We start from the raw sequence: 52,238 nt of genomic DNA, 5'->3' as shown, positions 1-52,238 counted from the left end.
TCCCCATCTCCCCATCTCCCCATCTCCCCATCTCCCCATCTCCCCATCTCCCCATCTCCCCATCTCCCCATCTCCCCCACTCTCCAAGTCCTGCGGATTTTGGGCGATCGTTGTGGTAATATCTTTTGGCTTGTACAGATACTCCTGTCGCTGTCAGTCAATTAAGCGATTTATGAAAATTTTGGATTCTCAAGGCCGGTTGTTCGGTAAACTCAGCATTCTAGACGTAGGTGCCGCGATGATTGTACTGCTAGTTGCAGTCGGCATCTTCTTCTTTCCCGGCACTTCCGGCGGTTCCGTCGCCCAAGTCGGCGCTAGCATCAAACCTGTAGAGATCGATGCAATTGCGATCGGACTCAAAGGCACCAACTTTCCAGAATTGTTCAAAGCCGGCGATAAAATCAACGTAGTGATCCGCAACCAGCCCTCCGGTCAGATTACGATCAAATCCGTCAAAACTATCACCAGAACCCTAGCAGTTCCCCAGCCCAACGGCAGTCTCAAAGCTCTACCCGATCCCAGAGAAGAAGAATCCTTCAGCAGAAATATGATGTTTACCCTAGAGGGAAAAGGTCAACTGACTGAAAACGGCCCAGTTTTAGGAAATACCAAAGTCAAAATTGGCACTACCCTAGAACTTGAAGGCAAAAAATACATTTTCAATGCTAGCGTCATCGACGTGCGAGTCAAAGAATAGTCAGTTGACAGTTGTCAGTTGTCAGTTGACAGTTGACATTGGGAATTGGGAATTGGGAATTAATCTTCCTTCTTCCCTCTGACTTTTGACTTCTGACTTCAAGATCAATCCGTTAAATTCGTTAAAAAATCCGTTGCCTCACCTGCATCCGTTACATCCGCTACAGAATCCGCTGCCGAACTTCTTTACCCTTCCGAAAGCAACCTTAAATACTGCCGAATTAAACCAATAGTCACAGCCGGAACTTCCAACTGCGGAGTCAAACCCACATTTTCCAGAGTTTGAAAAACTTTGATTGCTTCCGGGTTGAGATTAGCCAACCGCTGGCCAATCTCCGGGCTAGTAAACTGAGATTTGTCACCCCAAATAATCGCAGTCGGCGTTGTTAGCTGAGTGATGTACAGCGACAAATCAAAACACAAATCTCCCCGCACAAAAGACAAGGCCGCATATTCTGCATTTGGTTCCAAAGCAGATTCCAGATAAGCATCGACAATTTCTTGGTAAACTCGACGGGAATCGGCAAATTGGCGTTGTTCTAAAAAGCTGCGAATACCCCCGTCTGTGGCGATGCCCGTACTGTAGAGCAATCGGTCTAAAATCGGCGTGTTGACTAGCTTCGCGAAGAAACTGCTGCCGTAATCCTGTCCGAAGTCCGATAAACCGCTGGGAATTGTCAAAATAAGGGATTTGAACAGATCCGGGCGGGCGATCGCAGCTCGAATCACGATCGCCCCCGTCAGCGAAGAAGCTATCACATCCGTCGGACTGCCGCAAGTTTTTTCTATAAATTCAATCAAAGTTGTGATATAATCCTCAACCTGATAATTTCTTGGCGGATGTTCCGATCGCCCCCAACCGATTAAATCCGGTGCTAAGACTCGATATTCCGCTGCAAAAGCCGGATAAACTTTCGACCATTCGTAGGCACTCGATCCGCCCCCAAAACCGTGAAAAAATACCAAATTCGGTAGATTTGCCGAATTTGAGTTCGGCAATCCGATCCAAGGCATTTTTTCGGCAGTGTAATATACCATTCTGCCGAGAGAAGTAACTATCGATCGCTGACCGAAGCCGAGAGGAACAAGCATAAATAAGCCTCAATCGCTATTAGATTTTAGATTTTAGTCCGCCGCCTGGTCTTTATTTAAAAAAATTGCAAAGCTGGCGTCGTTTTTGTAAAGATTCAGTATTGATTTCAATCTATTTTAGTACAAGTGAAACCTGAAACTACAGACAGCAACTAAGTTTTGTGATTGGCGCGCTTCGGCTGTGCAGTTATCCTCACCCTTGCAAACTACTCCCGATCGGAGATAATAACAAAATGATGGGTGAGACCCCTCAACACAAAAAAGTCGGTTCGCCGACCCCGAAAGCAGGCACTCGGAAAGCAGGAGTATTAGATATCGCTTTTAAGCAAGGCAGGTTTTACAGCCGACAGCCAATCACGAATAATTAATCACCATATTTTACGGAACAGTGCCTTTTAAGGTCGAAGGTTTTTGTGGGAAGGCGGGCGATGGGTTTTCGATACCTCTGATTGCAGGGCAAGGCAATCGCGAGTCTCGCCATTCTAAATGCCAAAACACAATAAACAACTAATATCAGGGAGATCTACAAAAAATGCAACTGCTTAGGAAACGGGATCGCGAGGGTTTTATGGTTGATGCAAAAAGTCTTCTAGCTGACGGGTTTGCAGAATTTGATACTGCCTGTAGAAGCATGGATTTAAACGGCAAACAGTCATTTGTCGCCACTCCAGAACGATCGGGCGCAGGGTTAGATGCGCGATCGCGCGTCAGCGCACCGGCAATGGTTCGCCTAGCATTAGAAGACTTGAAATGCTTTGAAGTAGTAGAACAGCAGTTTGCCCATTGGGGAGTGACTTTTAGCAATGCCGTCGCCATCCAACCTTCAAACCCAGCATTTCTCACAGTTTCTGGGTCAACAGTGTTAATGGGAGCCCCAAAAAGCGGACTGATAGAAGTAACTTTCAAGTATCCAGTCCGTAGCGTTGCAGGACTTGTCACCAGTTCGCGGCGAACGGTTTTATCTGCTTCCGACATCAACGGCAACCTGATAGTTCAGGATGAAATGCCGGCGCCGAATCTGGCAGGGTCTAATTCTCCGATCGCCCCTAACACACCCCTGCGCGTCAAAGCCCCGAACATTCATCGCATTAGTTTTTATGCTTTTGACGGTCAGCTAATAGTCGATGACTTTATTTTTGGATTCTAAAACAATTCCATAAGTATCGTCCCAAGTCTGCAAACCTTCCAGAAGGGCATTGCGGACTAAAGCTTCGGGTTCCCGACTCAGCATCAGGCGAAAGCACTCAGCAGCGCGGGAACGAGTGCTCGAACTTTTGACAGAAGTCACACGGTGAAACCCACCCTGATTCACCAAATCAGTCATTTGTCGCACTGCAATCAAACGCTTCACGGGGTCAGCATCAGTCAAATCTGCGAAGATGCGATCGATCGCTGCTTCATCTTTTTTTGAGGCGCCCAGACTCAGCGCTTGGCGCAGCAACAGCCCTGCAATCGCGATCGTGCCCAAATTTTGCAAAATCAGGCTCAAAGCCATCCAGTGGCTCTGGGAGTCTTCCCAAATCGCCAAACTCATGTAAGCCCCCAAAGTAGCAATCCCGCCGGCAGCCACCGCTAAAACCAACCGGCGGTTCGGGCCCTCCCAAAATTGCTCGGCTTTCGATCGCAGCAATTGCCATTCCCCCGACTGTCCTCGGTAAACCATCATCATCGCTGCGATTCCCAGGCCTGTCGAAAACAATAACTGACTGTTCCACCACCCCCAAACTGCTGCCAAGGTAAAAGCAAAAGCCGCCAGCCCACCTTTCGATCGACTCAAACGCGCTAGCAGCCACTTGAGAAAGGCGCTAGAAACCACAGGCGATCGAGTTCGATCGGTCTTGCCATCAACCCTCCGGCGCTTTTTTTCGGCAGTTCTGGGGATTTCCTGCGGGCGATCCTCTCGACTAAATGTCCTTAAAGCTCCAGCATCAGTCATTTCTAAGGACAAGTCGATGGATCGTCGCTGACCGAGTTCCCAAGTGCGATCGGAATCTTTCACTACCGTTTGATTCAGCTTGTCTGTAGTTTTTTTAAATTGATTCATACTTACTTTTTTTCACAAATAACTTTAAGTTATTCAGGCTTCTTTTGCACAGATTTTGATTTTTTCTAAACAAGAGTGTGAGACTTTATAATACCACAAATTCCAACTCGTGGTGAGTACCACAAATGCGTCGAATCCTGAGAAATAATTGCCTCAAAAAGAGTGATTGAAGATAGTTGGGAAAAGCACGACAGGTAGCGCGCGAATATTTCTGACTGATTCTTGAGAGCAAAGGCGATCGGAGTTGGGTACAGGCAAAAAACACAAAAATTGAAAATTTCAGAAATTTCGGGTATTTTGAGTGCTGGAATTCATCCGCCGAAAACTGCACGACGAAAATTTAGCCTTTTGCCAAGAGTCGGGGATCTCGCGCCCCCCGGTGTCATACCATTTTCGATTTTAGATTAAAGAATTGCAAAATTGGGAATAACTGACTGCGATCGTGGTTGGGATCGCGGGGCTACAGTTGAGGAGTGATCCTGCGATTAATCAAATAATACTGTTTGGATGCTGTTACCAGCACCTGCTGCTGTCCGTCCAGATCGCTATCAAGCAGTGAACCCAGCCTCATCTGCTAAGATTTTTGAATAAAATGTCGATCGCCCTCCCAAACTAGAACAAAAGTTGATTTGGAGTTGAGCGTTGCCAACAAATAGATGCGTTGCCATCAGCTATAATTTTTTCAGGTAGGGCATTAAGTTGGCACGACCTCGATCGAGTACGACCGCACAGTATTTCCTGTTTATTTGAGGGAGCGATCGGGCAAAAGTTCCAGTCAATCGGCAGCAGACAGCAATAGTTCCAAGGATGGCGGCATCGCCTGCCGAATAATCCTCTGGAAATCAACTTGACTGATGAGGTTCGTTAAATTAACAGCAGTCCCTCACACTTGGGGCAGGGGTTTGATGGGCCGATGGTCTCAAGTCCGTTAAAATTAACTGTAATTATTGTAGGGACTCGCAGTCACGCTCGATCGGCAATATCTGCCAAATATTGGCCTAAACGCGCCCAGGGACTGGATATTACGGTCGATCGACCGGACTAGATATCAAGCAACAGCACCAATAACCAACCGTGCTGGGGCGATCGGGAAGTGCAGAAGCCCGAAAACAGTGGCTGCCAGATGAGAATCAGGTAAAACTGCTACCCCAAAGTGTGTCTACAGGGGTTAGGCTAGTGAAGACAGAAAAAGAATAGTTACGATCGAGACTTGATCAGTCAACTTGTAATTTATTCCTCAGTTATCAAGCCCAACAGTTTTGCATTTTCTGGGAAGCGAGACTCTTGGCAATTCTCACAAGTGGGGAACTCGACCGTCAAAAAGCTTGGGTTTGATCGCACAAGCCCTTACTAATATGTAAATATCTTATCGATGGCTCGCCGGAACAATCTTGCAGGAAAACCCATGTCTAGTATGCAAAACCAATTTACGGTTCACTTCTGGGGCGTTAGAGGTAGCATAGCGTCTCCCGGAGCTGAAACAGTACGTTACGGGGGCAATACACCCTGTATAGAAATGCGAGTGGGTGACAGCCGCCTAATTTTCGATGGCGGTACTGGATTGCGGGTTTTGGGACAAACTCTCCTGTCGCAGATGCCCGTAGAAGCTCATATGTTTTTTACTCACTCCCACTGGGATCACATTCAAGGATTCCCATTTTTTGTCCCAGCTTTTGTCAAGGGCAATTGTTTTCACATCTATGGGGCTGTTGCTCCGAATAAGGCTACTATCCAGCAGCGGCTCAACGACCAGATGCTGCACCCCAATTTTCCGGTGCCCCTGCAAATTATGGGGGCAGACCTGAAATTTAACGATATCGAAGTGGGCAAACCGCTGGAAATCGGAGAGATCAAGGTGGAAACTGCTTTGTTGAACCATCCCGGAGAAGCTATGGGGTACCGCGTCAACTGGCGGGGATATGCGGCTGCTTACGTGACTGATACCGAACACTTTCCCGATCGTTTGGACGAAAATGTGCTGTATTTGGCTCGCGATGCTGAGGTGCTGATCTACGATGCTACTTATACGGATGAGGAGTATTATTCGGAAAAGTCTAGCAGGGTTGGTTGGGGACATTCGACTTGGCAGGAAGCCGTGAAGGTGGCAAAGGCTGCTAATGTCAAAAAGTTGGTGATTTTTCACCACGACCCGCTGCACAATGACGAGTTTTTAGACAAGGTGGGAGAGCAAGTGGCTCAAAGGTTCCCGAACAGTTTGATGGCGCGGGAAGGTTTGTCGTTACAGTTGCTGCCTCCTCATAACAAGGATTTGTCTGAACAGTCGGTGGAAGCGCCTAAAGTGCCTGTTTGATGGATTTGAGATTGCCAGATGGTTCTGAAATCTTGAGGCCTGAAATCTCCAATTAAAGCTAAGGCTGACCTCACTCAAAGACGGATACAAGCCCCGGCTTAAGTTGTAGAGAACCAAAAAGTTTAGATCGAAGTTCTAACTCCCAGATCGATTCTGTGGAGTCAAATCTAAAATCTAAAATCTAAAATCTAAAATCGACTGGCGATCGCAATCTGGCTAAGTGTGTCAAAATCTTAAGCGTGTGGATAACTTCTTCTTCTACCGCTGCTCTGACTCCAACTTCCGTTGCCTTGGGAAACTTTGATGGTTTGCACCTAGGGCATCGACAAGTTGTGCAGCCAATTTTAAATCGATCGCCTGGGTCAAGTTCTGCGACGGTTTCTCAAACGGATCAAAGCTGGCACTCACAGGCTGGCACAGATGAAAATTTTGTGGGCGAACATCCGGCGACATGGGACAACGACTCAGCAGCACTGCTTGAGAGATCCGACAACCGCCTGAATTTTGATGGTTCCATCGCGCAGACAAAAGCCGAGGGCAACAGCCTCTCTGGTCATAATTCTGCTGCGGGCGATCGGCTTTACGCTACTGTGGTGACATTCAATCCCCACCCGCAAGAATTTTTTACAGGTCAACCCAAAAAACTGCTGACGCCTCTGGCAGAAAAGGTAGAATTGCTCGCAGCAATGGGTGTTGAGCAACTTGTCCTGCTGCCGTTTGATCGAGAATTGGCGGCTTTGACTGCTGCTGAGTTTGTCGAGGAAATTCTGGTGCGACAACTGCAAGCGAGTCGAATTAGTGTGGGGGTTGATTTTAGGTTCGGACGGGGACGCGCGGGGACGGCTGTGGATTTGCAGTCGATCGCCTCTAGCTATGGTATTGATGTTGCGCTGATACCCCTGCACAATTGCGCTGAGGGCGATCGGATCAGCAGTTCCGTCATCCGCGAAGGTCTGGCATCCGGCGACCTCAGAAAAGCGAATAAGTTACTAGGGAGACCCTACAGTTTAGTCGGGACTGTAGTTGGCGGACAGCGGCTGGGGAGGACGATCGGATTTCCGACTGCTAATATCGAACTACCACCGGAAAAATTTTTGCCCTGTTTTGGCGTGTACGCGGTGCGAGTCTCGGTGAAGGATGGAGGCGGAATCATCAAAGATGAAAGTTCTTCCTATAAGTGGGAAAATCCCAAATCTCTAATTCCCGATCGATCATCAAATGTATCATTCATAAATGGGGTGATGAATGTTGGCCGCCGCCCAACGGTAGACGGTCTACAACTAACTGTAGAAGTTCACCTGTTAGATTGGTCTGGAGATTTGTACGGTCAAACCTTGAGCGCAAGTTTGATAGAATTTTTGCGACCAGAACAAAAATTCGCTTCTCTGGATGCTCTCAAAACTCAAATTCAGGCAGATTGCGATATTGCTAGAAAGGTGTTAGCTGCTAATGGTTAAAAAATCGCATTCGAGCGGTTTATTGTGTACATTACTATTTTGATTGGGCGATTGAAATCGCTACAACACAAACTTTCGGGCCTCTCTAAGAGGCCGGGAATAAAAGAACGAGCAATCAACAATTAGCAATTAGCAATTAAGTAAATCAACCTGATTTAAATTAAAATGCGGAACGCTAAAAAGCTGGCTGTGTATTTGTTCTTCCTTCTTCCTTCTTCCTTCTTCCTTCTTCCTTCTACTTAAAAATCAGGGATATGAGAGAACATATTGAGCGGCTCAAACAAAATTTAGGCAAAACGATTGTCGGCAAAGCGGATGCTATTCGCTTGGTGCTGGTAGCCGTGCTTTCGGGCGGACACGCGCTGCTGGAAGATGTACCTGGTGTCGGAAAAACGCTGCTGGCGAAGTCTTTGGCGCGATCGATCGATGGGAAGTTTCAGCGGATTCAGTGTACTCCCGATTTGTTACCAACCGATATCACGGGTACTAATATTTGGAATCCTAGCAGCGGCAAGTTTGAGTTTTTGCCCGGCCCAGTTTTTGCTAATGTTTTGCTGGCGGATGAAATCAATCGGGCGACACCGCGAACTCAATCAGCTTTGCTGGAAGTGATGGAAGAAAAGCAGGTGACGGTAGATGGAGTTTCTCGGAATGTTCCAGCGCCGTTTTTTGTGATTGCGACTCAAAACCCGATCGAATATCAAGGCACTTTTCCGCTACCGGAAGCGCAGATGGATCGGTTTACGTTGTCTTTGACTTTGGGCTATCCGGCTGCGCTGGAAGAGTTGCAAATGTTGGAACGGCTTTCTGATACTTTTACAGTTGAGGATTTGCAGCCTTGTATTTCTTTGGAAGAGGTGCAGGAATTGCGCCGTTTGTGCGCTGGTGTGAAGGTGGAAGGTTCTTTGAAGCAGTATATTGTTGATTTGGTGCGATCGACTCGCGAGGATGAAGAGATTACTCTGGGCGTGAGTCCCCGTGGTGCGGTAGCTTTGCACCGGGCATCTCAGGCTTTGGCGTTTATTTCGGGGCGGGATTATGTTACCCCGGATGATGTGAAGGAATTAGCACCGCACGTACTTTCTCATCGGTTGATTCCGGCGGGGGGAAGGAGGGCGAAGACGATTGTTGATAAGTTGTTGAGATCTGTTCCTATTCCTTAAAAAGCTTGGAATCGGCGGTTGAAACCGCGTCTACACAAACAATGTCCGCCTCCGCGGACTAAAGAGAAGACGGCGGTTTTAACCGCCTTTGTCTTCAGCCCGCGGAGGCGGGTTTTGTCTTTATCGACGCGGTTTCAACCGCCCGGTCTTCTTATCTTATAATGATTGTTCAATAGATCCTTGAAACAGCGCTACTAATTTTTTTGCTTCTAAATCCACATTGTGTTGTTTCGCTACCCGTTCTGCTCCTGTTTTCCCCATTTCTTCTAGCTTTTCTAAAGGTGCTTCCAATGCCGCGCGCATCGCCACAGCTAATGCTTGTACGGAACCGGGAGGAACTAACCAACCGCAAACACCGGGTTCTACGAGTTCCGGGATACCAGCAACATAAGTGCTAATTACAGGTCGATTGAGAGCGAGGGCTTCCATAATTACGACGGGTAAACCTTCGGCAAAACTCGGCAATACCATTGCGCGGGAAGCTAAAATTTCTTGCTGAACTCGATCGCCACTAGCCCAGCCGGTAATTTCTATATAATTTTGCAGGCCGAGTTGTGCAATCTGCTGTTCAATTTTAGCCCGTAGCGGGCCGTCTCCGACAAATACCAATTTAAACTCCAAGCCTTCAACTGCTAGCTTGCTGGCGGCTTCTAGCAGTAGCAAATGACCTTTTTGTTCGCTGAGCCTGCCGACACAAACTAAGCGGGGTGCTGCGGGTATGGGGATGTGGGGATGAGCTAAAAATGCTGCATCGACGCCGCAGTGTATGACGTGGATTTTTGACCAATAAGTGCGATCGGACCACCGAAAAAGCTGACTTTTGCCGAAGGAACTAACTGCTGCTACAAAGGTCGATCGTTTAATTTTTTCATCTAAGGAAAGAAGTGTAGCTTTATCAAATTCTTCAGGGCCGTGAACCGTGAAACTGTAAGTAGGGCCGCCCAGCACGCGACATAACATTGCAACAGTTGTGGAATTTGTACCGAAGTGAGCATGAACGTGAGTTGTACCGGATTCTGCAAACCAATTTAAAAGAATGCAAGCTTCTGCTAAATAAGCTAGATGCAGCAAAATCCCGCGTTCTGAGTGTAAGCCCACTTTGAACATTAAGCGCAAAGCTTGGAGGAATCGAATTGGTCTAGTTGCGGCAGTGCGGAGTAAACCCCATGCTAAGCCCTGTACGCCAACTCCTAGGATGACTTTGGTGAGTTCTTGTTCTTGTTTGTCTGCGCCGTCTACGAGTTCTGATTCGCAGGATCTGATGGAGTAACGCCCGACTTTGATGCCGCAAGTTTCGACGGCTAGGAGTTCTCTGCGGACGAAGCTGTGGCTGACTTTGGGGTATTGGTTGACTAGGTAGGCGATGTTCATGAAGGGGGAGAAATTTTTATGGTAAAGCTCTAGATTAGTCTAGCTTTATGGATGTGCGGGGCGATCGGAATATCCGTTTTTTTTTCAAAAGTCCAATTCATGAAAGCTTGAGGCAAAATTTTAGATGTTTATTTCAGTTGACAGTTGACAGTTGACAGTTGACAGTTGATAGCGACCTCTCCCGGTCAGGAAGAGGATTGGAGTAAGGAATAGTCTTCTTTTAATTTCTCCCTAGAAGAGAGAGGCTTTAAACCAATTCTTTCTGGTCAACTATTTAGTTGCTGTTTGAATGTTTGCAGATTGTCAAAAGATTTGTCAACCTCCGCGAAGTCGAAGAATTTACAACTTGTACTGAGCAAAGCAGAAGTATCTCAACCTGTACCTCATATTTTTGATAAAGGCTATATCTGGCAGTTTACCATCTTCAAATACATACTGCTTAACCTTAATGACACCGCCGTAAACTCAACCAATTTTTCCCGGCATATTTCACAAATTTGGGTATTTATTTTGCAAATCAGTAATTGTTTCTGGAAAATCTGCTGGGGAGAAGTTCCCGAATGCGATCGACAATTTCCCCCACATCCGCCGGCACTTCCTCCCCAGAAGTCAACGCCCGCGCATTTCCTACAATTTTAGACAAAATCAACCGCCATAAAAAAAATCTCCTCAACTCCCGCAACCCCTCACATCAATCATTTTTCAGACACAACTTGCTCTACATCTACCAAGATGGCAGCAAATAAGGTAAAGTAAACGGCACAAGAGTTTAGAACTCTCAAACTGCCGCAACTCGGCAAACCGCCCCTACCCAAACAAAAATCGCCGGTAGAGGTGACATTAACCGCTAACTGCTAACCCCTAACAACCCACAAAAATGCAAACCTACTACTACGTTTTAGCCAGCCAACGCTTTTTGCTAGAAGAAGAAGCCCTTGATGAAGTGTTTAAAGAAAGAAATCGCAATTACAACGAACAAGAAAAACAAATAGATTTCTGGTTGGTCAAACAGCCAGCTTTTCTAGAAGCGCCGACAATGGCACAAGTCAAAGCAAAATGCCCTCAACCGGCAGCAGCCATTATTTCCATCGATCCTGTTTTCATTACCTGGTTGAAACTCCGATTAGAATATGTACTGACAGGTGAGTTTCAAGCACCGTCAGCAAATATTCCCGATGCCCTCGCATCGCTACAGACAGCATGAATCAACTAGCAAAAGAATCTACAGCCAAGCTAGGAAAAATAACGGGGAAATTGTACAAAATTTTTGTCTCTCTTCCCCTATTTTCTGCTACGACGATCGCTCTTTTGATCTTGACAATTTTATCGAGTTCTGTTAACGCTCAGTCGAGCTGCGAACCGCCACTGTCCGACGAATATCTACTGTTAATTGTCACCAAAACACCGGAACAGCAAGAAAGAGCAAAACGCTCTTTTCCCGGAAATACTGATAATACAGTGTGTCGGTACATCAACGATACGGTGACGCGAGTTGGTGGCTTTCGCGACTCGCAAATCGCTAGCGATTGGGTTAAATACATCAAAGATATTGTGGGATTGCAAGCTTATGTAGTTCGATCGCCCGCAGCATCATTACCCCAAAATCTGCCAGTCTACAACCCCCAGCCCGCACCAGGTTCAGAACCAATCGCCAATCCCCAGACGGGCAATCTTGCGTTCAATCCCCAAGCCCTCGGCCCCGGTTACGCCGTGTTAGTAGATTACTTCAATCAACCGGAATTAGCCGCCCAAGTCAAGCAAGCATTAGGTACGCAAGTAGGCTTAGCTTCCTACGGCCAACGTCCCTTTTTATTCGTCGCTTATACAACGGATCAAAACGCTGCTACGGCGGCGGTAAAAGCATTGAGCGATCGAGGTTTTTGGCCGATGTTGGTAGACAGTCGCCGTGTCACTGTAATTAGTCCTGCTGTTAGGTAAAAGTAGATCAGATGACGGTTAAAACCGCGTCTATTTAAACGATGTCCGAGATGCAGACGGCGAATGGAATTCGCGCCTACACAAACGATGTCCGAGATCGGACGTACGGTTGAAACCGCATCTACACAAACGATGTCCGGATGGTGCGCGGACTAAAGAAAATAACGTAATTTTCACGGTCAATTCTTCAACCCGCGTCGGCGGGTTTTGTTTGTATCGACGCGAATTCCATTCGCCCGGTTTTCTTCAACCCGCGTCGGCGGGTTTTGTTTGTATAGACGCGAATTCCATTCGCCCAGTTTTCTCGTATAGACGCGAATTCCATTCGCCCGGTTTTCCTAATTAACAATTTACGGTTTTTGGGGCGGCTGTGGGCTGATTCCGGGCTGACTTTCGGCCCGTTTTTTTGCTTCGATTGCGGCTCCGTAATCGGGTTTGTAGCGAATTGCTTTGTCGTAGGAGGCGATCGCATCTCCGAATCTTTTCACCGCTACCAGGGCATTACCCCGGCTGTACCACGCCTCCGAGTAATCTGGCTTGACATAGACGGCTTCGTTGTAAGAGGCGATCGCATCTTCGTACCGCTGCAAATTGTACTGAGCATTACCTTTATTGTACCACGCTTGAGATTCTTTCGGGTTCAAATCTAAGGCTTTGCTGTAACACTCAATAGCTGCTTCGTATTTGCGTAATTCATGGTAAGACCAGCCTAAATTATACCATGCTTGAGAAGAATCAGGTTTTAATTTAACAGCTTTTTCGTAAGATTCTACCGCTTCTTCATGCCTCCGCATTTTCAGCAAAGCGATGCCTTTACTGTACCAGGCTTGATAAAAATTTGGCTGAAACCGCACGGCTTTTTCGTAGGCTTCCAAAGCTTCTTGATTTTTGTTCAACTCTAGGAAAACATTGCCTAAATTGTACCAAGCATCAGAATTGTCGAATTTGATTTCAACTGCTTGTTGATAGGATTCTACCGCGCGATCGTACTGTTTTAAATTTTGGTAAGCTTGCCCCCGATTGTACCAAGCCTGGTACAAATTAGGCTGAAATTGTACCGCTTTTTCGTAGGAGGCGATCGCCTCTTCGTACCGCTGCGAGTCTAACAGAGCATCGCCTCTGCCTTCCCAGGCTGCGGGATAGTCGGGCTGGATTTTCAAAGCATTGTCAAAAGATGCGATCGCCTCCTTTGACTGTTGCAACTTATCCAAAGCATAACCACGTCCCGTCCAAGCCTCCAAATATTCCGGCTTTAATTCTATTGCTTTATCATAGGCTGATTGTGACTCCTTATATTTTTTCAATTCATATAAAGTTTTAGCTTTTTCCTGCCAAACTTCCGCGTAGTCAGGCCGGAGAGTTATTGCTCGATCGTAAGCTGCCAGAGCTTCTTCAAATTTGCTTAAATTGTAAAGAGTAATCCCTCGGTTATGCAAGTCAGTTGCATTGGCAGAATTAAAAGTATTGACACCATAAATTGATGCTATAATACTCATGCCAATCAAACTGGCGATAGTCCCGATTTTAAAATACAGTTTTCGGCGCGGTTTGTGCGGCTTTTTCGCAGCAACTGGAGGCAATACCGGAACAGTACCGCTGAAAGATTTTTTCAATTCTTTAATAGCTTCCAGCGTTTCGCCCGCACTCGAATAACGCTGCCTAAAATCGTATTTTACCATCCGATCTAAAATTTTCGCAAATTCAGGACTAACCGATGCTTTATCCTGCCAAATAATTTCCTCTGTATTCGGATCTTTTGCCATTTGGTGCGGAGTTATGCCAGTGAGGCATTGAATTGCGATCGCACCTGTGGCATAGATATCGCTGCTGAGTTTGGGATTGCCGTGAGCTTGTTCGCTGGGCATATAACCGGGAGTACCGATACTCACGCTCAAGCTATTCTTGGGCTGAGGATTAGTAATTTGAGTAGTAATTTCCTTGACTGCACCGAAGTCAATTAACACTAACTTATGATCTCGATTTCGGCGCAGGATATTGCGGGGATTGACATCACGGTGAATTACATTTTGCTGGTGGACAAAATCTAAAATTTCCAGAATTTCTTGCAATATACAAATAACTTGATCTTCCTTCATCCCTCCGGCATTTCCCGGAGAAGCGGGCGTGATTTCTTGACTTAAATCATGGCCTTCGATAAATTCTTGAACGAGATAAAACTCTTGATTTTCTTCAAAGTAAGCAAAAAGTTGCGGAATGCGATCGTGATTTCCCAACTTGTGCAAAACCTGTGCTTCCGTATTGAACAAACGTCTTGCTATTTGTAGAGTTTCTGGATCGGTTGCTTGAGGTTTAAGCTGCTTGACGACGCAAAGGTGATTACCTGGTAGTTGCTTATCTTCAGCTAAATAAGTTTGAGCAAATCCGCCGCCTCCCAAGTGACGGATAATGCTGTAGCGTGTGCCGAGTGTGATTCCAAGCATGAAATTTACCTGATATTTCCGAGTTTTTCTCCCCTTTCGGAGTAAAACAAGGGTTGGGGGAGAGGTTTTGCATTTGATTCAGTTTAACTAATTTGCGATCGGCTTTACAGCAGAAAGTCTGTCAAAATACCAGTATATTCTGCTGACAAGTGGTAAAGTCGTCGGCGAATCATCTTTGCTTTGAAAGTTCAGATGCGTAGGGTGCTTATGGGCGCACCTTACTTTTATTTAACATGGTTTAGACGCATGGGCTAGAAACCCGGTTTCTACGAGTTTTACGAACAGTAACGAGAAATATACGAAGAAACCGGGTTTCTGAGGTTAGCGTGTGCAAGTCTAATTTTACTTTAAACAGCCTTCAAAATCTCATCATCAACTGAAAAATCTATCTCTGCTTTGTCCCTTCCCGAAACGACATAATCATTCTGAAAAGAATCTTTCAATCCAGAAACTAAGTCGAATTCGGGTTTCCAGTTAAGCTCGGTGACAGCTTTATTAACTGAGGCAAAAAAGTGCTGCAATCTCATCGGGAAAGCTTTCTTTTTGCCAAATTCAAATTGTTTCGGATCGTAGTGTACAATCTTAATAGCATCGGGTGATTTGCCGGCAGCTTGGATGCAGGCGCGGGCTAAACCGTCAAAGGTGACAAATCGATCGCCCGAAACGTTATAAATTTGCCCGATCGCCCTTTCATTCCCCAAAACCGCCGCCATTGCCATCGCCAAATCCTGACAATGCCCTAACTGCGTGAAGTGCATCCCGTTACCAGGAATCGGAATCGGGCGATCGCGCGCAATGCGATCGAAAAACCAAGCCTCCAAATCGTTATAATTTTGAGGGCCATAAATGTAAGTCGGGCGAATCGAAGTCCAAGGCAAACCGGACTCGGCCAAATAATTTTCCGTGTCGCACTTACCCAAATGTCGGCTTTTCGGATCAGTAGCGTCCCCTTCAATATGAGGCATTTGATCGGATTTCAAATAAACCCCCGCAGAGCTCATGTAAACAAAGTGCTGCACCCGCCCCTTAAATATCTCAGCTAAAGGCTTTGTATCGCTCAGTTCCCGACCGTTGTTGTCAAAAACCGCGTCAAACTCAACCGCCGATAATTTTTCTTGCAATTGCTCGACATTTGTGCGATCGCCCAAAATCTGTTTCACCCCCGCAACCGGTACAGGCTTACTACCCCGGTTAAACAACACCACCTCATGCCCTTGTGCTGCTAAAATTTTACTAAGATAAACCCCGATAAACCGAGTACCGCCCATCATTAAAATTCGCATTATTTTCGATGCTCCTTACAGTTAGTGTAAATATCTTACAATAAAGCGAGTATCTTGCTTTGCTAACAGTTGAAAATCCATTAAATAGGTAAGGACAAAAAAACACAGTATCTACAACCTACTATTGTTTTTTCGCAATGATCTATTGATCAAATTGGTTTGTAGTCCTGAGCGCACTGCCTTCGGAAAAATATAATTCCGATGTCCGGGGAAACTGTTGATAATCGGTGTTTATCCGCGTGCATTTGCGGTTAAAATATAAAATGAATTTCAGGCAAAAATCAATGCTAAAAAGTAACCGAAAAATTTGCAATAAATCTGTAGCCTTTGATATTTTTGCAACAGAATATGATTTCGCTGCCACCTTGCAAAGCCAGAACGATTTCTTTATTAAAAACCTATCTGACAGCAAAGGTGCAGCATTAGATATTGGCTGCGGTTCGGGAATTTTGGCTTTTGAATTAGCCAAGTATTACGATAATGTCGTGGCCGTCGATGTCTCAGCAAAAATGCTAGATATCGCCAGTCAAAAACGCTCAGCCCCCAATATCGAATACATCCAAATGGATGCCAGTCAATTAGCGATCGATCGCCAATTTGATTTAATAGTTAGCGCTGCCACTTTTCACCACATACCCAACCTCCCCGCCACCCTCTCAGTCATTAAAAATTTGTTAAATCGGCAGGGTAAAGTCGTCTTTTTAGATAATGTATCTGAAGTTGAAACACCTGCTACACTCGGCTACATAATAGGTGCAGTAAGAGATTTTATGCCCGACTGTTCTAAATACGGGTTTCGCAATGCTTCAAGATTATTAAAATTTAGATTGTCGCCAAGCTGGTTGCAGCATTTAGCCAGCGACAGGTATTTGTCAGAAGCGAAATTTAAAAAAATTTACGGCCGTTGCTTTCCCGGCTGTTATTTTGTAAAATTGGATTGTTTTATGGGCGTGATTTGGGAAAATCTGTAATGCAAAACAACGGGATAAAATCAGTATCTGCGCGGGAAAAAAATAGTCACATCCGCGAGTTGAGCATTAATTTGGATCAATGGTACGCAGTCGCCCGCAGCACAGAGGTACAGAGTCAGCCACTACCTGTGATATTGTGGCATCGGGCGATCGTGCTTTTCCGCGACAGTGCAGGCAAAATCAACGCTTTAGAAGACAGATGTCCGCACCGACAAGTCAAACTCAGCCACGGCAAAATCAAAGGCGATTTAATCGAATGCGCGTACCACGGATGGCGACTAAATGCCAGGGGAGAATGCGCCGAAGTCGATTATTTAGCAGACAATCAAAAGCTACCTAACTGCAAAATTAGCTCCTATCCAGTCCAAGAACAAAACGGTTTTATTTGGCTGTTTCCCGGCGACGAAACCCAAGCCCAAAAAATAGATTTACTGGATTTATCAGAGTGGGAACATCTCAATTATATTGCCACGGTTTCAGTCATCGACTGTCAGGCGCACTATTCATTTTTAATTGAAAACTTGATGGATATGTACCACGGACACTTGCACGAAGACTTGCAAGCTTGGGCAAATCCAGTATTAGATACTTTAGAAGAAAACGAGCATCAAGTAACTGCTCGCTATCAGGCACAAAGTTATTACAAAATAGATAAAATCTGGTCAATTTCCCAGTTATTTTTTAAATCTCTGCGCCGACTTCACCCGGAACCGCTGGAGGTGAGTTACGTTTACCCGCATTGGGTTTCAACTTTGGGAAGCGACTTTAAGATTTACTGCTTAGTTTGTCCGGTAAGCGAGACAGCAACTCGCGCTTATTTAATTCATTTTACCTCATTAAATGCGTTTTGGCGGCTGCACAAATTGCCTGTTTGGTTTCGCAAGTTTATCAAAGATAGTTGTTTCGGTGCGGCTCAAAAATTATTAGATGGTTTGGTGCGGCAGGATGTGTTAATGATTGAGGAAGAACAGCAGGCTTTTTTGCAGAATTCGGAAAGAAAGAGTTACGAATTAAATCGGGCGTTGGGTAGCGTGCAGAAGTTGATGAGAAGTCAGGCGGAAAATGGGTAATTCAGCCACAGATTGAAACCTGTGGCGGGACTAATCAAACCAGCCTGCACAGGCTAATATATAGATTTAACTAAAAGCATGGAAGTACAACCGAGGGAAATTAGGCGTTATATTATAAGTGATGGCAGAGTTCCTTTTGCCGAGTGGATCGATTCCCTGCACGATCGCAATACCAGAGCTAAAATTAACAATAGGCTAAAACGAGTAAGTCTTGGCAATCTGGGAGATTATCGTTCAGTAGGAGGAGGAGTTTTTGATCTGAGAATTGACTGGGGCCCAGGCTACCGCGTCTACTTCGGACAAATCGGATTAACAATTGTGCTTCTCCTCTGTGGGGGCGATAAAAGCACTCAAGATCGAGACATTCTCAAGGCTAAGGAGTATTGGGCAGAATATGAACAACGTGACAGCGCAAACCAGTGATAGCTGGCTAAATGCACTAATTGAATCGCTAAAAAACCCCGCCGAAGCTGCGGCTTACCTGAGTGTGGCTTTAGAAGCGGAATCACCGGATTCTCAACTGCTGCGGGCGGAATTTCAAGACGTAATTGATGCGCGTTTGCGGGCGAACAATCTCTCAAAGCCAGCTAAGGTGCACCACGAAAAACTAGATAAAATTATTTCCGAAAGTGGCGCTGATGAAATTTACACTTTGATCGCGTTATTGGATGCGCTAGGATTTAGGCTAAGAGTTATTTTAAAAGAAGATGAATTGGCGATCGGGGAATGAAACCGATCGCACATCTGCGTTAATCTGCGCTAACCTGCCTGAATCTGCGGTCAAAGAAATCGAGATCCCGCAGCACAAACCTTACTTTTTAGCCCGCTGCTGCTGATAAACGCTGACAACCTTATCCGCAAAAGTAGCAGTTGCGCCACTTTTGCAAGCTGCGGATTCCCCAGTCATCCACCAACAAGCGGCGCGACGTACAGCGGTTAATTCATTGTTGCTGCTAGCTTTGTATTCGTCGCGCAGCAAATCGCCCACGATACAAGTAACAATTGATTTGGCTTTTGTCGCGTCGGCTTCAAATTGTTGCGGTGTTAAATCTTGTTTGGTACAGAATTTGGCCCAGCGGGAAATATTGTTGGGTAAAACTTGCCACTGACTGTACATTCCGTCATTTGCGGTTTGCGGCGGCGCGGCTTGTCGCAGCGCTTCTACGAGGGCGGAAACTTGCGCGTCGGTGACTGCGGCGGCGGCTGGAAGTGTTTGCAATCCGAGGCTAATTATCAGGCTTCCGAATAGTAGATTGGTTTTTGCGATCGATTTAAAATTCATTGACAATCCCCTGTTTGATTTAAACTTTGTTTCCTCAAACAAGGTTTACTATTTTGTCTATAGAATGCCTCTGTCTTAAGTATGATTTTCCCACTTAATGCGGTGTCGATCGCCCTACGATAGAAATTGTCAATAAAGTAGGATAAAATTATGGAAGTACAACCCAGGGAAATTCGCAACTACCTGAGAGCAGATGAGACAAATCCTTTTGAAGATTGGTATAACTCACTCCGGGATACCACAGGCAAAAACAAGATTCGGTTAAGGCTTAAGCGAGTCATGACTGGTAATCTAGGAGATTGTAAGGCCGTCGGAGAAGGAGTTTTTGAACTCAAAATTGACTTTGGCCCTGGATATCGGCTTTACTTTGGACAAGTCGGGCTGACAATTGTACTTCTGCTAATAGGTGGAGATAAGAGCACTCAAGAGCGAGATATTGGCAAAGCTATTCAATATTGGAGAGACTATGAAAGACGTGAAAGCACCAACGAGTAGAAGTTACCAAGAATTTCTGATCGAATCTCTGAGAAATGCCCAAGAAGCAGCAGGTTATATTGAAGTAACATTGACTGAAGCCAGCGATGAACCTAAATTGCTCCAAATGGTTCTCAAAGATGTTGTAGATTCTCGGCTAAAGTTCAACAATTTATCAGAGTCAGCTCAACTTCAATGGGAAAAGCTCGACAAGATGCTGACAGAAAGTGGAGGTGCGGAAATTTATAGTTTGGTAGAATTGCTCGAAGCGTTAGGATTTAAACTAGAAATTAGTGTTGAAGATAGTGAGTTGTCTGCTGATGCCGAATCAAAGGACTTTATGGAATTAGAGTTATCCCCAGAACCTGCTAATTTATAACAAGTTACAGTATTCAGCCGACTATGAAAGAAATGAAAATGCCTACCAGCGATAGCTACCGCGAGTACCTCATTGAATCTCTCAAAGATCCCGAAGAAGCTGCTGGTTACATCGGGGCTATTTTGGAAGAAAAAGATCCTGAACCAGCACTGCTGAGAAATGCCATCAGAAAGGTGATTGAGGCTCGCGTCAGGATGAATGATATTTCGGAGCCAGCAAAAGAATATCACGAAAAACTTGATCTGATGCTGACTGAAAGCGGAGGTGCGGAAATTTATAGTTTGGTAGAATTGCTAGAAGCGTTAGGATTTAAACTAGAAATTACTGTCGCAGATATTGAGTTGCCGGCTGAATGTACTGTCGATCGCCCTACGATAGAAATTGCCGAGCAAGTGCGATAAAATCATGGAAGTACAACCCAGGGACATTCGACGTTACATCCGACCAGATGGCAGGATTCCGTTCTTAGAGTGGTACTATTCCCTACGAGATAGCAAAGCCCAAGTTAAGATTGATGCAAGGCTTGAGCGAGTTATCCTCGGCAATTTCGGGGATTATAAGTCAGTAGGACAAGGAGTTTTTGAACTCAGGATCAACTACGGCCCGGGCTACCGGATTTATTTTAGACAAGTAGGAGAGACAATTGTACTTCTCCTCTGTAGTGGGGATAAAAGTACCCAAGAACAAGATATTCTCAAAGCGAAGGAGTATTCAGCAGACTATGAAAGAAATGAAAATGCCGACGAGCGATAGCTATTACGAGTCTCTCATTGAATCTCTCAAAGATGCTGAACACGCTGCTGGATTTATCGGGGCTATCTTGGAAGAAAAAGACCCTGAATCCGCACTCCTGAGAAATGCCATCAGAAAGGTGATTGAGGCTAGAATCAGGATGAATGCTCTTTCGGAGTCAGCAAAAGAATATCACGAAAAGCTCGATCAGATGCTGACAGAAAGTGGAGGTGCGGAAATTTATAGTTTGGTAGAATTGCTGGAAGTGTTAGGATTTAAACTAGAAATTAGTGTCGCAGATATTGAGTTGCCGGCTGAGTCAGAATCAACGGAATTTATGGAATTAGAATTATCCCCAGAAACTGCTAATTTATAACAATTTTATTAGGTTCGTAGTGAGGACTTCAGTCCTTTCTATTTGCGTTTAGTCAAGAAGGACTAAAGTCCTCACTACGAACCTCGTCTTTCCGTTACAAAATCTAACAATCTGTGAGCCATTTCTAGCTTGCTGCAAGGTGCTATTTCTACTTGCTTGCCGGCGGCATTAATTAATATTGCTTGATTGGTATTGCTGCCGAAACCTGCACCTATTTGATCGATCGGGTTTGCCGCGATCGCATCCAGCTTCTTAGCCCGCAATTTCTCCAATGCAGGCTTGACAATATCCCCAGTTTGTGCTGCAAACCCAACGAGTTTTTGGTGCGGCTGTTTTAGGTTCCCCAACTCTGCCACAATATCCGCTACCGGTGCTAACGGTAAAGAATTGGGGAGCGATCGCTTCGGCAATTTCTCACTACTATAATCAGCCGGTTTCACATCCGCCACCGCCGCCGCCATCACCGTCAAATCCGCATCGTGAAAGCATTCCAGCATCGCCTGCCGCATTTCTTGTGCACTGGTAACTGCGATCGCCCGCACGCCTGACAGAGGTAATTCGCCAGTGATACTGTGTACCAGCGTCACAGTCGCCCCTCGATGCTGTGCAGCTTGCGCCAAAGCTACGCCCATTTTACCCGTCGAAGGATTGCCGATAAACCTCACCGGATCGAGGTGTTCCCGCGTTCCTCCCGCGCTGATTAACACCCGTTTTCCCGCTAAATCTCGATCGCCCTTCGTATACAAAAGCGACTCAATATGAGGCAAAATCTCACCAGGTTCTGCCATGCGGCCAACACCCGCGCGATCGCACGCCAGCATACCCGCTCCCGGATTCGCAGCATGATAGCGCCGATAAGCCAACACTTCCCGCCAATTCCGCTGCACCGCCGGCTGTTCCCACATATCCGTATTCATCGCCGGCGCCAGCAGAATCGGGCAAGTAGAAGCTAAGACAGTATTCGTCAGCAAATTATCAGCAAAACCCCCCGCCAGCTTCGCCAAAGTATTAGCAGTCAGGGGAGCGATTACAAAAACTTCCGCCCATTCTCCCAGTTGAATATGCAGCGGGCGGCCGTGATTTGCTTGCCAAAAATCTTGATCCGTAAAAGCAGGATGGCGGGAAAGAGTAGCAAAAGTTAAAGGCGTTACAAACTCCCCAGCCGCATCAGTAACAATCACTTTAACATCAGCTCCAGCCTTCGCCAAAGTTGAAACTACTTCGCAAACTTTATAAGCCGCAATCCCGCCACTAACACCGATTAAAATCCGTCTACCTTTCACCATAGGATTTGAGATTTTAGATAAAACAGGAATCACTTATAATATTATTTTAGATATAAAATTGGTTTGTAGTGAGGACTTTAGTCCGCATCCATGAAGGACTAAAGTCCTCACTACAAAGCTTATAAAATTGGTTTGTAGTGAGGACTTTAGTCCGCATCCATGAAGGACTAAAGTCCTCACTACGAACCTTATAAAATTGGTTTGTAGTGAGGACTTTAGTCCGCATCCATGAAGGACTAAAGTCCTCACTACGAACCTTTTGTCATTTTCTCATAAAAAAGAATCAAGAAAGAAGTTGAGATGAAAACAGATATAAATCCATAGCTCATCTGTTCAATCCGCAACAAAAAATGCTGCCCACTTCTTCCTCAATTCCATCGAAAATTTTAAGCTAGATTTTCAAGCCTATGCTTCGTCGTAGGCTTCCATATCCAGAAGGTGGAGATAGGGTTCAACCAACTCCGGCCGCTGAAAGGCAAGCGATCGCAACAAATGCCAATCATTCAATCCCTCAAAAGGATCAGTATAATCGTCAACCTCCAAACGGACAGCCAATTCTGCCACGTCTTGAGAAGTAAGTACAGCAATATCGCGCGATGCTTTGGTTAAAGTTTTCATGTTTTTTACCCCTGCCCTAGACTTCCGCCATACTATATACTAAGCCTTTAATCACATTTCGACACAGTTTCTACAACAAAACTTCGCATTACATCTACAACTTCCGGCAGAATCTCGTGTCCCATGTTAAATTCTCGATACTGCACCTGAGCTCCCCAAGCAGTCAAACTGTCGCGCGATCGCACCGCAGCACTAACGGGCACAATAGTATCTTGAGTACCGTGCACGATCAAAACAGGTGGCAAAGCGCTCCCAGCAACGGGCGAAATCGACGAATGCAAATAACCGCTCAGACAAATTAAACCCGCTACCGGCAAAGTCAAGCCCACATCCAGAGTCATCGCTCCGCCTTGAGAAAAGCCCCCTAAAATCGTCCGAGACAAAGGCACGCCCGTGCTGCTTTCCAAAGACAGCAACAATTCCGTCAGCAATTGCCGACTTTCTATCAATCCCTGAGCATCTTTATTTGCCAAGTCATACCACGCTTTTCCGCTCATTACCTGCGGATGGGGAAACGGGGCGTCGGGAAACACAAACTGATAATCTGGCAAATTGAAAGCCGGTGCTAAAGCCGTCAAATCCTGAGCATTAGCACCCCACCCGTGCAAAGCGACAATTAAAGCGACTGGTTTGCGATCGGTTGTTGGCGGAATGCTAATAAATTGTAAAGACATCGTAATTAGTAATTGGTAATCTGGCCTTCTGAAAATTATAAATTGTTGTGGCGTATCAAACCCAACTTTTAACTGTAGGGTGCTTATGGGCACACCTTACCTAAGTAAGGTGCGCTAAATGTTAACTGTAGGGTGTTCTTCGGCGCACCTTTCCATAGGTGCGAAGCTTACAAAACAGTCCCTATTTCCTTCAAATAAACCCGCGTAAACGGTTCGTCATCCCCCAGACTGTACTGTTCGATCAACCCCTGGTGGCGAATAGAAATATTATTCCCTTCCCGCACCACAACAGTATCCTCATCAGTGCATTCTCTGACCAAAATCATCTCAGTTTCCCCCGGATTGTCCAGCACCACCATATTGCTGCCCCGATAAAACATTCCCTCAGCTTCCAAAACATCTTCGGGATATTCAGCAATCAACAAATCGAGCTTGGGATTCCGCAGCAAAGTTTGCACGTTCACATTGTAATTCTTATTCATCACCTTTTCAGAACGGTTGACGAAAAGTCCAGTGCGACAAACAGCGCCCACCGTCCAATCGGGATGCTGCAATAGAATGTGGTCGATTATTTCTTGCAGTTCCTGCGCCGAAATTCGGTTAAAAGTAATAATGGGAATTCTGGCTGATTTTCCCGATTCAAAGAAAGTTTCGATAATATGCGAAGGCACATCAACCCCTAATCCGACAGCCGGATTGAGGTGCATGAAAATTCCCGGCGCAGCATTGATTTCGAGAATCCCAAAATTGCCTGTTTTCCAAGATTTGGCGAGAGTTTCTGTGATCACATCAACCCCCAAACAAGTTAACCGAAAATGTTGGGCGATATCTTGAGCCAAAACAATGTTATCGGGGTGAACGGTGCGGGTAGCGTCGATGCTGACGCCGCCTGCGGAAAGATTGGCAACTTTCCGCAAAGAAACAGTGCGATCGCGCTCTAACACGCTATCCAATGACAGCCCTTGTTCTTCCAGATACATTTCCATCGCTTCATCGGACTGAATTTTGCTCATCGCCGAAGTTGGCGTATCCAAACGTTCGGGTTTGCGGTTTTCACGGCGGATCAATTCGCGAATTGTTAAGTCGCCGTCTCCTGTTACCGAAGCGGGCCGGCGTTCAGTTGCAGAAACAAATTTGCCGTCAACACACAGCAGCCTAAAATCCGATCCTTTGATGCTGTTTTCCACAATTACTCGCACCGGTTCTGTTTCGGGAATTGCCTTAACTGCTCTTTTAAAAGCCGCCTGCAATTCTTCAGCATCTCGGACATCTGCTGTTACGCCAATTCCTTTATGACCGACTACTGGTTTGATAGCAACTGGGTAGCCAATTTCTCTGGCAACTGCCAGAACTCCGTTTTCTGTAGAGACGATATCTCCTTTGGGAACAGGAAATCCTAAGGTAGCGAGAAAAGCTTTACAATCGTCTTTGCGCGTGGTAAAATCTGAGTCTAAATGGCTATCAGAATCAAAAGTTGTTGCAGAGCCGCGCACCAGTTTTTTGCCGTAACCGTATTGCATCAGTCCTTCATCCCACAAATAAAATGTGGGAATGCCTTTTTGGGATGCCGATCGCATTAATGAATAAACTGTCGGGCCTCCGTAAACAGACTGCCGGAACATATTTTGCAGCGCGCCTATTTGTGCTGACAATGGGAAGTCTTGATTTTGATTGATCGCTTCAAACCAATCCCAAACAGCGTAAACTACGGATCGGGCGCTGCGGGCGTGAAGTGCTTCTATGCTGATTCTGTTAAACTGAGAAAATGGCTTGATGTTCCAGTGTTGGAAGTGCAAACCCATGTCGAGTTTGGCTACTTCTGAGGCGGTGCGGCCGAACAGTTGGGCGTGGTTGGAGAAAGTTTCGTGCAGCAGTTGCGGGTAGCGATCGCCAATAATTTCATGGTAATGTGCGATCGGCTTTAGTTCGCTCGCATCCGTTACCGCCAAATCGAACACTAAAGCCGCTGTTTCTAGGTAAGGGTTTGGCCCGATGTAGTGTTTGAAGTTGAAAATATCAAATACATCAGTTTTTCGAGCATTGACGCGGGCTGTCTCGGTACTTTTTTCTTGCAGCATTTTCTAACCTCCTTTTAACTAATTGGTCAGATTAACTCTCCTCTCGGTGCATTGCATACTACCTGCCGGCATAGATATAGCCTTTCTCACAAAGGTAAGATTTTAGATACTTCGGCTTGCTTCGGCTTGCTTCGGCTTGCTTCGGCTACGCTGGCTCACAAGTCGCTCAGCACAAGACGCTCAGCACAACTCGCGAGCGAACAAGTTTTAGATTTTAGATTGTAGATTGAGGGATCGATACCTCATCGAGAGTGGGCACTGCTATATTTCAGAGAGCGAGCATCTGTGTTTTGCTTTCGCCGTGATGTCCGCACTCGCGCAGCATACAAGACTCGCGAAGTATACAAGACTCGCGCAGCATACAAGACCATTAGTGAAAAATTAAAACTAACGCTGCATTTGTCAATCGGTAAAACTACTCAAAAAACTGCTTTTGAGAAAAGTGGAAAATTCGCAATTTGGGGGTGAGCGGGCATAAATACGGCGCGCCGCACGTCCCCCCAAATCTCAGTTTTATAGCCAAAATATAAGTAAAATTGCTGATTGACAAATGCTCCCTAGTTTAAGTTGTCAGCAATGATACAAAACTCCCGATCGCCAATTCTCCGCGAGCAATTACCAATAACTAATGACTACTTAAAAAAACTATAACTTTGGAGAGGTACAACGCTAACTAAAATTGGCTATGACTGTGAAAAAGGATTTAAGAGGCAGCAAATTATGAAAATCGCACAAACTGCTCTAAGGGATAAAGTTCATCAATTAGCTGAGGAAGCATTTCACCTCAAGCTGATTTCTGGGTACGGCGACGGTCAAAACAGCAACGAATATCAGATTGTCTGGAACGGCAAACCGAGACACTTGCCTTTAGAACGGGCGCGTACAGTGTTGAGCAGTTTGCTCGAACGATCGCACTAACTGGCGATCGGACTCATTTAGCAATTGCGCTCATCAACCCGGTTTGTCGGAAAAACTAACATCAGGAGCGGCGAAAAATCCCACCTGAAAGCCGGTTGATGACCCCGCCCGCGTCAGTCCGAGAATCTAGACTCATTTTTTGACCCCTCCTAGTAGGGAGGGGTTAGTCTTAGAAATCTCTACCTTTTAGCAGTTTTCCAGACAAAAAAGATTATGTTTTATTGAAATATAATCAATTAAAAGTACACAGCGTATGGCTAGCGGCAAAAATCAGGGGAAATTGCTAATTATTGGCGGCGCCGAAGACAAAGACGGGGACTGCAAAATTCTGCGGGAATTCTTGCGGTGCGCCGGAGGCACTAAAGCCCGCATTGTAGTGATGACGGCTGCCACAAGCCTGCCGGGAGAAGTCGGAGATAATTACATCCGAGTGTTTGAGCGGCTGGGCGCAGAAGAGGTGCGAGTTGTTGACACCCAGAAACCCGAAGATGCCGACAATCCAGATTATTTAGAAGCGATCGAACAAGCGACCGGCATATTCTTTACCGGCGGAGAGCAAGCGCGGATTATTAGCTGCTTGAAAGACACGAAACTCGACGCAGCTATGCACAAACGCTACTCGGAAGGGGCGATCATTGGTGGCACCAGTGCCGGCGCGGCGATGATGCCAGACATCATGATTATTGAAGGAGATTCGGAGACAAATCCACGGGTTGAGGTAGTAGCAATGGGCCCGGGAATGGGTTTCCTGCCGGGAATTGTCATCGACCAGCATTTCGCCCAGCGAGGTCGTCTCGGACGTTTAGTTTCCGCACTCTTGGTGCAACCAGCAGTCTTGGGATTTGGGATTGACGAAAATACAGCTATTTTAGTCAGCGACGACCACTTTGAAGTTATTGGCGAAGGCGCTGTAACTGTCATCGACGAGTCGGACAAACTCCACGACAATATAGACGGACTGTTGAAGGATGAGGCTTTGGCGATTTGCGGCGCGAAGTTGCACATCCTCCCCCACGGATACCGGTTTAATTTAAAAACCCGCCAGCCGATGTTCGATCGGATAGCAACACCAGGACAGAGAGAAATGGCGATCGGCTAATTTACTTCCAACTGGCAAAAATCTAAAAATTATGTAGGGTGCGCAGTGCGCACCTTACCGCTTCAACGAAGTATTAGGGTTAAAAAACCCAGTTTAGGCGATCGCGAACTAATAAAAAGAAGAGGATTTGACCTCTTCTTTTATTCCTGCGGTTTCGGCTCGATCAAGCACTTTTCTGTTCGTCAAAAAACGACTGCTGCCCTTCTTCAGTCGATATTAAATTCCACCCTTGAGTAATCAGCTTCTGAAAAGTTGCCCATCCCTTAGAACCGCCCGGTTCGAGGTAGTCGGACGCAGCGAACTGCGGAAAAGCTGTATAAGGCCGCCATGCTTGACGCACTTCGGTACGCAAGTGCAATATCTTTTCTCCATTTCCTCCCAATCTGGGCAACCAACACATTTGTTTTAGCATTTTTTACACTCCAGAGTTTTTACAGTAACGGTAATTCGCCAACATCCCAAATTAAACTTTTAGAACCCTAGAGCCACTGCTCGGAATATCTAACAGGTAACAGGGACGGATGAGATTTTCACCGATTACCAATTACTGAGGTAGCAGCAGTCGTCTAAGCTGATTTGGGTTCTGCCGAGTTTGCCAGTTCAGAAATATAAGACCAGTGCTGCCAAGGCATAAGCAAAAATAATCATTGCTCTTCTTGGCTCAAACTTGACTTAATGTAGATCGCGCGGAAATCTAGTTAAATCAAGCCTTTATCTTTCTGGTTTCCCTTGCCTTATAATTACAAACTCATCCTCGCCCTTTCCGCCTAAAATGACATCTTTCTACGGTATTGGCTCTGTCAGCTAAAAAATGTTCCTTTAGTTACAATTGTTAAATTTTTATCACGATTTATATACTTATCAAAAGTTAAATTACTTTTCATAAACAGCGATTAATAAGTTTTAGTTACTTTAGCTACATTTTTGCTCTAAATCAGAGCTCCGGTTGCTGGTGTAGAGCTTGCTGGATCGCTAGGGTGCGCACGATAGTTGTTGGAATACTACAAATACATGATTCGCCTGCGGGAAATTTTGCCTACACATTACACTGAAAATATTGAATTTATCCACGAAAATCCCGAAACTAAAGTGCTCGCTGATTACCGCTGGAGCGAGGAGAGAATGCGAGTATTAGTAGTTACGAATTTTTAGCTAAACAGACGGGAATCCCCACACTATATCGCTTCGATTAGTGTGGGATGAAAGACGCGGTGAGACGAGGATTCCACCTGTCAACCCACTCAAAACTATGTTTTGACCGATGACGGGTGGATGACGAGGCGAACAAATTATTTTATTCGACTTTTTTCAACCATTTCTGTCGACCGTTGAGATTTGGCAATAAAAGTTAATACTTAATAATAGAAGTTTCTTTGAATGTATAAATAAAATTTTGAATGTATAAATAAAATATTTATTCGCGTACTTGACATAAAGTAACGCATTCAAGTATATTAACAATTGATGAATCGCGATTGAAATTACACATTCACCGCTTAAATGAGAACTTCTTACCAGTATCGATTACGTCCAACAAAATCACAAGCCATTGAGATTGACAGATGGCTGTCAATGTTATGTGCACAGTACAACTATTTGTTGGCAGATCGATTCAACTGGTACGAGCAAAACCGTTCATCCATTAATGCGTGTCCGCTAGTTTGTTACTTACCTGAACTACGGGAAAATCCCGATTATTACACCCAAAAAAAGACGTTACCTCAACTCAAAAAGACCCATCCTTGGTATGCCGAGATTTACTCTCAAGTCCTCCAAGACGTAGTTAAACGAGTTAAGGTAACGTTTGATCGTTTTTTAAAAGGTGATGGTAACGGAAAACGCAGCGGTAGACCAAGATTTAAACAACGCAGCCGTTACCGCACGTTCACCTATCCTCAAATTAAAGACGGCTGCTTGCAAAACAACTTAATTAACTTGCCCATGTTCGGAAAAATTAAAGTTGTTTTGCACCGTTCGATACCTAATGGATTCAAAATCAAAACCGCCTCTATTACTAAAAAAGCTGATGGGTACTATGTCACTCTCAGTTTAGAAGATTCAACAGTCCCTGAGATTAAACCAGAGTTCAATCCTCAAAAGATTGTTGGAATTGATGTTGGGTTGAAGGATTTCTTAACAACATCGGAAAATGAGACTGTAGCAATTCCTCAACATTACCGCAAAGCTCAAAAGCGCCTGCGAACTATTCAAAAGCGAGTCTCGCGTCGTAAAAAAGGCAGTAACCGCAGGCAAAAAGCAGTCAAACAACTGGGGAAATGTCACAAAAAAGTAGCAGACAAACGCAAAGATTTTCATTTTAAAACTGCCAATAATTTATTGAAAAAATATGACGTTGTTGCAGTTGAAGATTTGAATGTTAAAGGACTTGCTCGTACAAAACTAGCTAAATCTGTGTTGGACGCTGGGTGGTCAAGCTTTCTGTCGATTCTAACAAACAAAGCCGTAAATGCTGGTTTGTTGGTAATCCCAGTAAGTGCCTATAATACTTCACAAGATTGTTCTGGTTGTGGCGAAAAAGTACCAAAAAAGCTGCATGAAAGATGGCACGACTGCCCCAATTGTGGATGTAGTCTTGACCGCGATCATAACGCCGCGATAAATATAAAAAATAGGGCGGTGGGTCATCCCGTCTTTAAAGCTCAGTCAATGTCCGAAGCAATAGCTGGAGTCGCCCAGAAGCCTACGCTATACTGTACTCAGTTGGCGTAGGAGTATGTCACTTTCAGAATATACCCAGGCGATGATGTTGGGTTTAGTTTGGCAAAACCAGCCTCAAAGAATCTATATAGCTGGTTTTGGTGGTGGGAGAATTCCGTTAGTTATGCACCACTATTTGCCGGAAACTATTATAGAATGTGCTGATGTAGATGCGATCGCAATTTCAGCAGCTACACAGTGTTTTGGAGTGCAGTTCGACGACAGACTAACCGTCGCAATCCAAGATGGGAGAAAATACCTAGAACAGCAAAGCGTAAACATTCGGTATGATATAATTATGACCGACGTGTTTTTTGGCAACGGCTACTCTTCGCACCGACTGGCAACCAAAGAATTTTATGAACTTTGCAAAAAACACTTGTCAACCGCCGGAGTTGTGCTAGTAAATCTGCTACAAAGAGATGAGTTTTATGCCCAAAAGGTGAAGACTTTTCAAAGTGTGTTCTCTCAGGTATGCGTCTGCCCTTGGAAGGATATTAATAGTGTTTTAATTGGGACTAACGGCCCTATTTTAGAGAAAAATGAGATTGTTTCCAGGGCAAAATATTTGCAAGATGGGCATGAATTTTCGTTTTCCTTAACAGATAGAGCACTTGAGGTCAAAGTAGGTACAGAATTAGCTGAAATTATACCTAATTTAGATAAAGCTGAAATTTTGACCGACGATTCGCCGCCCGCCGGTTATTTTGATTGCTGGTTATTTTGATAAGTAAGTGGTTACAAATAAACATGAGATAGGTTGGGCGGGTTTTGCACTTCTTTAGTCGCTTGTATCAGAGATTTTTAGCTAAACCCGCCCCTACAAGATACTATGTTTTTTTGCCATTACTTACTTATAATCTATCCTTTGATATATTCAGCCATTTGCTTTTCTAGGCGATCGATCAATGTATTGACATCTGTTGCTGCGAGTTCAAAGCAATCAGGAGGTGCGGGGTCAATTTCAAACAAAATTAGCTTGATTTCACCTTCGCCGATCGCCAAAATCGCCACCTCTTTCTCCGGTTTGTGAGCGTTTAGCACTCCTAAAATTTCCTGAATATGACTTTTAACTTGACGATTTAACTCTTCAACAGCCTCTTTTTTACAGTACACGAAGCGTGGCGTTCCGGCAATATCAATGCCCAAAATATCGTCGCTTTCCTCTCCCCTTTCCTGAAACAGCCCCCAAGCTAAAGCCGCCAATTCTTGTTTGTTGGCTGCCACAAATTTATCTAACTTGCGGCGCCAGTTGTTTTGTTTTTTTTGTTCTGAATCAGGGCTACCAAATAAATACATTTTTTCTCTTTGCTTGTAGAAACTAATATTTTGCAGTCATTGGTCATTGGTCATTAGTCATTAGTTAGGTGTTAGCGGTTAGGTTTCAAATTCCCAATTCCCAATTCCCAATTCCCAATTCCCAATTCCCAACAGCGCTGCGTTTCTATTTTATACCAGATTGCACGCGCCAGAGCGACGCATAAACTCCGTCATGTTCGATCAGTTGTTCGTGCTGCCCCGATTCTACCACTTGCCCCTGTTCCATGACAAAAATACAATCGGCATTGCGGACAGTAGAAAGACGGTGGGCGATCGCAATTGTAGTGCGATTCTTGGTAATTCGTTCGAGCGATCGCTGAATTGCCGCCTCAGTTTCGTTATCCACTGCTGAAGTAGCTTCATCCAGAATCAAAATCGGCGGATTCTTCAAAACAGCCCTCGCAATCGCAATACGCTGCCGCTGTCCCCCCGACAATTTTTGACCGCGTTCCCCTACAATAGTGTTGTAACCGTCCGGCAATTGTGCGATAAACTCGTCAGCTTCCGCAATTTGAGCAGCATTTACTATCTCTCGATCAGTTGCTTCAAAACTGCCGTAAGCAATATTTTCAGCAACCGTACCGTGAAATAAAAACACATCTTGACTCACCAATCCGATCGCTCTCCGCAAATCTTTTAAATTCAGATTAGTTAATTCTATCCCATCGAGATAAATCTGGCCGTACTGAACCTCGTACAGCCTCAAAATTAATTTTACCAGCGTACTTTTTCCCGAACCAGTCGCGCCTACAATCGCCGTAGTTTTTCCCGCCTGCAGAGTCAGGGAAAAATACTGTAAAATCGGTTTTCTTTGATTGTAAGAAAAAGTAACATTTTTAAATTCTAGCTCACCCTTAATCGAACTCACCGGCAGCCGAATATCACCCGTGCGAATTGCGATCGGCGTATCCAACAAATTCATCACCCGATTAGTAGAAGCCATTGCCCGCTGGTAGCTATCCATAGTATCACCCAAGCGAGTCAGAGGCCACAGCAAGCGCTGAGTCAAAAACACCAAAACGCTGTAAGTACCCACCGACAACTGGCCTGCTACCACCTGCAAGCCGCCCAGAAATAGCGTTGCAATAAACCCCAAAAAAATCACAATCCGAATCAGCGGAATAAAAGCAGCCGAAAGTGCGATCGCCCGCCGGTTGCTTTCGCGGTAAGCTTGGCTTTGTATTTCTATACGCTGAGTTTCATAATCTTCTGAAGTAAAGCTTTTAATAGTAGTAATTCCCGTCAAATTATTCGACAGTTGCCCGTTCAGAAAACTCACCTTTTCCCGCACATCAGAATAGAGGGGAGCGAGGCGATTTTGAAAAGCGAGCGAACCCCAAACAATAAAAGGAATCGGCAGCATTGACAGCCCAGCAACACCAGGAGATGCAGCAACAAAAGCCGCCCCAATCACAACAACAGTGGTAATTACCTGAATCACCTCATTAGCACCGTCGTCCAAAAAACGTTCGAGTTGATTAATATCATCATTGAGAATAGAAATCAAACCACCAGTGCTGCGCTCTTCAAAATAAGCTAATTCTAATTCCTGCAAATGGCTGTAAGCTTCCAGACGCAAATCGTGTTCAATATCCTGAGCCAAATTGCGCCACAAATAATCATAGGCATATTCAAAAACAGATTCCAGCGTCCAAACAATCGCGCTCACAGCAGTGATAAGTGCCAGTTGCCAAAAGACATCTTTTATGCCCCACTGAGCGAGGATAGAATCTTGCTGTTTCACCACCACATCAACAGCAATACCGATTAATGCTGGCGGCGCCAAATCAAAGAATTTATTCAGCAGCGAACAGATACTGGCCAGCCAAATTTTCAGGCGGTAGAGGCGCCCGTACTTCAGCAGCCGCTTCAGGGGATGGATAGGTTTTGATGGATTTGGTGACAATTGAGGATGGGGATAATTGGACAAGATAGGACGTACGGTTGAAACCGCGCCTAGAAAAACGTAGGCGTTAGCCTTCCCGGAGGGTAGTCCGCCGACGCGGACTGAAGAAAACAACGTAATTTCAACCGCCTGCTCTTTAACCCGCGGAGGCGGGTTTTGTTTGTGTAGACGCGGTTTTAACCGCCCAGTCTTCTTTAAACGTTAACACTGGCTTCATTTTAGCGACTATCCCCACCATTTGCGCCTCAATTTGTACGTCAATCACCGGTTGAATCGGCTTGTACGCCGCCGGTGCTGCTTCGATTCAAAACGGACGCAGAGACAGAATAAGACGGCTTTGGTCGCGTCAGTAAGCGAAGCTTGACATACCCCAGCCTAAAGGCATGGGGATTCTTTCTTCGCAGGGATTCCGACGAATTTACCCTATGCTTTTTCAAGAAATACAATTAAAGCCGTCCTAGAAGGACGGGGCTTGTACCCAATTTTTCGGTCAATAATCACCGCACATAAGAGGTCGGTGAGTATGTCAAAGATAATATCGAACCGTCGTGACAACCCGACTTTTTTTAGCTAACAAAGCCGCCTTCAAAAAGAAAGCAGTTTGATTGTGCAGCAGTCCCTCCCACCAATTTCGCGTCACAAACGCCGGAATAATCAGCGTTAAGAACACTCCCGGCCGCTGTTCTTCAAACAAAGTCAAAAAGTGAGTTAAAGCCTCACCAACAGAACGATAAGGCGATTCCAGAATTTCCAAAGGAATGTCAGATTGCAAATCTTGCCAAGCCGCTTGCAGTTTTGCGCGATCGGTCAAACCAATATCCACATGAACCGCCACAACTTCATCAGCAATTAAACGAGCATAATCCAGGGCGTCGAAAGTTCCCCGGTGCAACTGCCCGACTAACACCACTGCCGGATGTTTCACCACCTTAACTTTAGGTCTGGGAGGATAAGATATAGGTTCTATTCCCTGAATGCTCAAGCGAGCGGCTACATAGCGATAGTGTCGGTTAATCGCTAAAAATAGACTAACTACGATCGGAATAGTTACTACCACAACCCAAGCTCCCAAAAGGAATTTGGTAGCGACAATTACAGCCAAAACTCCCGTGGTTGCCACTGCACCAATACCGTTCATCACAGCGCTAGCTTGCCAACCTTTACCTCGCTCCTTAAACCAGTGAATTACCATTCCCGATTGCGACAGAGTAAAAGAAGTAAAAACCCCAACCGCATACAGCGGAATTATTGCAGTGGTATCACCTTGGAAGATGATAATTAACAAAGCCGCGCAGAAGCTGAGCAGATTAATGCCATTAGAATAAACTAGCCGATCGCCCAACAGCGACAACTGCCTCGGTAAAAACCCGTCCCGCGCCAAAAAATAACAAAGTCGTGGAAAATCCGCATAACTCGTATTCGCCGCCAACAGCAAAATTAACAGAGTTGCGATCTGCAAATAGTAATAAAATATACCGACACCAAAAATCTGTTTTCCCAACAAAGAAAGCAGCGTTTCATTTTCTCTGGGAATCACTTGATAAATATGAGCCAAGTAACTAATTCCTAAAAACATCACCCCCAGAATTACCCCCAAATAAGTTAAAGTCAGGCGCGCATTCTTCCATTCAGGAGGTTTAAAAGCCAACACCCCGTCCGAGATTGCTTCAACTCCAGTCAGGGCAGTACAGCCCGCCGAAAAAGCGCGCGCGATCAGAAACAATCCCAAAGGTTCCTTAGCTGGAATATTTTCTAAAACCGGCAAAAGATGACCTGTTGCCTGTTGGAATAAACCGCAACCAATCAAGATAAAAATGCCCACAATAAACGCATAGGTGGGAACCATAAATATCTTGCCAGATTCCCGCAGTCCCCGGAGATTGGCAAACATGATCAGGACAATACAAACTAAGCACAGTTCAACGGTATAGGGCAGCAGCGAGGGAACTGCTGAAGTCAAGGCCGCAATGCCAGCCGAAATACTCACAGTTACGGTGAGGATGTAGTCAATCATCAGCGAACCTGCTGCGATCAAACCGGGATAAGTACCCAAGTTTTCTCGCGCCACAATGTAAGCGCCACCACCGTTGGGATACGCTTTAATTGTCTGTCGGTAAGACAGCGCCACGATCGCCAATAGTAAAACAATAATTCCAGAAATAGGCAGCGATAAACTCAAACTGCTGCTCCCGGCTAGTAACAGCACCAGCAGAGTTTCTTGAGTCGCGTAGGCAACAGACGACAGTGCATCGGAAGCAAGAACAGCCAGTCCTGTAGCGTTGCTCAGCCTTTCGTGAACAGATGCGCTGGTGGGGAGAGATTCACCCAGTAAAACTCGCTTAAGCCGAGAATAAGTGTACATTAAAACTCAATATATAGGCGTCCACAAATCATAATCGAGACGGGGGACAGTTTTAAGCAATTTTTGGCTCACAAGTTGTAATTATCTCTCGCTTGTTGAGTCAGCTTCAGCTTCTGTTCGAGAGCTTGCCAATTTTCGGTCTCGATATCGCTGATGAACTGGTCGAGAGTGTCGCGGTAAATAGAGAGCGATCGCAATAATTGCTCTCGATTGTACTTGGCCACCATCACTCCGAGCTCAGGGTTGCCACCCCCAACGCGGCTCGTGTCCCGAAAACCCGAACTCGCCAAATGTTGCGCTAAATTCACAATATCTCGATCGCCCTCTCGATCGCACGCAGCAACCAGCGTCGCACTAGCCATCAACGGCAAATGAGAAATCCAAGCCACAGCTCGATCGTGCTCTTGGGGGCCGCACCGGTAAACTTTAGCACCCAACAACCGCGCAATTTCCTCAACCTTCTCCACCGCCGCCTCTGGAGTCTCAGCAGTCGGCGTCACCACGTAAGGCCGCCCCACAAACAAATCCCTTACCGCAGCCTCAATCCCGCTTTCAGTAGTCCCCGCCATCGGGTGTCCCCCGACAAAATTCGGCCACAGATCAGATACAGCCTGCACTATGGGTGTTTTTACGGAACCGACATCCGTTAGGATAGTATCAGGGGAAAGATGGGGAATTAATTTTTGGACGATCGACTCGATCGCTCCTAACGGCGTGCAAATAAAAACCAAATCGGCTGCTGCCATCAGAGACAGGTTTATGCTGGCTTCAGAGACCACACCGCGTTCTTGCGCGCGATCACAAGTCTGCTGGCGGCTCGAAACCCCCAAAATATTCAACCCGCGCGATCGTAAATCCAGAGCGATCGAGCCACCAATTAAACCAAGTCCGACAATACCGATATTCATTAGCAATAAAATGGGGATACTTTGATACGGTGCCGCCCCCATGACAGTCGAGGAACTCCTGAAAAAATATGCCGCCGGAGAAAGAAACTTTGCCGGAATCAACCTGACTGAGGCCAACCTCAGCGGCGTCAACTTGAGTGGAGCAAACCTCAAGGGTGCGAATCTGAGTGTAGCAAACCTCAGCGGAGCCAACCTCAGCAAAACTAATCTCACCGGTGCCAAACTCAACATCGCCAGACTCAGCGGCGCCCATCTAGGCGGCGCCAACCTCACCGACGCCGACCTCAACGTCGCCTACCTAGTCCGAGTTGACCTGAAACAAGCCATACTCATAGGAGCAAAACTGATCAGAGCCGAGCTAATTCGAGCCGAACTCAGCGGAGCCAACCTCAGCGGAGCCAACCTCAGTGGTGCCACCCTCACCGAAGCCACCCTCCGAGGAGCCAACCTCAGCGGAGCCAACCTTCGAGGCGCTCACCTCAGCGGTGCGTGCTTGACAGAAGCCAACCTCGAACAAGCCAACCTGCAAGGCGCCGACCTCAGCCGAGCCGACCTCAGCGGCGCAGACTTGCGAGGGACAGAACTCCGACAAGCCAACCTCACTCAAGCCATACTCAGCGGCGCCGACCTCAGCGGCGTCAATTTGCGCTGGGCCATCCTCAGCGGCTGCAACCTGCGCTGGGCAGACCTCAGCGAAGCCAAATTGAGCGGCGCCGACCTCAGCCGAGCCGACCTCTGTCACGCCAACTTGCTCAATGCCAGTTTAGTTCACGCCGACCTGTCAAACGCCTATCTGATCCGCGCCGACTGGGTTGGAGCCGACTTAACCGGAGCCACCTTAACCGGAGCCAAACTCCATGCAGTTTCGCGGCTCGGCATCAAAACCGAAGGCATGACCTGCAAATGGGTTGATCTGAGCCCCAACGGCGACCACAGCCAAATTTACTGGTTGAACTCTGGAGGAACCCACGAATTTTTTCACGAAACCTTGCCCACAGTTAGGATTGTGATTGATTCGCCGTTAGACCAAGGCGCTCATTTTGCCCTAGCTGCAACTTATTATCAAATTTCCCAACAATACCCGAGTTTAAGTCAGCCACCGACGATCGAAGTCAGCTCCAGGCGCACCGTACTCGCCTTTAAAATGGACAGCGACGATAAATTATTTGCCACCGCTTACGTTGCCATCATTCCTTTTAACGACGGCGCCACAACTCAAAAAAACCTCATAGCTTTGATGAAAATGATTCAATCCCACGATGCAGGCAAACTCAACGTCAAAGAATCCAAACACGTTCAGTTATGCAGCAAAGCTCTCAACCAAGCTATCAGCAAAGTAGACCAAATTAAGATCTCAAGTTCTTTTCCAAAAATCGGTGAAAGCATCAATTTTTTTCAAATTCCCACCCAGATGATCTTAATTAATTCCCGCGACCAAAGACTCAGCGTATATCACCACCCAGCCTTCGGCAAGCGCCTGATTAAAAAATACGACCCGAACAACTCAGGCACAGGCAAGTTAACCGAAAGCACAAAATTGGGTCAAGCTAATATCACAACCATTTTGGATTTTATAAAAGGCTTCCACAATATAGATGTCTAGGCATATTGCATCAAGTTACAAAAAATGCTTATTCTATTTTAAAAGTTGGCATAACAAAGCTTTGTTCTAGCTAACACATCAGGGAAATTCAAAAGCATGGACGCCGAAGAACTCATCGCCAAATATGCCGCAGGAGAAAGAGACTTTACTGCCATCCTCCTGTGCGAGGCCAATCTCAGCAGGATCGATCTCAGCGGGGCTAATTTCAGCGAGGCAATCTTGAGCCTCACCAACATGAGCGGCACCAATCTGTCAAACGCCAACATGAGAAAAGCTAAACTCAATGTTGCTAGACTCAGCGGTGCCAATCTCAACAAAGCCAACCTCAACGGCGCTATCCTCAACGTAGCTAACTTGATTCGGGCCGACCTCAGCGAAGCCCAACTCGTCGAAGCTACATTGATCAGAGCCGAACTGATCAGAGCTGACCTCAGCGGTGCAAATTTGAGCGGTGCAAACCTCAGCGAAGCAGATTTGAGAGAAGCAACCCTCAGAGAAGCCAATCTAGAGCAAGCCGACCTCAATGGGGCTCACCTCAGAGGCGCTTGTTTGACAGCGGCCAACTTGGAACGGGCTAACTTGCACAGAGCCGATCTCAACAGGGCAGACTTACGAGGAGTGAACCTCTGTAATGCCGAACTTAGACAAGCTAATCTGTCTCAAGCCAACCTCAGCGGCGCTGACTTGCGAGGCGCTAATCTTCGGTGGGCTGACCTCAGCGGGGCGAACCTGACGGGCGCTGACCTCGATGAAGCGAGATTGAGCGGGGCTAACTTGTACGGGGCAAATTTGAGCAATGTCAACCTGTTGAACGCTACTCTGGTACACGCGGATTTGACTCAAGCGAATTTGACTCACGCTGATTGGGTGGGCGCAGATTTGACGGGGGCTGCACTGACTGGGGCAAAAATTTACGCGGTGTCGAGGTTTAATCTGAAAGCTGATGATATCACCTGCGATTGGGTGGATCTGAGTCCTAACGGCGATCGCAGTCAAATTCAGCGCTTTACCCCACAAGAATCTCAACGGTTTTTTAATGCTACACCGCCGACAGTACAAATTATTGTCGATCGACCCCTCGACCCCGACGCTAACTTTGTCCTCGCGGCTACCTACCGCCAAATTGCCAGTCAATACTCAGGTTTGAGCAATCCTCCCAGCATAGAAGTTAATTCGCGCCGCACAATCATATCATTTAGAATAGAGCAGGACGAGCAACTATTTTCCACAGCTTTTGTTGCCATTATTCCCTTTAGCGATGCGGCATTTACTCAAAAAAATCTCATGACTCTAATCAAGATGATTCAACCACAAAACGGCAATAATCTAGGCGTCAGAGTCTCAAATTTGGTAGTGCAATTGAACGTCGTTATGACCAAAACAATTAGAAGAATAGGGGAAATAAAAATTCAGCCGATTCGCCTCGATCGCGAACCGATGTCGAGTTTTTTCCAATCGCCTACCCAAACCATACTGGCCAACTCCAGCGCCGAAACTTTGATGGTTCACTATCACCCAGACTTTGGCAGAAACTTGACCAATTTGCCTGGAGTCAACAAAACCTCGATCGGGCCGGCAATTAAAGCCCAAAGATTCACAACCCCGCCGCTAAATACGGTGGTTGAGTTTGTCAAAAGCTTTTATCAGCTCGGTGAGTAAATAGTATTGAAAAATCCATTAAATATATTTTATATTTATGCCACATAAAAGTTAGTCGATCGCTCTTTCAGTCAGGTAAAAATAATGGAAGCTGAAGAACTTCTCAAACGATTTGAAATTGTCAAAAGATACACAGAAGGCGATCGAGATTTCACGGGAATCAACCTGAATGAAGCTAATCTCAGCCGCATCAACCTCAGCCAATCAATTTTAAGAAAGGCTAGCTTATTTGTCACCAACATCAGCGGCGCTAACTTGAGCGACGCTGACTTGAGCGATGCTAACCTGAATGTGGCTAGACTCAGTAGCACCAATCTCTCGCGGGCAATCTTAAACGGGGCTAGTCTCAACGTAGCAAACTTAGTGAGAGCAGATTTAACCGCAGCTCAATTAATCGGAGCATCCCTGATTAGATGCGAATTAGTCCGCTGCGAACTCAGCCAAACTAACTTCAGCGGCGCTAACCTGAATGAAGCAGATTTAAGAGAGGTAAAACTGACGCAAGCTAACCTCAGCGGTGCTAATCTTTCAGGTGCAAATCTTAGAGGTGCTTCAGCAAAAGAAGCTAACTTTCAAGAAGCTAACTTACACGGCGCGGATTTGATGAAAGCAGAACTTAACGGCGTCAATTTGAGCAATGCCGATCTGAGACAAGCTTCTTTGCAGGAGGTAAATCTTAGCGGTGCCAATTTGAGCGGAGCTAACCTCAAATGGGCTGATTTGAGCGGAGCTAACCTCAACGGCGCAGATCTGATCGATACTAAATTCAACGGAGCTAACCTCAGCGGAGCAGATTTAAGAAATACTAATTTAGCCAATGCTAGTTTGGTTCACGCTGATTTGACAGAAACCAATTTGATTAACGCTGATTGGGTGGGCGCAGATTTGACTGGAGCAACTTTAACTGGGGCAAAAATGTATTTAGTACCCAGGTTTGGTATCATCGCAGATGATATTAATTGCCAATGGGTTGACATCAGCCCCGCAGGCGATCGCTCTGCGATTCAACAATTTAATTCGCCGTCTGAAGCGAGAAAGTTTTTAAATCATACGCCGGGGTTAGTGCGAATTGTGGTTGACGCACTTTTAGACCACTCAGCAAACAACACTTTAGCAACAGCTTACGGCGAAATAGCTAGGCATTACGGAGCCATGAGCCGTCCTCCCAATATTGAAGTTGGCTACCGCCGGACAACTCTGACTTTTAGATTTGATAGCGACGAGCATTTATTGCCAGCAGCTTTTTTAGCGATTGTTCCTTTTGAGAATGCCTTAGAAACTCAAAAAAATGTGGTGGCGGTTGGCAAAAGTATCGCAAATCAAAATTTGGAAAAAAAACGGATAGTACAGTTATCTAAAGCATTGAATGCAGCAATGGCTAATTTAACTGATGTGAAAAAAATGCTGGAAACAACAATAAATGCTGGTCAGAAAACAAATTTTTTTCAGTCACCTACCCAAACTATTTTAATTAGTTCGGGCCAGGAAAGTTTGATCGTGCAGTCTCACCAAAATTTTGGTCAGCGAGGCGGAAATAATCAGGATACTAAATTTAGTTTGCCTGTGGGTCAAAAAGTAGTTGATTTTCTGGCAAGTTTTGATTATGTTGATTGAGCAATATCAACTGTGAAATCGATTGATTGAGGTAGAAGTCCATAACTCGCTGCTCCGCTTTTTGCGATCGCACTCCGAGCCACACTGGCCCCACCATTTAACGATGGCGCGGCTGGTGGCGCGGGCTTTGCGCTTGGGGCGCAGCGCTATAATTCAAACGGGGCTGCCTGCTGGAGCTTACCGACAGCGGTATCGAGTCAGCTATTTGATGCCGGTTTTGATGTGGCCCGATCCGGTGATTTTAGTGGCGCCGACACCGCTGCTGGAACATTTGCACGGGGTGGAAATTCCCCGCTTGCAAGAGTGGCTGCAAACAGAGAAGCCGATCGACATTTACTCCCATAATGCCGCGGGACGAGGATTGATGCTAGCAGATCCTGACTCTTGGCTGGCGGCTCGCTTGGGGGGGAATTCGGAACTTCACAGCAATATTCCGATAATTATCGACGGTGTGGATGATTTGGAAGTTTGGACGCGCCAGCAATTGACTGCTGGTTTGGCACCGGCTGACTGGAATGATTTAATGCAATCTCAGTCAATGCTGGCGGATGAAATCAGAGAAGCGCGGGTGCTGCTAACGCGGGCTGTGTTTCTGCATCCAGCTAAGCCTGATGAGTGCTATTTGCTGGAAACCGCAGAGCAAAATATTTTGAAAGGGCTGTTTGAAATGATCGAGCAAAACCCGCTGATTCCGGCTGCTTGGGTGAATTTTCGGCAGCGGTGGGAAGCAAACGGCAGACTGCGGTGGGCGCAAATTCATCGATCGGGCGGGTCATTTTCTCTGTTCTGCGCGCCGGTGCAGGTGGCTGAGGTTTTGAGCAAAATTTGGGCGGCCGTGCCTGTGGTGTTGATTGGGGGGGCGGTGGATGTGGAACAGAAGGCTCCGATCTTCCGGCAAATGATGGGATTGCCAGAGTTGACGAGTGTGAGGTTTTCGCCCGATCGACAAAACGAATTAATTCAACTGTACATTCCCAACTGGCTGCCGCTGCCGAATACGCCGGAATTTCAGGGAGTTTTAATTCAAGAAATTCGGACTTTGCTGTTGATGAGTGTGTCGGTGGCGGGTTTAACGGTGTTGATTGTGGGTGATGTGCCGCTGAAGGCGAGGCTGGCGGCGATTTTGGCTTCTGAGTTCGGTACGAGGGTGCGGGTGGAAACAACTGATGTGGGGGAGAATGGGATTTTGGTGACTGGGTGGGAGTTTTGGCGGGAATATCAGGGGGAGTTGAGCGCGCCTCATTTGCTGGCGATCGCCACTTTGCCGCTACCAAGCTTGGAAAATCCTTTGGTGACGGCGCGTGTGGCTTATTATAAGGAACAGCGCCGCGATTGGTTTCGGTTGTATTTGTTGCCGGCGGCCTTGAATGAGTTGCAGCGGGCGATCGCGCCGGTGCGAGAACGTCAGGGGGTTGTGGCGATTTTTGACAGTAGGGTGATTCACCGCAGTTACGGACAGCAGATTTTAGCGGCGCTGAGTCCGTTTGCGAGGATTGATTATTTGGATACGACTTGGTTGACGCAGGCTTGAGATGACCTGTTGGCGTATAATTTGGTTGGTTATACAATTGAAATCTGATTTAGCAGACAAAAATTATGGGTGAAGCTAAGCGTCGTAAAGACTCGATCGGCGACGAATTCGGTAAAGAAGAGCGCATCGTTTCCTGGCTGCCAATCACGAAAACCCAAAGTGAAGATTTTGTGAGGTGGACATCTCGCGGAAGCTGGATCGGGATTAGTCTGTTGGTGGGTTGGTGGATTGTGGTGCGGTTTGTTGGCCCTGCGGCGGGTTGGTGGGTGGTTGATTGATGCCAGACTCGACAAATGCCTGTATTCTTGGCATTGTGTCGAGTTTCACTCGGAAACTAGCGGCTGAATTTTTGGGGAAAATTTAGTTGCACATTTGGACTTGGTATGGTATCGTAATTATCTACGGGCAATTAGCACAGTGGTAGCGCACTTCCTTCACACGGAAGGGGTCACTGGTTCAAATCCAGTATTGCCCATATAAATTATTTTCTTAATAGTTCTGGCTCATTTAGCATAAGTCTAGCTTACTGATTTATTATTAATTTAGTGAAGTAGCTTCTTTGCATTAGCATACTCAAAGTAAAAATTAAGGGAAGTTGTAGATATATACTTAGTTGTGTGTAATAGTTTTTTGATTGATTTTTTTTCACTCAAATCATCTATTAGGATTAAAAATTGCGGAAGGCTAAGAAACCAACAGTCATAGAATGGAAACTGCTCTTGTCTTGGATTTAAACTTTTAAGGTGTTCATGTTGTGTTAAAAATATAGGAAGCTTTTGATTAATTCTTGACCTATTAATAATTTCCTGAGCGTTTGGTGAATCAAGTGCATCAATACTACTTGTAGATAGCATTAGTTGTAGAAACTGATACAAGAAATTGCGATCTTGAAATCCTCCAAAATCTAGTAGAGTAAGCGTAACTCTTTCAATAGAACGTCCATTAAGCTCTAATCTATATGTATTATTTGGTTCATTCTTCGGTGTAAGTTCTAAATATCCTTCGGAGCGTATTATAATTTCGTGCCATCCAAGTTGAATCTGAGAATCTAGAAGGCTACCTGCCAAATCAGCAAATATAGCAGCATCACATCCACCTTTAGCATTATTTGTTAATGATTTCTTTTTGATTTCGATAAAGATGATGGTATCATCAGACTCAATAATAATATCGCATTCTCCCTGTTGCCTAGATGTTTTATATTTACGGCTATCTACGGAATAATCGCCATAACTATACTTGATTTTTAGAGTTTGTAATTGCTCTTTGACAAATCTTTCAAGATAGTCTCCCATGTTGTTGTGAATATTATGTGGTATATTTATCTTGTTTAATGTATCTACAAGAGCTTCATAAAAAGCTGGAGAACACCAAGATCGACCCATCAATACATATTCACTTCTATCTAGTTTTAGCAAAGGCTTCAAGAAAAAAGTGTACTTTTTATGTCTAAAGTCAGTGGGTATTTTATATTCTGAATTAGCTGGATTATGAGAATGGCAATAAATATCTAAAATTTTTTCAATTACTGTAGTATATAAATCAGGTAATTGATCTTTAACTTGTTCCTTAGTAAATATAATTGGAGATAAATTATCAACATCTATGTTAAGTATTGCTTCAGCCACTAAAATTGCTTGTTCAGGAATCCATCCTAACTGTACTTGAATTTTATTAATATCATCTACATTAATTAAACTAAATAAACCTCTCAAAATCCTTGGTACATCTGAGGGACGTAGTTGATTTAAGCAAAATATACTGTCATATACAGCGATTTCCTGCAAAAAATCTGATAAGTTGTCTAAGGTTTTAAAGTATACTTGGAAAGAGTTATATGGTTGAACATCCAAAACAGATGTAAAACTTGTGGATAATTTTACCATCCGTTCCCAATTTTCTTTTGGATTGGGTGATAAAATAGGAGATTTTTGCAAGTGTTTTACACATAAATTCAAAAGATAACCTATAGGTATCTCAGGTTGGGGATTATTATTACACGCCTCAAGCCTACGCACTAAATGATATCTTTCTTGTTCGGAATCGTACAAGTTTTGTATTTCATAAAATAAACGTCTTGCAATTTCCAGCCCACCAATTAATTGAATATCACATTCAATAGATCGTGCAATTTTTTCTTGTTCTGATTCCTCAATACAAATTTTGCCATCTTTCACTTCTAACTTATAACCATAATTTCTCAAAACCTTAGCTGAAGAAGCAACCGAAAACTGTCTTGGAAACAGTGTTTTAAAATATTCAATATCTAAAACATAATTTTCTCCGCATATAGCATTGTAATCCTTGACGTTACGAATAGCCATACGCCACTCTTCTTCAGACTCTAAAGGTAAAATTTTATCTTCCATGTTTATCACCTCTAAAATCCTCTTTAAAATACTGAAATATGGCTGTAAAGGCTGATCGTCTAGAATAGATCGTAGAATTACTTGATCCCTTAATCTCCAAAGATATATTACTTTTAAATTTCCTGAAATCAAATGTATTTTAATTTGATCGCTAAGATGATTTATCATTTCATCTTGTGATGAAGAAGTAGTATAGGGAATTCTATAATGGTTATATAAAAATTCAAGATCTTCTATATCATTATCGTTGAAACTTATACTAGAGTCTGTGGTGTCCACTAAATCTTTAAACTTTTGTTCTGATAACATTTTCACACCTAGGTTAATACTATTTGGATGTTTTGCCGTTTCTCATACACATCAGATTACGCTCTAACGCCAGCAATTGCAAGTCCGTCACCGCTTCCCAATTGTGAGTTGTCGCTACTTTTCTACCATAAATCCCCGAAAATCGAATTGTTTACAGCTAATTCATAATCTAATACTGATTCCCCATTGTTCAGTTCAACTTGTCCTCCAATCCAGATTTGATCGATACTTTCAGGTACATCGATAGTTTGTATAATCTGACTTAAACTTTTAATTGAAAAATTTAAGACGTTCGTATGTAACTCCAAAATTAAAATCTTGATACAATCGCGATATTTATCAAACTTAGGAGCTGCACGTTCAATGAGTTTAGCTACTTGCGATTTTATTTGGGGGGATAAATCTCTTGTTTCGTGTTTGCTATAGAACTTAAATGGGTTTTTCAGACTACAACAAATACCCGACTCAATAGGGGCCTCCCCTCGGTCTATCTCTGGTATTCTGAAGAAGCTCCATGACGGTGATTCATCCGTAGCAATTCCTTTTGAATTTTTAATCCATGCTTCATGCTCAATAACTGAGCTTGCTATTTCATTTGCCAACCTAATCACTTCTTTCTTATTAGTTGGCATATCTACATTATTAATTTCAAGAACATAAATATCGTCGGAAAAAGTGCTTATTACTTGATTTTCAAATGTCTTGGTAAACTCATGCCAAAGTTGGTGATGTCTGATATAGTCTGAAGTCCATGAGAACGCCTTACGCTCAATTACCATCCGTGCATCGCCATCACGAAGTAGAATCTCCGGTTCTGGAGTTGTACGATTATCGTTTTCAGGAAAGGATTCTAGGATGTAGTGTGTAGTATGAATGGAGTTATAAATATCTACAAAATCTTTAAGATTCAACCACTCATTTTCATTGCTTGGGGGGAGACATCCAAAGGGGTATAACCAATCAATTTCATCCATGTATCAGCCTCTGTGTTCTTCTATACTTTAAGAGTAAGAGCCGGGAGAGTTGGTAGACGTTTCCAATGTTGGGTGCTTTGTATAACAAAAGTAGTATACCGTATTGATTCCAATTACCTTCAAATTAAACGCCTTGCGAATATTCGACTCCGACAACTGCACGTTTCCCCCCACGCAACTCTTGCCTCAGTGTACGATCTAACGCCACCAGTTGCAAGTCCGTCACCGCTTGCCCGTTGCGAATTGCTGCAATTGTCTGGTGAGTCTCCACAATCTCCCACACCTTCGCCTCAACTCGTTGGCGGTATTCCTGCTTGAGCGTGCATTAGACACTGTTCAACAATACCAAAATTGCCGATCGCCCAAAACACCCATTTTCCACTACAAATATACTACAATAAGAATATAGCTCGTGTCTCCGCAGGAGGTTTCCTCATGACAAATCCCAATCTTCCTCAAAATTTCAACCTAATCGTGCCCGCCGGAACCCAAATTGTCACCAAAATTGAGGTCAAAAACCCCGGTGGAGACAAATCTTGGAAACAAGGCGCAGTAGGTGCCATTGTCAAATCGCCTACAGACAATTCCCACGCCTATTTAGTCAAACTCCCAGACGCAACACAAGTTAGTCTGCGGCGACACGAATTCAGCATTCGCAAACAGTTTCAAAGCGAAGGATTGGAGTCAGGAGGAGATTTTCTGGCCGAATACAACCTCTATGATTCTGTGATTTACCGCTGCATTGTTGGTTCGAGAGCTTACGGTTTGGATAACGAGCAATCCGATACAGATAGGCGCGGGATTTACCAGCCGCCGGCAATTCTTCATTGGTCACTTTATGGCATTCCAGAACAATTGGAAAATCAGGAAAATCAAGAATGCTATTGGGAACTGCAAAAGTTTCTGGTTTTGGCGCTCAAAGCTAATCCCAATGTGCTCGAATGTTTGTACACTCCTTTAGTAGAAAAGCTTTCTCCTGTCGCAGCAGAATTGCTGGAAATTCGCGAAATCTTTCTTTCGCAATTGGTTTATCAAACTTACAATAGTTACGTTTTGTCGCAGTTTAAAAAGATGGAGCAAGACATTCGCAATACTGGGGAAATTCGCTGGAAGCACGCGATGCACTTGATTCGGTTGCTGCTGTCAGGAATTACGGTACTTAAGGAGGGGTTTGTGCCGGTGCGGGTGCAGGATTTTCGATCGCAACTTTTGGCTATCCGCAATCAAGAAATATCCTGGGATGAGGTGAATCGCTGGCGGTTGAGCTTGCACGCAGAGTTCGATCGCGCTTTTGCTGATACTAAGTTACCGGAACGTCCTAATTACGAGCAGGCTAATCTGTTTTTGATTAAATCGCGTCAAAGTGCGATCGAATAGTTCGTAGTGCGGACTTCAGTCCGCAATCCGGGAGCGGACTTAAGTCCGCACTACGAACCTTAGCCATTGACTTGACATTATATAACATAGAAAATTATGGTAGAATACATCTCTGAATTAGTCAAGATTATCTCCGATCGACCTTACCCGCTGCTGTTTGCGACTGTCAGCGGCTCGCACTTGTACGGCTTTCCTTCCCCAGATTCTGACTTCGATTTGCGGGGAGTACATATCTTACCGCTACCCAAAGTAATTGGGCTGATTTCGGGAGACGAAACAATTGAAGTTTCGGAAGTTCGGGAGAAAATGGAACTCGATTTAGTCACTCACGATATTAAGAAGTTTCTGGAGTTGCTGTTGAAGCGCAACGGCTATGTGTTGGAACAACTGTATTCGCCGCTCATAGTTTATACTAGCAAGGAACATGAAGAGTTAAAGGATCTCGCCTCGAACTGTATTACCAAGCACCACAGCCACCATTATCTCGGTTTTGCACGCACTCAATGGCGATTATTTGAGAAAGAAAGCCCGCGTCGAGTTAAGCCGCTGTTGTACGTTTATCGGGTGTTGCTGGCGGGGATTCATTTGATGCAAACGGGGGAAGTTGAGGCGAATTTGGTTAAACTGAATCAGAAGTTCCAGTTACCCTATATTCCCGATTTGATTGCTCGCAAGCTGGCTGGTGCGGAAATGTCTGTGCTGGAAGATACTGATATTGCATTTTATCACCAGGAGCGCGATCGGCTAATCAATGTATTAGAAGAGGCAAGTTCGACAAGTCATTTACCATCAAATCCTGATGCAAAGGTTGCTCTCAATGATTTTTTGGTAAAGGTGAGAATGGCATCTTTGAATTAAGCTGTTTTAGATCTCATTGTCAGAATTAAGACGGGCGGGACGCCCATCCCACAATATTTTTGTGAGCTTTTTTGATAAAATGAGATACAGTAAAAGTATTGTCCAAGCCTTGCACCATCAGAGGTAACAATGCAAATCACCTTGACTCCCGATCAAACCCAAGTGCTGGAAGCTTTAGTAAAGCACGGTCAATATTCCTCCATTGAAGAAGCAATTAACACAGCTTTGCTATTATTAATTGATGACCTCACTTTATCGGATAGCAGCGACAACCCAAACTATTTAGCTTGGGTTGAAGAAACTCGGAATAAAATAAATATAGCACGAGAACAGGCGCAACGCGGTGAGTTGCTCAAGGCAGATGATGTATTAGCTCAACTTAGAGATAAGGTGAAAAAAGCCAGACAAGTAATAGTATGAATCGCTTGCTAATTACAATCGAGGCTAGTCGAGATTTATCTGAAATTTCTGATTACTTTTTGGCGCAAAGTGTAGATTCGGGCGATCGCTTTGTAGAAACATTTGGTAAAAAATATCAGTATCTAGCCGACTATTCATATTTGGGGCGTTCCTATGCACAATTTGCTCCCGATTTACGTGGTATACCATTGATGGGATACATACATCATTTTTTACCAAATAGTTGGTGATGGTATTGAGATTTTGCGAGTTATTAGCGGTTATCGTAACTTGCAGGATGTTTTTAATACTGATTGAGCAAAAGCAATGCGAACTTTTTGAACTTCTCATCTACCTGAGAAAAGCATCGAATTCAGAATGTGCGAAGTAAAAAAGAGACTATCCTACAAGGGATGTTTATCCATAAATTAGCTATGAAACAATGGCGAAACTTTTTGAGGACTGAATTTCTCACTACAAACTTAAATCGTACCTGCGCGGCGTGTACACCCAAACATCTCCATATTTACGCGGAATAATTCGAGTTTGACTCGAACCAACAATTACTAAAGTTCTCATATCCGCATCTTCCGGCTGGAATTCGCCCAACGTACAAACGCGCACGGATTGGCCCGGACGGCCGAGGTTTCGCCCCAATACAACTGGGGTTTTAGCATCACGAGTTTGCAACAAAATCTCGATCGCCCTTCCCAATTGCCAAATCCGCTGTTTCGAGATTGGATTGTAAAATGCCATAACTAAATCCGCCTTTGCAGCCGCCGAAATCCGCTGTTCAATGACCTCCCAAGGCTTGAGAATATCCGAAAGCGAAATCACACAAAAATCGTGGCCCAGCGGTGCTCCGATCGCAGCAGCGGCCGCCTGCATCGCAGAAATCCCCGGTGCTACTCTCAGATCGATGCCTTGCCATTCGGGTTTGCCGTCAGAGTCGATCGCCTCAAACACCGCCGCAGCCATCGCAAAAATCCCCGGATCTCCCGACGAAACCACGGCTACAGATTTGCCGGATGCAGCTAAATCTAGGGCAAAACGGGCGCGATCGATCTCTTCGCGGTTGTCGGAATCGTGCCTGTTTTGTCCTTCTCTCCGTGTTCCGGCTAAGTCTAGATAGAACTTGTAACCCACCCAATCGGTGGCTTCGCGCAAAATTTGCTTAACTTCCGGGGACATCCAAGGCGCGCCTCCGGGCCCGGTACCAACGATCGCCAGTTTGCCACGACTAATGCCGATCGCGCTTACATCAATCGGTTTTGCAGCCAGGGCGATCGCGCAACTAAAGGCGTTTGTGCGATCGTACCCGATTAATTGACTGTTTGCGCCTGCTGCACTCAGGGCAATTTTGGCGGCTGTGAGATCCAAATCGGGATTGTGTTCTGTTAATTTAGCCGAGTCGAATTCCACAAGTTCCGAAAGATTGAAAAAGCGGACTGGGACTTTGAAAAATTGGCTAATTGCCTCAAGAGTCGGATTTCCCATCTCATTTTTTAAGGCAAAAAATCCAGCAATTGAAGCGGCGGCTAAACCTGCATTTTTTAAGACTTTCTGCACCAATGAAACTGCTATTTCCGGCTCAATATTCGATAGATTTGTGAGTGCAAACGTGATAATTTGCGGGTGGTAAACCAAACAATCTGCTGTGGGTACAATTGCTTTTTCGGTGACGCAGATGGTTAATTTGGCTTCGGGGGCGATCCTCTCCGTTGGCGCAGCCCCCGTAGGGGCGGGCTGCGCTAACGGCAAATTGCTCTCAGAAAGCCAGTTGGCAGCCCCTTCTAGCTTTACTTTCGCCCCGGCGAGCAAATTTGAAATAAAAGTCTTCGCGTCCTCTGGATTCGCCAAATAATAGCCTTGGGGAGGACTCAGCAGCGCCGTGCGAAACCGGATATCTCCCGTCGTGGTGATGGCGGGCTGTACGCCGAGGGCTGCTGCAATTTCTCTCGCTAAGTCGTTGACTCCGTGCAAACCTCCCAGCAATGGTACAACGGCGCTTCCATCTTCGGCGACGGCTAAGACTGGGGGTTCGGCGCGTTTGTTTGACAGCAGCGGGGCGAGGGTGCGGATGATGATGCCGGCGGCGCAGATGGCGATGATTGGGGTTTCTGTTGCGAATAATTCCCGCAGTGTTTCGCCGAAGTTGCTAAAGTTGATGTCTGTGTCGGATGTGCGATCGACTAAACCGTAAATCTGGGAACCGGGGAAGACTGCGGAGATTGTTTTGGCGATCGGCAGGCTGTTTTGACCTAAGATAACTATTGCGGGAGTAACTCGATTCACGGTTTTATATATGGCTGTGTTTGGATTGGTTTAATTATTTTAATCTGTTGTTACTTCAATAAGACATATTTGACGAACCGCGAAGGCGCGAAGGAAGAGAAATAAAAGAAGTTGATCATATTTTGTGTCTATGAGTGGCACAGGCATCTTGCCTGTGAATTTATGGAATTATTTGATCATATTTTGTGTCTATCAGTGGCACAGGAATCTTGCCTGTGAATTTATGGAATTATTTGATCATATTTTGTGTCTATCAGTGGCACAGGAATCTTGCCTGTGAATT

Annotated in this window: 51 protein-coding genes and 1 tRNA gene; 31 read left to right on the top strand and 21 right to left on the bottom strand. The window is 45.3% G+C overall.

Translation table 11 applies throughout. The features are described 5' to 3' along the window. Positions 1-172 precede the first annotated feature (172 nt). Positions 173-697: a DUF4330 domain-containing protein gene (locus tag QUB52_RS17525; RefSeq protein ID WP_265239129.1), complete on the top strand. Its 525-nt coding sequence runs from the start codon at positions 173-175 to the stop codon at positions 695-697. Positions 698-882: 185 nt separating this feature from the next. Here QUB52_RS17525 and QUB52_RS17520 read toward each other — a convergent pair whose 3' ends face one another. Further along, positions 883-1,788, bottom strand: coding sequence for an alpha/beta fold hydrolase (locus QUB52_RS17520; RefSeq protein WP_265239128.1), 906 nt, complete (start codon positions 1,786-1,788; stop codon positions 883-885). A 532-nt stretch (positions 1,789-2,320) separates the two neighbouring features. Between QUB52_RS17520 and QUB52_RS17515 the strand changes: the two genes are divergently transcribed. Beyond that, the gene (locus tag QUB52_RS17515; RefSeq protein WP_332968893.1) at positions 2,321-2,935 is read left to right on the top strand and encodes a hypothetical protein; all 615 of its coding nucleotides are present in this window, start codon (positions 2,321-2,323) and stop codon (positions 2,933-2,935) included. Here the strand turns inward: QUB52_RS17515 and QUB52_RS17510 are convergent. Continuing rightward, positions 2,903-3,832, bottom strand: coding sequence for a hypothetical protein (locus QUB52_RS17510; protein ID WP_332974963.1), 930 nt, complete (start codon positions 3,830-3,832; stop codon positions 2,903-2,905). The genes QUB52_RS17515 and QUB52_RS17510 overlap by 33 nt on opposite strands. A gap of 1,405 nt (positions 3,833-5,237) precedes the next feature. Here QUB52_RS17510 and QUB52_RS17505 point away from each other — a divergent pair. The 3 genes from QUB52_RS17505 to QUB52_RS17495 all read left to right on the top strand — a co-directional run bounded on the left by QUB52_RS17505 (position 5,238) and on the right by QUB52_RS17495 (position 8,763). Then, entirely contained in the window at positions 5,238-6,143 is a 906-nt protein-coding gene (locus tag QUB52_RS17505) for an MBL fold metallo-hydrolase (RefSeq protein WP_265239125.1), read from the top strand. A gap of 239 nt (positions 6,144-6,382) precedes the next feature. Then, positions 6,383-7,600 (top strand): bifunctional riboflavin kinase/FAD synthetase, encoded by a 1,218-nt coding sequence (locus QUB52_RS17500; protein ID WP_332974962.1) that lies wholly within the window; start codon positions 6,383-6,385, stop codon positions 7,598-7,600. Between the two features lie 254 nt (positions 7,601-7,854). Next, on the top strand, positions 7,855-8,763 hold the full coding sequence (locus QUB52_RS17495; protein ID WP_265239123.1) for an AAA family ATPase: 909 nt from the start codon (positions 7,855-7,857) through the stop codon (positions 8,761-8,763). 156 nt (positions 8,764-8,919) lie between these two features. Here QUB52_RS17495 and QUB52_RS17490 read toward each other — a convergent pair whose 3' ends face one another. Further along, complete coding sequence (locus QUB52_RS17490) at positions 8,920-10,134, bottom strand: glycosyltransferase (RefSeq protein ID WP_332974961.1); 1,215 nt, start codon at positions 10,132-10,134, stop codon at positions 8,920-8,922. A gap of 517 nt (positions 10,135-10,651) precedes the next feature. Continuing rightward, a complete protein-coding gene (locus tag QUB52_RS17485; protein WP_265239121.1) occupies positions 10,652-10,777 on the bottom strand; it encodes a hypothetical protein in 126 nt (41 codons plus the stop codon). Positions 10,778-11,011: 234 nt separating this feature from the next. On the opposite strand from QUB52_RS17485, the gene QUB52_RS17480 reads away from it, so the two are divergent. Beyond that, a complete protein-coding gene (locus QUB52_RS17480) occupies positions 11,012-11,338 on the top strand; it encodes an MgPME-cyclase complex family protein (RefSeq protein WP_265239120.1) in 327 nt (108 codons plus the stop codon). Beyond that, complete coding sequence (locus QUB52_RS17475; RefSeq protein WP_332974960.1) at positions 11,335-12,072, top strand: hypothetical protein; 738 nt, start codon at positions 11,335-11,337, stop codon at positions 12,070-12,072. Before QUB52_RS17480 ends, QUB52_RS17475 begins: the two co-directional genes overlap by 4 nt. Positions 12,073-12,422: 350 nt before the next feature. Here the strand turns inward: QUB52_RS17475 and QUB52_RS17470 are convergent, their stop codons facing one another. Then, positions 12,423-14,513, bottom strand: a complete 2,091-nt coding sequence (locus tag QUB52_RS17470; protein WP_332974959.1) for a tetratricopeptide repeat protein — start codon at positions 14,511-14,513, stop codon at positions 12,423-12,425. Positions 14,514-14,860: 347 nt separating this feature from the next. Then, positions 14,861-15,796: an NAD-dependent epimerase/dehydratase family protein gene (locus QUB52_RS17465; protein ID WP_265239117.1), complete on the bottom strand. Its 936-nt coding sequence runs from the start codon at positions 15,794-15,796 to the stop codon at positions 14,861-14,863. Between the two features lie 284 nt (positions 15,797-16,080). Between QUB52_RS17465 and QUB52_RS17460 the strand changes: the two genes are divergently transcribed. From QUB52_RS17460 to QUB52_RS17445, 4 genes are all read left to right on the top strand, one after another. Further along, complete coding sequence (locus QUB52_RS17460; RefSeq protein WP_332974957.1) at positions 16,081-16,767, top strand: class I SAM-dependent methyltransferase; 687 nt, start codon at positions 16,081-16,083, stop codon at positions 16,765-16,767. Next, positions 16,767-17,837, top strand: coding sequence for an aromatic ring-hydroxylating dioxygenase subunit alpha (locus QUB52_RS17455; protein ID WP_332974956.1), 1,071 nt, complete (start codon positions 16,767-16,769; stop codon positions 17,835-17,837). Before QUB52_RS17460 ends, QUB52_RS17455 begins: the two co-directional genes overlap by 1 nt. Positions 17,838-17,915: 78 nt before the next feature. Continuing rightward, positions 17,916-18,260 (top strand): type II toxin-antitoxin system RelE/ParE family toxin, encoded by a 345-nt coding sequence (locus QUB52_RS17450; RefSeq protein ID WP_332974955.1) that lies wholly within the window; start codon positions 17,916-17,918, stop codon positions 18,258-18,260. Further along, a complete protein-coding gene (locus QUB52_RS17445; RefSeq protein WP_265239113.1) occupies positions 18,232-18,567 on the top strand; it encodes a helix-turn-helix domain-containing transcriptional regulator in 336 nt (111 codons plus the stop codon). Before QUB52_RS17450 ends, QUB52_RS17445 begins: the two co-directional genes overlap by 29 nt. Before the next feature lie 81 nt (positions 18,568-18,648). Here the strand turns inward: QUB52_RS17445 and QUB52_RS17440 are convergent, their stop codons facing one another. After that, entirely contained in the window at positions 18,649-19,119 is a 471-nt protein-coding gene (locus QUB52_RS17440; RefSeq protein WP_265239112.1) for a hypothetical protein, read from the bottom strand. 150 nt (positions 19,120-19,269) lie between these two features. Here QUB52_RS17440 and QUB52_RS17435 point away from each other — a divergent pair, with 150 nt between their 5' ends. Genes QUB52_RS17435 through QUB52_RS17415 form a run of 5 tightly spaced genes read left to right on the top strand, consistent with a single transcriptional unit; the run spans position 19,270 to position 21,080 of the window. Next, positions 19,270-19,614, top strand: a complete 345-nt coding sequence (locus QUB52_RS17435) for a type II toxin-antitoxin system RelE/ParE family toxin (RefSeq protein WP_332974953.1) — start codon at positions 19,270-19,272, stop codon at positions 19,612-19,614. Next, entirely contained in the window at positions 19,586-19,972 is a 387-nt protein-coding gene (locus QUB52_RS17430; protein WP_332974952.1) for a helix-turn-helix domain-containing transcriptional regulator, read from the top strand. Before QUB52_RS17435 ends, QUB52_RS17430 begins: the two co-directional genes overlap by 29 nt. Positions 19,973-20,010: 38 nt before the next feature. Next, on the top strand, positions 20,011-20,373 hold the full coding sequence (locus tag QUB52_RS17425) for a helix-turn-helix domain-containing transcriptional regulator (RefSeq protein WP_332974950.1): 363 nt from the start codon (positions 20,011-20,013) through the stop codon (positions 20,371-20,373). A gap of 4 nt (positions 20,374-20,377) precedes the next feature. Next, positions 20,378-20,725, top strand: coding sequence for a type II toxin-antitoxin system RelE/ParE family toxin (locus QUB52_RS17420; protein ID WP_265239111.1), 348 nt, complete (start codon positions 20,378-20,380; stop codon positions 20,723-20,725). After that, complete coding sequence (locus tag QUB52_RS17415; protein WP_265239110.1) at positions 20,694-21,080, top strand: helix-turn-helix domain-containing transcriptional regulator; 387 nt, start codon at positions 20,694-20,696, stop codon at positions 21,078-21,080. Before QUB52_RS17420 ends, QUB52_RS17415 begins: the two co-directional genes overlap by 32 nt. A 74-nt stretch (positions 21,081-21,154) precedes the next feature. On the opposite strand, the gene coaBC is transcribed toward QUB52_RS17415, so the two are convergent. The 4 genes from coaBC to QUB52_RS17395 form a co-directional block, all read right to left on the bottom strand. Continuing rightward, positions 21,155-22,366, bottom strand: coding sequence for a bifunctional phosphopantothenoylcysteine decarboxylase/phosphopantothenate--cysteine ligase CoaBC (gene coaBC, locus QUB52_RS17410; RefSeq protein WP_332974949.1), 1,212 nt, complete (start codon positions 22,364-22,366; stop codon positions 21,155-21,157). Positions 22,367-22,771: 405 nt separating this feature from the next. Then, positions 22,772-22,984, bottom strand: coding sequence for a protein IsiD (gene isiD / locus QUB52_RS17405; protein WP_006632739.1), 213 nt, complete (start codon positions 22,982-22,984; stop codon positions 22,772-22,774). A gap of 47 nt (positions 22,985-23,031) precedes the next feature. Continuing rightward, positions 23,032-23,658: an alpha/beta hydrolase gene (locus tag QUB52_RS17400; protein ID WP_332974948.1), complete on the bottom strand. Its 627-nt coding sequence runs from the start codon at positions 23,656-23,658 to the stop codon at positions 23,032-23,034. 167 nt (positions 23,659-23,825) lie between these two features. Then, entirely contained in the window at positions 23,826-25,736 is a 1,911-nt protein-coding gene (locus QUB52_RS17395; protein WP_265238930.1) for an ATP-binding protein, read from the bottom strand. 720 nt (positions 25,737-26,456) lie between these two features. Here QUB52_RS17395 and QUB52_RS17390 point away from each other — a divergent pair. Both QUB52_RS17390 and QUB52_RS17385 read left to right on the top strand, forming a co-directional pair. Further along, positions 26,457-26,654 (top strand): hypothetical protein, encoded by a 198-nt coding sequence (locus QUB52_RS17390; protein WP_265238929.1) that lies wholly within the window; start codon positions 26,457-26,459, stop codon positions 26,652-26,654. Between the two features lie 253 nt (positions 26,655-26,907). After that, the gene (locus QUB52_RS17385; protein WP_265238928.1) at positions 26,908-27,753 is read left to right on the top strand and encodes a cyanophycinase; all 846 of its coding nucleotides are present in this window, start codon (positions 26,908-26,910) and stop codon (positions 27,751-27,753) included. A 163-nt stretch (positions 27,754-27,916) separates the two neighbouring features. Here the strand turns inward: QUB52_RS17385 and QUB52_RS17380 are convergent, their stop codons facing one another. Beyond that, a complete protein-coding gene (locus tag QUB52_RS17380; protein WP_265238927.1) occupies positions 27,917-28,165 on the bottom strand; it encodes a hypothetical protein in 249 nt (82 codons plus the stop codon). A 581-nt stretch (positions 28,166-28,746) separates the two neighbouring features. On the opposite strand from QUB52_RS17380, the gene QUB52_RS17375 reads away from it, so the two are divergent. The 3 genes from QUB52_RS17375 (at position 28,747) to QUB52_RS17365 (ending at position 31,198) form a co-directional block, all read left to right on the top strand. Then, complete coding sequence (locus QUB52_RS17375) at positions 28,747-28,905, top strand: hypothetical protein (RefSeq protein WP_265238926.1); 159 nt, start codon at positions 28,747-28,749, stop codon at positions 28,903-28,905. A gap of 348 nt (positions 28,906-29,253) precedes the next feature. Then, a complete protein-coding gene (locus QUB52_RS17370) occupies positions 29,254-30,483 on the top strand; it encodes an RNA-guided endonuclease InsQ/TnpB family protein (protein WP_332976223.1) in 1,230 nt (409 codons plus the stop codon). A 4-nt stretch (positions 30,484-30,487) separates the two neighbouring features. Beyond that, positions 30,488-31,198, top strand: coding sequence for a spermidine synthase (locus tag QUB52_RS17365; protein WP_332974964.1), 711 nt, complete (start codon positions 30,488-30,490; stop codon positions 31,196-31,198). Positions 31,199-31,332: 134 nt separating this feature from the next. Here the strand turns inward: QUB52_RS17365 and ccmS are convergent, their stop codons facing one another. The 5 genes from ccmS to QUB52_RS17340 form a co-directional block, all read right to left on the bottom strand. Then, positions 31,333-31,770, bottom strand: coding sequence for a beta-carboxysome assembly chaperone CcmS (gene ccmS, locus QUB52_RS17360; protein WP_332970078.1), 438 nt, complete (start codon positions 31,768-31,770; stop codon positions 31,333-31,335). Between the two features lie 145 nt (positions 31,771-31,915). Next, positions 31,916-33,724 carry an ABC transporter ATP-binding protein gene (locus tag QUB52_RS17355; protein ID WP_442923220.1) on the bottom strand — a complete coding sequence of 603 codons (1,809 nt, stop codon included), beginning with the start codon at positions 33,722-33,724 and terminating at the stop codon, positions 31,916-31,918. 109 nt (positions 33,725-33,833) lie between these two features. Continuing rightward, complete coding sequence (locus QUB52_RS17350) at positions 33,834-34,001, bottom strand: RtcB family protein (RefSeq protein ID WP_332974982.1); 168 nt, start codon at positions 33,999-34,001, stop codon at positions 33,834-33,836. 222 nt (positions 34,002-34,223) lie between these two features. Beyond that, positions 34,224-36,059 (bottom strand): APC family permease, encoded by a 1,836-nt coding sequence (locus tag QUB52_RS17345; protein WP_265237260.1) that lies wholly within the window; start codon positions 36,057-36,059, stop codon positions 34,224-34,226. A 68-nt stretch (positions 36,060-36,127) separates the two neighbouring features. Next, on the bottom strand, positions 36,128-36,967 hold the full coding sequence (locus tag QUB52_RS17340) for a prephenate/arogenate dehydrogenase (protein ID WP_265237262.1): 840 nt from the start codon (positions 36,965-36,967) through the stop codon (positions 36,128-36,130). 40 nt (positions 36,968-37,007) lie between these two features. Here QUB52_RS17340 and QUB52_RS17335 point away from each other — a divergent pair, with 40 nt between their 5' ends. From QUB52_RS17335 to QUB52_RS17310, 6 genes are all read left to right on the top strand, one after another. Continuing rightward, positions 37,008-38,570 (top strand): pentapeptide repeat-containing protein, encoded by a 1,563-nt coding sequence (locus tag QUB52_RS17335; RefSeq protein ID WP_265237264.1) that lies wholly within the window; start codon positions 37,008-37,010, stop codon positions 38,568-38,570. Positions 38,571-38,666: 96 nt separating this feature from the next. Further along, positions 38,667-40,229, top strand: a complete 1,563-nt coding sequence (locus QUB52_RS17330) for a pentapeptide repeat-containing protein (RefSeq protein ID WP_332974965.1) — start codon at positions 38,667-38,669, stop codon at positions 40,227-40,229. A gap of 84 nt (positions 40,230-40,313) precedes the next feature. After that, a complete protein-coding gene (locus QUB52_RS17325) occupies positions 40,314-41,843 on the top strand; it encodes a pentapeptide repeat-containing protein (protein WP_332974966.1) in 1,530 nt (509 codons plus the stop codon). A 22-nt stretch (positions 41,844-41,865) separates the two neighbouring features. Next, complete coding sequence (locus QUB52_RS17320; RefSeq protein WP_332974967.1) at positions 41,866-43,374, top strand: helicase C-terminal domain-containing protein; 1,509 nt, start codon at positions 41,866-41,868, stop codon at positions 43,372-43,374. Positions 43,375-43,439: 65 nt separating this feature from the next. After that, on the top strand, positions 43,440-43,652 hold the full coding sequence (locus QUB52_RS17315) for a DUF2839 domain-containing protein (RefSeq protein ID WP_194011129.1): 213 nt from the start codon (positions 43,440-43,442) through the stop codon (positions 43,650-43,652). A 125-nt stretch (positions 43,653-43,777) separates the two neighbouring features. Next, positions 43,778-43,849, top strand: a tRNA-Val gene (locus tag QUB52_RS17310). Positions 43,850-43,916: 67 nt separating this feature from the next. On the opposite strand, the gene QUB52_RS17305 is transcribed toward QUB52_RS17310, so the two are convergent. The 3 genes from QUB52_RS17305 to QUB52_RS17295 form a co-directional block, all read right to left on the bottom strand. Then, positions 43,917-46,052, bottom strand: coding sequence for a hypothetical protein (locus tag QUB52_RS17305; protein WP_332974970.1), 2,136 nt, complete (start codon positions 46,050-46,052; stop codon positions 43,917-43,919). A 122-nt stretch (positions 46,053-46,174) separates the two neighbouring features. Beyond that, positions 46,175-47,026 (bottom strand): hypothetical protein, encoded by an 852-nt coding sequence (locus tag QUB52_RS17300; RefSeq protein ID WP_332974971.1) that lies wholly within the window; start codon positions 47,024-47,026, stop codon positions 46,175-46,177. A gap of 124 nt (positions 47,027-47,150) precedes the next feature. Further along, positions 47,151-47,309, bottom strand: a complete 159-nt coding sequence (locus tag QUB52_RS17295; protein ID WP_332974972.1) for a hypothetical protein — start codon at positions 47,307-47,309, stop codon at positions 47,151-47,153. Between the two features lie 152 nt (positions 47,310-47,461). Between QUB52_RS17295 and QUB52_RS17290 the strand changes: the two genes are divergently transcribed. The 4 genes from QUB52_RS17290 (at position 47,462) to QUB52_RS17275 (ending at position 49,911) form a co-directional block, all read left to right on the top strand. Then, entirely contained in the window at positions 47,462-48,403 is a 942-nt protein-coding gene (locus QUB52_RS17290) for a nucleotidyltransferase domain-containing protein (protein ID WP_332974973.1), read from the top strand. A gap of 96 nt (positions 48,404-48,499) precedes the next feature. Beyond that, a complete protein-coding gene (locus QUB52_RS17285; RefSeq protein ID WP_332974974.1) occupies positions 48,500-49,261 on the top strand; it encodes a nucleotidyltransferase domain-containing protein in 762 nt (253 codons plus the stop codon). A gap of 129 nt (positions 49,262-49,390) precedes the next feature. Continuing rightward, positions 49,391-49,681, top strand: a complete 291-nt coding sequence (locus tag QUB52_RS17280; protein ID WP_332974975.1) for a hypothetical protein — start codon at positions 49,391-49,393, stop codon at positions 49,679-49,681. Continuing rightward, a complete protein-coding gene (locus tag QUB52_RS17275; protein WP_332974976.1) occupies positions 49,678-49,911 on the top strand; it encodes a type II toxin-antitoxin system RelE/ParE family toxin in 234 nt (77 codons plus the stop codon). Before QUB52_RS17280 ends, QUB52_RS17275 begins: the two co-directional genes overlap by 4 nt. Before the next feature lie 223 nt (positions 49,912-50,134). Here the strand turns inward: QUB52_RS17275 and cobJ are convergent, their stop codons facing one another. Beyond that, on the bottom strand, positions 50,135-51,955 hold the full coding sequence (gene cobJ / locus QUB52_RS17270; protein ID WP_332974977.1) for a precorrin-3B C(17)-methyltransferase: 1,821 nt from the start codon (positions 51,953-51,955) through the stop codon (positions 50,135-50,137). Between the last annotated feature and the right edge of the window lie 283 nt (positions 51,956-52,238).

This window comes from Microcoleus sp. A6-C6 (assembly GCF_036705955.1).
GTDB lineage: Bacteria > Cyanobacteriota > Cyanobacteriia > Cyanobacteriales > Microcoleaceae > Microcoleus.
Note: the sequence above shows the minus strand (reverse complement) of the source record. Positions and strands in the feature narration are given on the sequence as shown.

Bases quoted from the DNA above. Each gene is read 5' to 3' on its own strand.
- QUB52_RS17480 (WP_265239120.1), top strand. From the start codon at position 11,012: ATGCAAACCTACTACTACGTTTTAGCCAGCCAACGCTTTTTGCTAGAA.
- QUB52_RS17440 (WP_265239112.1), bottom strand. From the start codon at position 19,119: ATGAATTTTAAATCGATCGCAAAAACCAATCTACTATTCGGAAGCCTG.
- QUB52_RS17340 (WP_265237262.1), bottom strand. From the start codon at position 36,967: ATGAATATCGGTATTGTCGGACTTGGTTTAATTGGTGGCTCGATCGCT.
- QUB52_RS17520 (WP_265239128.1), bottom strand. From the start codon at position 1,788: ATGCTTGTTCCTCTCGGCTTCGGTCAGCGATCGATAGTTACTTCTCTC.
- QUB52_RS17490 (WP_332974961.1), bottom strand. From the start codon at position 10,134: ATGAACATCGCCTACCTAGTCAACCAATACCCCAAAGTCAGCCACAGC.
- QUB52_RS17460 (WP_332974957.1), top strand. From the start codon at position 16,081: ATGCTAAAAAGTAACCGAAAAATTTGCAATAAATCTGTAGCCTTTGAT.
- QUB52_RS17345 (WP_265237260.1), bottom strand. From the start codon at position 36,059: ATGTACACTTATTCTCGGCTTAAGCGAGTTTTACTGGGTGAATCTCTC.
- QUB52_RS17525 (WP_265239129.1), top strand. From the start codon at position 173: ATGAAAATTTTGGATTCTCAAGGCCGGTTGTTCGGTAAACTCAGCATT.
- QUB52_RS17495 (WP_265239123.1), top strand. From the start codon at position 7,855: ATGAGAGAACATATTGAGCGGCTCAAACAAAATTTAGGCAAAACGATT.
- QUB52_RS17325 (WP_332974966.1), top strand. From the start codon at position 40,314: ATGGAAGCTGAAGAACTTCTCAAACGATTTGAAATTGTCAAAAGATAC.
- QUB52_RS17330 (WP_332974965.1), top strand. From the start codon at position 38,667: ATGGACGCCGAAGAACTCATCGCCAAATATGCCGCAGGAGAAAGAGAC.
- QUB52_RS17380 (WP_265238927.1), bottom strand. From the start codon at position 28,165: ATGCTAAAACAAATGTGTTGGTTGCCCAGATTGGGAGGAAATGGAGAA.
- QUB52_RS17335 (WP_265237264.1), top strand. From the start codon at position 37,008: ATGACAGTCGAGGAACTCCTGAAAAAATATGCCGCCGGAGAAAGAAAC.
- QUB52_RS17290 (WP_332974973.1), top strand. From the start codon at position 47,462: ATGACAAATCCCAATCTTCCTCAAAATTTCAACCTAATCGTGCCCGCC.
- QUB52_RS17415 (WP_265239110.1), top strand. From the start codon at position 20,694: ATGAAAGAAATGAAAATGCCGACGAGCGATAGCTATTACGAGTCTCTC.
- QUB52_RS17510 (WP_332974963.1), bottom strand. From the start codon at position 3,832: ATGAATCAATTTAAAAAAACTACAGACAAGCTGAATCAAACGGTAGTG.
- QUB52_RS17390 (WP_265238929.1), top strand. From the start codon at position 26,457: ATGAAAATCGCACAAACTGCTCTAAGGGATAAAGTTCATCAATTAGCT.
- QUB52_RS17430 (WP_332974952.1), top strand. From the start codon at position 19,586: ATGAAAGACGTGAAAGCACCAACGAGTAGAAGTTACCAAGAATTTCTG.
- QUB52_RS17515 (WP_332968893.1), top strand. From the start codon at position 2,321: ATGCAACTGCTTAGGAAACGGGATCGCGAGGGTTTTATGGTTGATGCA.
- QUB52_RS17465 (WP_265239117.1), bottom strand. From the start codon at position 15,796: ATGCGAATTTTAATGATGGGCGGTACTCGGTTTATCGGGGTTTATCTT.
- QUB52_RS17365 (WP_332974964.1), top strand. From the start codon at position 30,488: ATGTCACTTTCAGAATATACCCAGGCGATGATGTTGGGTTTAGTTTGG.
- QUB52_RS17450 (WP_332974955.1), top strand. From the start codon at position 17,916: ATGGAAGTACAACCGAGGGAAATTAGGCGTTATATTATAAGTGATGGC.
- QUB52_RS17425 (WP_332974950.1), top strand. From the start codon at position 20,011: ATGCCTACCAGCGATAGCTACCGCGAGTACCTCATTGAATCTCTCAAA.
- QUB52_RS17445 (WP_265239113.1), top strand. From the start codon at position 18,232: ATGAACAACGTGACAGCGCAAACCAGTGATAGCTGGCTAAATGCACTA.
- coaBC (WP_332974949.1), bottom strand. From the start codon at position 22,366: ATGGTGAAAGGTAGACGGATTTTAATCGGTGTTAGTGGCGGGATTGCG.
- QUB52_RS17420 (WP_265239111.1), top strand. From the start codon at position 20,378: ATGGAAGTACAACCCAGGGACATTCGACGTTACATCCGACCAGATGGC.
- QUB52_RS17280 (WP_332974975.1), top strand. From the start codon at position 49,391: ATGCAAATCACCTTGACTCCCGATCAAACCCAAGTGCTGGAAGCTTTA.
- QUB52_RS17385 (WP_265238928.1), top strand. From the start codon at position 26,908: ATGGCTAGCGGCAAAAATCAGGGGAAATTGCTAATTATTGGCGGCGCC.
- QUB52_RS17370 (WP_332976223.1), top strand. From the start codon at position 29,254: ATGAGAACTTCTTACCAGTATCGATTACGTCCAACAAAATCACAAGCC.
- QUB52_RS17400 (WP_332974948.1), bottom strand. From the start codon at position 23,658: ATGTCTTTACAATTTATTAGCATTCCGCCAACAACCGATCGCAAACCA.
- QUB52_RS17475 (WP_332974960.1), top strand. From the start codon at position 11,335: ATGAATCAACTAGCAAAAGAATCTACAGCCAAGCTAGGAAAAATAACG.
- isiD (WP_006632739.1), bottom strand. From the start codon at position 22,984: ATGAAAACTTTAACCAAAGCATCGCGCGATATTGCTGTACTTACTTCT.
- QUB52_RS17505 (WP_265239125.1), top strand. From the start codon at position 5,238: ATGTCTAGTATGCAAAACCAATTTACGGTTCACTTCTGGGGCGTTAGA.
- QUB52_RS17305 (WP_332974970.1), bottom strand. From the start codon at position 46,052: ATGTTATCAGAACAAAAGTTTAAAGATTTAGTGGACACCACAGACTCT.
- ccmS (WP_332970078.1), bottom strand. From the start codon at position 31,770: ATGTATTTATTTGGTAGCCCTGATTCAGAACAAAAAAAACAAAACAAC.
- QUB52_RS17275 (WP_332974976.1), top strand. From the start codon at position 49,678: ATGAATCGCTTGCTAATTACAATCGAGGCTAGTCGAGATTTATCTGAA.
- QUB52_RS17285 (WP_332974974.1), top strand. From the start codon at position 48,500: ATGGTAGAATACATCTCTGAATTAGTCAAGATTATCTCCGATCGACCT.
- QUB52_RS17395 (WP_265238930.1), bottom strand. From the start codon at position 25,736: ATGCTGCAAGAAAAAAGTACCGAGACAGCCCGCGTCAATGCTCGAAAA.
- QUB52_RS17455 (WP_332974956.1), top strand. From the start codon at position 16,767: ATGCAAAACAACGGGATAAAATCAGTATCTGCGCGGGAAAAAAATAGT.
- QUB52_RS17470 (WP_332974959.1), bottom strand. From the start codon at position 14,513: ATGCTTGGAATCACACTCGGCACACGCTACAGCATTATCCGTCACTTG.
- QUB52_RS17300 (WP_332974971.1), bottom strand. From the start codon at position 47,026: ATGGATGAAATTGATTGGTTATACCCCTTTGGATGTCTCCCCCCAAGC.
- QUB52_RS17435 (WP_332974953.1), top strand. From the start codon at position 19,270: ATGGAAGTACAACCCAGGGAAATTCGCAACTACCTGAGAGCAGATGAG.
- QUB52_RS17315 (WP_194011129.1), top strand. From the start codon at position 43,440: ATGGGTGAAGCTAAGCGTCGTAAAGACTCGATCGGCGACGAATTCGGT.